Source organism: Sphingopyxis sp. H053 (assembly GCF_001468225.1).
Classification (GTDB): Bacteria; Pseudomonadota; Alphaproteobacteria; order Sphingomonadales; family Sphingomonadaceae; genus Sphingopyxis.
In genome coordinates this window covers 115343-172369 of record NZ_LNRU01000008.1, presented here as the reverse complement: position 1 = coordinate 172369, position 57027 = coordinate 115343, and the positions used below count along the sequence as shown (strand labels likewise).

General features: G+C 64.5%; 54 protein-coding genes and 1 pseudogene (2 of these 55 only partly in view). 29 read left to right on the top strand and 26 right to left on the bottom strand.

Annotated features, from left to right (window positions below; all coding sequences use genetic code 11):
• The 6 genes from ATE70_RS17120 to ATE70_RS17095 all read left to right on the top strand — a co-directional run.
• A protein-coding gene (locus tag ATE70_RS17120) for a glycosyltransferase family 4 protein (protein WP_231732784.1) crosses the window boundary here: on the top strand, positions 1 to 466 show its end. Its footprint begins 1805 nt before the window's first position; the window shows 466 of its 2271 coding nt (coding positions 1806–2271); its start codon lies beyond the left edge, outside the window; it ends in the stop codon at positions 464 to 466.
• A 12-nt stretch (positions 467 to 478) separates the two neighbouring features.
• Entirely contained in the window at positions 479 to 1759 is a 1281-nt protein-coding gene (locus ATE70_RS17115) for a glycoside hydrolase family 130 protein (protein ID WP_058539051.1), read from the top strand.
• A gap of 68 nt (positions 1760 to 1827) precedes the next feature.
• Positions 1828 to 3978, top strand: coding sequence for a catalase (locus tag ATE70_RS17110; RefSeq protein WP_082639953.1), 2151 nt, complete (start codon positions 1828 to 1830; stop codon positions 3976 to 3978).
• Between the two features lie 12 nt (positions 3979 to 3990).
• Complete coding sequence (locus ATE70_RS17105) at positions 3991 to 5223, top strand: NAD(P)/FAD-dependent oxidoreductase (protein WP_058539105.1); 1233 nt, start codon at positions 3991 to 3993, stop codon at positions 5221 to 5223.
• A 366-nt stretch (positions 5224 to 5589) separates the two neighbouring features.
• Positions 5590 to 7068: a flavin-containing monooxygenase gene (locus tag ATE70_RS17100; protein ID WP_156419699.1), complete on the top strand. Its 1479-nt coding sequence runs from the start codon at positions 5590 to 5592 to the stop codon at positions 7066 to 7068.
• Positions 7069 to 7094: 26 nt separating this feature from the next.
• Positions 7095 to 7967, top strand: a complete 873-nt coding sequence (locus ATE70_RS17095; protein ID WP_058539049.1) for an SDR family NAD(P)-dependent oxidoreductase — start codon at positions 7095 to 7097, stop codon at positions 7965 to 7967.
• Here the strand turns inward: ATE70_RS17095 and ATE70_RS17090 are convergent.
• The 6 genes from ATE70_RS17090 to ATE70_RS17065 are packed head-to-tail and all read right to left on the bottom strand — an operon-like array spanning position 7964 to position 14247.
• Positions 7964 to 9436, bottom strand: a complete 1473-nt coding sequence (locus ATE70_RS17090; protein ID WP_058539048.1) for an FAD-dependent oxidoreductase — start codon at positions 9434 to 9436, stop codon at positions 7964 to 7966. The genes ATE70_RS17095 and ATE70_RS17090 overlap by 4 nt on opposite strands.
• Complete coding sequence (dmpG, locus tag ATE70_RS17085) at positions 9433 to 10479, bottom strand: 4-hydroxy-2-oxovalerate aldolase (protein WP_058539047.1); 1047 nt, start codon at positions 10477 to 10479, stop codon at positions 9433 to 9435. Before dmpG ends, ATE70_RS17090 begins: the two co-directional genes overlap by 4 nt.
• A complete protein-coding gene (locus tag ATE70_RS17080) occupies positions 10476 to 11420 on the bottom strand; it encodes an acetaldehyde dehydrogenase (acetylating) (protein ID WP_058539046.1) in 945 nt (314 codons plus the stop codon). The genes dmpG and ATE70_RS17080 overlap by 4 nt, the downstream gene beginning before the upstream one ends.
• Before the next feature lie 9 nt (positions 11421 to 11429).
• Positions 11430 to 12218: a fumarylacetoacetate hydrolase family protein gene (locus tag ATE70_RS17075; protein WP_058539045.1), complete on the bottom strand. Its 789-nt coding sequence runs from the start codon at positions 12216 to 12218 to the stop codon at positions 11430 to 11432.
• Complete coding sequence (locus ATE70_RS17070) at positions 12205 to 13023, bottom strand: alpha/beta fold hydrolase (RefSeq protein WP_058539044.1); 819 nt, start codon at positions 13021 to 13023, stop codon at positions 12205 to 12207. The genes ATE70_RS17075 and ATE70_RS17070 overlap by 14 nt, the downstream gene beginning before the upstream one ends.
• Before the next feature lie 12 nt (positions 13024 to 13035).
• Positions 13036 to 14247 (bottom strand): acyl-CoA dehydrogenase family protein, encoded by a 1212-nt coding sequence (locus tag ATE70_RS17065; protein WP_058539043.1) that lies wholly within the window; start codon positions 14245 to 14247, stop codon positions 13036 to 13038.
• Between the two features lie 377 nt (positions 14248 to 14624).
• Here ATE70_RS17065 and ATE70_RS17060 point away from each other — a divergent pair, with 377 nt between their 5' ends.
• From ATE70_RS17060 to ATE70_RS17045, 4 genes are read left to right on the top strand one after another with little or no spacing between them, the layout of a single operon-like run.
• Complete coding sequence (locus tag ATE70_RS17060; RefSeq protein ID WP_058539042.1) at positions 14625 to 15515, top strand: VOC family protein; 891 nt, start codon at positions 14625 to 14627, stop codon at positions 15513 to 15515.
• Between the two features lie 40 nt (positions 15516 to 15555).
• On the top strand, positions 15556 to 15933 hold the full coding sequence (locus ATE70_RS17055; protein WP_058539041.1) for a nuclear transport factor 2 family protein: 378 nt from the start codon (positions 15556 to 15558) through the stop codon (positions 15931 to 15933).
• Between the two features lies 1 nt (position 15934).
• A complete protein-coding gene (locus tag ATE70_RS17050; protein WP_058539040.1) occupies positions 15935 to 17140 on the top strand; it encodes an acetyl-CoA C-acyltransferase in 1206 nt (401 codons plus the stop codon).
• A gap of 16 nt (positions 17141 to 17156) precedes the next feature.
• Positions 17157 to 17912: a glucose 1-dehydrogenase gene (locus ATE70_RS17045; RefSeq protein ID WP_058539039.1), complete on the top strand. Its 756-nt coding sequence runs from the start codon at positions 17157 to 17159 to the stop codon at positions 17910 to 17912.
• A 4-nt stretch (positions 17913 to 17916) separates the two neighbouring features.
• Here ATE70_RS17045 and ATE70_RS17040 read toward each other — a convergent pair whose 3' ends face one another.
• Together ATE70_RS17040 and ATE70_RS17035 are read right to left on the bottom strand one after the other, a co-directional pair.
• Positions 17917 to 18285, bottom strand: coding sequence for an EthD domain-containing protein (locus ATE70_RS17040; RefSeq protein ID WP_058539038.1), 369 nt, complete (start codon positions 18283 to 18285; stop codon positions 17917 to 17919).
• Positions 18285 to 19970 carry an FAD-dependent oxidoreductase gene (locus ATE70_RS17035; protein ID WP_058539037.1) on the bottom strand — a complete coding sequence of 562 codons (1686 nt, stop codon included), beginning with the start codon at positions 19968 to 19970 and terminating at the stop codon, positions 18285 to 18287. The genes ATE70_RS17040 and ATE70_RS17035 overlap by 1 nt, the downstream gene beginning before the upstream one ends.
• A 230-nt stretch (positions 19971 to 20200) precedes the next feature.
• Between ATE70_RS17035 and ATE70_RS17030 the strand changes: the two genes are divergently transcribed.
• The gene (locus tag ATE70_RS17030) at positions 20201 to 20722 is read left to right on the top strand and encodes an Lrp/AsnC family transcriptional regulator (protein ID WP_058539036.1); all 522 of its coding nucleotides are present in this window, start codon (positions 20201 to 20203) and stop codon (positions 20720 to 20722) included.
• On the top strand, positions 20719 to 21189 hold the full coding sequence (locus ATE70_RS17025; protein WP_058539035.1) for an Lrp/AsnC family transcriptional regulator: 471 nt from the start codon (positions 20719 to 20721) through the stop codon (positions 21187 to 21189). The genes ATE70_RS17030 and ATE70_RS17025 overlap by 4 nt, the downstream gene beginning before the upstream one ends.
• Before the next feature lie 200 nt (positions 21190 to 21389).
• Here the strand turns inward: ATE70_RS17025 and ATE70_RS17020 are convergent, their stop codons facing one another.
• Genes ATE70_RS17020 through ATE70_RS16985 form a run of 8 tightly spaced genes read right to left on the bottom strand, consistent with a single transcriptional unit; the run spans position 21390 to position 28069 of the window.
• Complete coding sequence (locus ATE70_RS17020; RefSeq protein ID WP_058539034.1) at positions 21390 to 21857, bottom strand: nuclear transport factor 2 family protein; 468 nt, start codon at positions 21855 to 21857, stop codon at positions 21390 to 21392.
• A complete protein-coding gene (locus tag ATE70_RS17015; protein ID WP_058539033.1) occupies positions 21844 to 22932 on the bottom strand; it encodes a DUF1214 domain-containing protein in 1089 nt (362 codons plus the stop codon). The genes ATE70_RS17020 and ATE70_RS17015 overlap by 14 nt, the downstream gene beginning before the upstream one ends.
• Positions 22933 to 22934: 2 nt before the next feature.
• On the bottom strand, positions 22935 to 23720 hold the full coding sequence (locus tag ATE70_RS17010; protein ID WP_058539032.1) for an SDR family oxidoreductase: 786 nt from the start codon (positions 23718 to 23720) through the stop codon (positions 22935 to 22937).
• The gene (locus ATE70_RS17005) at positions 23704 to 24960 is read right to left on the bottom strand and encodes an NADH:flavin oxidoreductase (protein WP_058539031.1); all 1257 of its coding nucleotides are present in this window, start codon (positions 24958 to 24960) and stop codon (positions 23704 to 23706) included. The genes ATE70_RS17010 and ATE70_RS17005 overlap by 17 nt, the downstream gene beginning before the upstream one ends.
• Positions 24957 to 25397, bottom strand: coding sequence for a nuclear transport factor 2 family protein (locus tag ATE70_RS17000; RefSeq protein ID WP_058539030.1), 441 nt, complete (start codon positions 25395 to 25397; stop codon positions 24957 to 24959). The genes ATE70_RS17005 and ATE70_RS17000 overlap by 4 nt, the downstream gene beginning before the upstream one ends.
• 13 nt (positions 25398 to 25410) lie before the next feature.
• Positions 25411 to 26157 carry an SDR family NAD(P)-dependent oxidoreductase gene (locus ATE70_RS16995; protein WP_058539029.1) on the bottom strand — a complete coding sequence of 249 codons (747 nt, stop codon included), beginning with the start codon at positions 26155 to 26157 and terminating at the stop codon, positions 25411 to 25413.
• Positions 26158 to 26159: 2 nt separating this feature from the next.
• On the bottom strand, positions 26160 to 26954 hold the full coding sequence (locus ATE70_RS16990) for an SDR family NAD(P)-dependent oxidoreductase (protein ID WP_058539028.1): 795 nt from the start codon (positions 26952 to 26954) through the stop codon (positions 26160 to 26162).
• Between the two features lie 35 nt (positions 26955 to 26989).
• Entirely contained in the window at positions 26990 to 28069 is a 1080-nt protein-coding gene (locus tag ATE70_RS16985) for a Rieske 2Fe-2S domain-containing protein (protein ID WP_058539027.1), read from the bottom strand.
• A gap of 141 nt (positions 28070 to 28210) precedes the next feature.
• Here ATE70_RS16985 and ATE70_RS16980 point away from each other — a divergent pair, with 141 nt between their 5' ends.
• Positions 28211 to 28987 carry an SDR family NAD(P)-dependent oxidoreductase gene (locus ATE70_RS16980; RefSeq protein ID WP_058539026.1) on the top strand — a complete coding sequence of 259 codons (777 nt, stop codon included), beginning with the start codon at positions 28211 to 28213 and terminating at the stop codon, positions 28985 to 28987.
• A gap of 28 nt (positions 28988 to 29015) precedes the next feature.
• Here ATE70_RS16980 and ATE70_RS16975 read toward each other — a convergent pair whose 3' ends face one another.
• On the bottom strand, positions 29016 to 29951 hold the full coding sequence (locus tag ATE70_RS16975) for an alpha/beta hydrolase (protein WP_058539025.1): 936 nt from the start codon (positions 29949 to 29951) through the stop codon (positions 29016 to 29018).
• Here ATE70_RS16975 and ATE70_RS16970 point away from each other — a divergent pair.
• From ATE70_RS16970 to ATE70_RS16960, 3 genes are all read left to right on the top strand, one after another.
• Complete coding sequence (locus ATE70_RS16970; RefSeq protein ID WP_231732781.1) at positions 29950 to 31137, top strand: helix-turn-helix transcriptional regulator; 1188 nt, start codon at positions 29950 to 29952, stop codon at positions 31135 to 31137. The genes ATE70_RS16975 and ATE70_RS16970 overlap by 2 nt on opposite strands.
• Before the next feature lie 96 nt (positions 31138 to 31233).
• The gene (locus tag ATE70_RS16965) at positions 31234 to 32406 is read left to right on the top strand and encodes a sulfotransferase family protein (protein WP_231732911.1); all 1173 of its coding nucleotides are present in this window, start codon (positions 31234 to 31236) and stop codon (positions 32404 to 32406) included.
• Entirely contained in the window at positions 32407 to 32856 is a 450-nt protein-coding gene (locus ATE70_RS16960) for a nuclear transport factor 2 family protein (protein WP_058539024.1), read from the top strand. It abuts the gene before it with no gap.
• Positions 32857 to 32869: 13 nt separating this feature from the next.
• Here ATE70_RS16960 and ATE70_RS16955 read toward each other — a convergent pair whose 3' ends face one another.
• On the bottom strand, positions 32870 to 33631 hold the full coding sequence (locus tag ATE70_RS16955) for an SDR family NAD(P)-dependent oxidoreductase (protein ID WP_058539023.1): 762 nt from the start codon (positions 33629 to 33631) through the stop codon (positions 32870 to 32872).
• A gap of 143 nt (positions 33632 to 33774) precedes the next feature.
• Here ATE70_RS16955 and ATE70_RS16950 point away from each other — a divergent pair.
• From ATE70_RS16950 to ATE70_RS16930, 5 genes and pseudogenes are all read left to right on the top strand, one after another.
• Positions 33775 to 34917 (top strand): annotated as a pseudogene (locus tag ATE70_RS16950) (LLM class flavin-dependent oxidoreductase).
• Between the two features lie 201 nt (positions 34918 to 35118).
• Positions 35119 to 37377, top strand: coding sequence for a TonB-dependent receptor (locus tag ATE70_RS16945; RefSeq protein WP_058539022.1), 2259 nt, complete (start codon positions 35119 to 35121; stop codon positions 37375 to 37377).
• Between the two features lie 64 nt (positions 37378 to 37441).
• Entirely contained in the window at positions 37442 to 38431 is a 990-nt protein-coding gene (locus ATE70_RS16940) for a quinone oxidoreductase family protein (RefSeq protein WP_231732779.1), read from the top strand.
• Positions 38421 to 38786 (top strand): hypothetical protein, encoded by a 366-nt coding sequence (locus tag ATE70_RS16935; RefSeq protein WP_058539021.1) that lies wholly within the window; start codon positions 38421 to 38423, stop codon positions 38784 to 38786. Before ATE70_RS16940 ends, ATE70_RS16935 begins: the two co-directional genes overlap by 11 nt.
• The gene (locus ATE70_RS16930; RefSeq protein WP_058539020.1) at positions 38779 to 39411 is read left to right on the top strand and encodes a Dabb family protein; all 633 of its coding nucleotides are present in this window, start codon (positions 38779 to 38781) and stop codon (positions 39409 to 39411) included. The genes ATE70_RS16935 and ATE70_RS16930 overlap by 8 nt, the downstream gene beginning before the upstream one ends.
• On the opposite strand, the gene ATE70_RS16925 is transcribed toward ATE70_RS16930, so the two are convergent.
• Positions 39408 to 39869, bottom strand: a complete 462-nt coding sequence (locus tag ATE70_RS16925) for a nuclear transport factor 2 family protein (protein ID WP_231732778.1) — start codon at positions 39867 to 39869, stop codon at positions 39408 to 39410. The genes ATE70_RS16930 and ATE70_RS16925 overlap by 4 nt on opposite strands.
• A gap of 137 nt (positions 39870 to 40006) precedes the next feature.
• On the opposite strand from ATE70_RS16925, the gene ATE70_RS16920 reads away from it, so the two are divergent.
• From ATE70_RS16920 to ATE70_RS16905, 4 genes are all read left to right on the top strand, one after another.
• Positions 40007 to 40804: a helix-turn-helix domain-containing protein gene (locus ATE70_RS16920; protein WP_058539019.1), complete on the top strand. Its 798-nt coding sequence runs from the start codon at positions 40007 to 40009 to the stop codon at positions 40802 to 40804.
• 108 nt (positions 40805 to 40912) lie between these two features.
• Positions 40913 to 42331, top strand: a complete 1419-nt coding sequence (locus ATE70_RS16915) for a cytochrome P450 (RefSeq protein ID WP_058539018.1) — start codon at positions 40913 to 40915, stop codon at positions 42329 to 42331.
• On the top strand, positions 42331 to 42666 hold the full coding sequence (locus tag ATE70_RS16910) for a 2Fe-2S iron-sulfur cluster-binding protein (protein ID WP_058539017.1): 336 nt from the start codon (positions 42331 to 42333) through the stop codon (positions 42664 to 42666). The genes ATE70_RS16915 and ATE70_RS16910 overlap by 1 nt, the downstream gene beginning before the upstream one ends.
• Positions 42667 to 42852: 186 nt before the next feature.
• Positions 42853 to 45219 (top strand): TonB-dependent receptor, encoded by a 2367-nt coding sequence (locus ATE70_RS16905; protein WP_058539100.1) that lies wholly within the window; start codon positions 42853 to 42855, stop codon positions 45217 to 45219.
• A gap of 89 nt (positions 45220 to 45308) precedes the next feature.
• Here ATE70_RS16905 and ATE70_RS16900 read toward each other — a convergent pair whose 3' ends face one another.
• From ATE70_RS16900 to ATE70_RS16875, 6 genes are all read right to left on the bottom strand, one after another.
• Entirely contained in the window at positions 45309 to 45815 is a 507-nt protein-coding gene (locus tag ATE70_RS16900) for an SRPBCC domain-containing protein (RefSeq protein ID WP_197411498.1), read from the bottom strand.
• Between the two features lie 26 nt (positions 45816 to 45841).
• Entirely contained in the window at positions 45842 to 46555 is a 714-nt protein-coding gene (locus ATE70_RS16895; protein ID WP_058539016.1) for an EthD domain-containing protein, read from the bottom strand.
• A 9-nt stretch (positions 46556 to 46564) separates the two neighbouring features.
• Positions 46565 to 47113 (bottom strand): VOC family protein, encoded by a 549-nt coding sequence (locus ATE70_RS16890; RefSeq protein ID WP_058539015.1) that lies wholly within the window; start codon positions 47111 to 47113, stop codon positions 46565 to 46567.
• Between the two features lie 32 nt (positions 47114 to 47145).
• Positions 47146 to 48117 (bottom strand): flavin reductase family protein, encoded by a 972-nt coding sequence (locus ATE70_RS16885; RefSeq protein WP_058539014.1) that lies wholly within the window; start codon positions 48115 to 48117, stop codon positions 47146 to 47148.
• Between the two features lie 221 nt (positions 48118 to 48338).
• Complete coding sequence (locus ATE70_RS16880; protein ID WP_058539013.1) at positions 48339 to 49196, bottom strand: tyrosine-protein phosphatase; 858 nt, start codon at positions 49194 to 49196, stop codon at positions 48339 to 48341.
• 56 nt (positions 49197 to 49252) lie between these two features.
• Entirely contained in the window at positions 49253 to 51490 is a 2238-nt protein-coding gene (locus tag ATE70_RS16875; RefSeq protein ID WP_058539012.1) for a TonB-dependent receptor, read from the bottom strand.
• A 107-nt stretch (positions 51491 to 51597) separates the two neighbouring features.
• Between ATE70_RS16875 and ATE70_RS16870 the strand changes: the two genes are divergently transcribed.
• On the top strand, positions 51598 to 52248 hold the full coding sequence (locus ATE70_RS16870) for a TetR/AcrR family transcriptional regulator (RefSeq protein ID WP_331458523.1): 651 nt from the start codon (positions 51598 to 51600) through the stop codon (positions 52246 to 52248).
• 45 nt (positions 52249 to 52293) lie between these two features.
• On the opposite strand, the gene ATE70_RS16865 is transcribed toward ATE70_RS16870, so the two are convergent.
• Positions 52294 to 52920 (bottom strand): TetR/AcrR family transcriptional regulator, encoded by a 627-nt coding sequence (locus tag ATE70_RS16865; protein ID WP_058539011.1) that lies wholly within the window; start codon positions 52918 to 52920, stop codon positions 52294 to 52296.
• A gap of 170 nt (positions 52921 to 53090) precedes the next feature.
• On the opposite strand from ATE70_RS16865, the gene ATE70_RS16860 reads away from it, so the two are divergent.
• The 3 genes in view from ATE70_RS16860 to ATE70_RS16850 are tightly spaced (at most 55 nt apart) and all read left to right on the top strand, a layout consistent with a single transcriptional unit that may run on beyond the window.
• Complete coding sequence (locus ATE70_RS16860; protein WP_058539098.1) at positions 53091 to 55271, top strand: TonB-dependent receptor; 2181 nt, start codon at positions 53091 to 53093, stop codon at positions 55269 to 55271.
• Positions 55272 to 55282: 11 nt separating this feature from the next.
• Positions 55283 to 56320: a metallophosphoesterase family protein gene (locus ATE70_RS24365; RefSeq protein ID WP_082639945.1), complete on the top strand. Its 1038-nt coding sequence runs from the start codon at positions 55283 to 55285 to the stop codon at positions 56318 to 56320.
• Positions 56321 to 56375: 55 nt separating this feature from the next.
• Positions 56376 to 57027, top strand: the 5' portion of a protein-coding gene (locus ATE70_RS16850) for an SDR family NAD(P)-dependent oxidoreductase (protein ID WP_058539010.1). The gene runs 134 nt beyond the window's last position; the window shows 652 of its 786 coding nt (coding positions 1–652); the start codon lies at positions 56376 to 56378; its stop codon lies off the right edge, out of view.

The window sequence follows — 57027 nt, the reverse complement described above, 5'->3', positions numbered from 1 at the left end:
CGCCTACGACAATTGCCGCTTGTCCGAGGCAATGCTGCGCGCAGGCGTGCGGCTGGAGCGTGCGGACGTCACCGCGTGCGGGGTCGAGACGCTGCGGTGGATCAACGATGTCCAGATTTCGCCCTGCGGTCATTATCGCCCCGTCGGTTCCGACAGCTTCGGTCGTGCCTATGAACTGCCCCAGCCCTTCGACCAGCAGCCGCTCGAGATCTGGGCCGCGATCGATGCCGCGTCGGCGGCCTATGACGTCACCGGCGACGACATCTGGCTGGCGCATGCGCGGCGTGCGTATGAATGGTTCGGCGGGTGCAACGATCGCGGCATGATTGTTGGCGATGCGCTCACGGGCACCAGCAAGGACGGGATAAATCCGCGCGGCCTCAATCTGAATGAAGGCGCAGAGTCGGTTCTCGCCTATCAGCATGCGACCTATGCCATTCGGGATTTCGTCCGGCAGGTCGGCTGAAAGGAAGATCATTTGCATTTGATCCAGCATGAACTGCGTCTGCACGCAGACCCGACGCGCGTCGTCGTGCGACCCTTTCATCTGGCCTGGCAGGCGTCGGGCCCCGATCTCGAACGCGTGCAGCGGCTGGCGCGCGAGATCGTTGAATTCGATCCCCGGACGGTGCGCGCCGAACTCGGCGTCGTGCTGCGCGATTTCGCCGACCGGCACTGGCAGATCGAGAAGGTGTTCGAGGATCGCTTTGACGAAATAGAACCCAAGCTCGGCCTCGAAGGTCTCGCCCTCAAACGCGAAATGCGGCTCCTGATCGGCGCCTATTTCTGCCACGAATATAGCTTTGCGGCGGCAGCGCTGATGAACCCCAGTGTCGTGCGCCACCCCGACCAGAGCGGGCTGCAGGAGGGGAGCATCCGCATCCTGCTGTCGCTGCGCGCGGTCGGCGAAGGGCATATTTCGACCATAGCCTTTCGCGAGGGCATCATCACCTGCGATCGCGAGCTGACGCTGTTGCCGCAGCCGGCCTTCGCCACCGCAGCGATGCTTGGCCCGCACCGCGACGACAAACCGGAAGATGTCGTCTCGCTCTACCGGCAGAAGGATAATACTCTGTCGGGAACCGTGATCTTTCCAATTACGGAGGCGCAGCGCAACGGACTCGAGGACCTGCGGCTGGTCGAGTTCGAGCGCGACAGCGGCAACAGCGAGTGGATCGGAACCTACACGGCCTACAGCGGCCGCGACATCCAGTCCGAATTGCTACGCACGCGAGACTTCAAAGATTTCACGCTCACCCCGATCAAGGGCAAGGCTGGGCGCAACAAAGGCATGGCACTCTTTCCGCGCAAGATAGACGGGCAATTCTGCATGATCGGGCGGCAGGACGGCAAGAACCTATATCTGCTGCGATCCGACACGATCGATCGATGGGAGGAGGGCGAGTTGCTGCTCGAACCGCGCTTTCCCTGGGAGCTCGTCCAGATCGGAAATTGCGGGGCGCCCATCGAGCTTGACGAGGGCTGGCTGGTATTGACGCATGGCGTCGGGGCGATGCGCAAATATGCGATCGGGGCGATGTTGCTCGACAAGGAGGATCCGTCGAAGGTGATCGGCCGGACCCCCAATCCGATCCTCTCCGCCGCTGACGAGGACCGTGAGGGCTATGTTCCCAATGTCGTCTATACGTGCGGAGCGATCCGCGTCGGCGACGATATCTTCCTGCCTTATGGCGTGGCCGACAGCTCGGTGTGCTTTGCGTTTGTCGCGATTTCGGAAATTCTGGCGGCAATGGCCTAGGCCCACGCAACATATGGCGATGCGGCGGATTGTAGCAGTGTCGCCTTCCGCGGCTGAAGGAACGATCGATGCCGAAAGCTCCGCCACCGTCCCCCGCGAATGACCATAAGCTTCGCGAGCACCAACCGGGCGCAGGCCAGCCCAAGATCGAGGCGAGCCGCGGGAATGGTGACGAGCTGCACCAGAATGTGGCAGCGGGCGGGAGCCCAACGGATGCGTCTTTTCTGACCGACAATTTCGGTCACCGCATTTCCGACAACCAGAATTCGCTTCGCGCCGGAGAGCGCGGGCCGACGCTGCTCGAGGATTTTGTCCTCCGCGAGAAAATCTTCCATTTCGACCATGAGCGCATCCCCGAGCGGATCGTCCACGCGCGCGGTTCGGGCGCGCACGGCGTATTCGAATGCACCAAGGCAATCCCCGGGCTGACCAAGGCGTCGATCTTGCAGAAGGAGGGCGCGACCTGCCCGGTCTTCGTCCGCTTCTCGACCGTTGCCGGCGGCGCCGGGTCGGTCGACACCCCGCGCGACGTGCGCGGCTTCGCGGTCAAGCTCTACACCGACAGCGGCAATTGGGATCTCGTCGGGAACAATATCCCGGTCTTCTTCATCCAGGACGCGCTGAAATTCCCCGACCTCGTCCATAGCGTGAAGATGGAAGCCGATCGCGGCTATCCGCAGGCGGCGAGCGCGCACGATACCTTCTGGGACTTTATCGGGCTGATGCCCGAGGCGATGCACATGATCATGTGGGCGATGTCCGACCGCGCGATTCCGCGCAGCTTCCGTATGATCGAGGGCTTTGGCGTCCACACCTTCCGCTTCGTCAATGCAAAGGGCGAGGGCAAGTTCGTCAAATTTCACTGGAAGCCGGTGCTCGGACTCCAGTCGACGACATGGGACGAGGCGGTCAAGATTGCGGGTGCCGATCCCGATTTCCATCGCCGCGACCTGTTCGAGGCGATCGATGCGGGCGACTTTCCGGCGTGGGATCTCGGCGTGCAGGTGTTCGACGAGGCGTTCGCGAAAAAGCAGCCCTATGACGTGCTCGACGCGACCAAGCTGATTCCCGAAGAAGATATCCCCGTCGAGATCGTCGGCCGCATGACGCTCAACCGCAATGTCGACAATTTCTTTGCCGAAACCGAACAGGTCGCTTTTCTGCCGTCGAACATCATTCCCGGGATCGATTTCAGCAATGATCCACTGCTGCAGGGCCGGCTATTCTCGTATCTCGACACCCAGAAATCGCGGCTGGGGACGACCAATTTCCACCAGATCCCGATCAATGCGCCGAAATGCCCGTTCCACAATTTCCAGCGCGACGGGATGATGCAAACGCTCGTGCCAACCGGGCGCGCCAATTATGAGCCCAATAGCTTAGCTGAAGCAGGCGAAAATGGCGGCCCGCGAGCGAGCGCCGAAACGGGCTTCACGACCTTCACCGCCAACGACGAGCGGAACGACCCAGCGCAGAAGCTGCGCATCCGCGCCGAACTTTTCGCCGATCATTTTACTCAGGCGCGGCTCTTTTATCTGTCGCAGACCGAGAATGAGCAGGCGCATATCGCCTCGGCGCTGGTGTTCGAGCTGTCGAAGGTCACGCTCGATCATGTTCGTGCGCGCGTCGTCGGCCAACTCCGCAACATCGACGAGGATCTGGCGATGCGCGTCGCCGTCGGCCTCGCGATCGATCTGCCGGCCAAGGAAAAGGCGGCGCGACCGCCAGTCGAGCTCAAACCCTCTGACGCGCTCTCGATCCAGAAGAATGCCGACGACACGATGGAGGGCCGCAAGGTCGCGATCCTGTTCGCCGAAGGGTCGGACAAGGCGGCGATCGACAAGCTGAAAGGCGCGATCGAAAGCGCCGGCGGCACCGCCTTTCTCGTCGCGCCGAAGGTCGGCGGGATCAAGGTCAAGGGCGGCACGCTCAAGGCCGACGGCCAGCTCGCGGGCTCGCCTTCGGTGCTGTTCGACGCCGTCGCCTCGATCCTGACCGACGAACAGGCCAAGGCGCTATCGGCGCAGGGTGCAGCCGTCCAGTGGTTCATGGACGCCTATGGGCATTGCAAGACCATCGCCCATGATGAAGCGACGCAGCTATTGCTCGACAAGGCGGGGGTTGAAAAGGACGGCGGTGTCGTTGCGATCGACAAATTTGAAAGCGTGGGCACACGGCGCCATTGGGCGCGTGAAGCCAAGGTGCGCGATCTTGCCTGATCGCCATTTTTGGTGAGCCGGGCATCGGCTACCCATCATCGCGACCTCCGGACCGGCCAGTCGATCTGGTCGGCGCGGCGCCGTCCCGCTATCGCCGCACAGCCGCTGACACGGGACATCGCGTGCGACGTGGTCGTCGTTGGGGCCGGCGTATCGGGCGCGCTGATCGCGGAAGCGCTGTCGGACGCGGGACTCAACACCGTCATCGTCGATCGCCGGGGCCCGGCCGAAGGATCGACCGCCGCGTCGACCGCGATGCTGCAATATGAGCTCGATACGCCGCTGACCCTGATGGCCGAGCGGATCGGTCGCGAGAAGGCCGAACGCATCTGGCGCCGCTCGCGCCAATCGGTCGATGCACTGCGCGAACGGACCGAACGGCTGGGCCTCGCCGTCGATGGCGCGACGCGCGGCTCGATCTATCTCGATGGCGATGTGCTCGACGCGGGCGGTCTCGCGATCGAGGCCGACGCCCGGCGACGCGCTGGCTTCGAGGTCGAGCTGCTCAAGCCCGCTGCCGTGCAGGAGCGCTACGGGATCAAGGGACGTCACGCGCTGATCGGCTTCGGCAATTACTCCGCCGATCCGCGTCGTCTCACCGCGGGTTATCTGAACGTCGCGCTGGCGCGCGGCGCCCGGCTCTATTCGCCAGTCGATATCTGCGACTTAGTGCCCACGGGCGATGGTGTAACTCTGGTGTCGGCTCGCGGACCAGCTATTCGCGCGCGCCATGCCGTGATGGCGACGGGCTATGAGATGATGAAAGGCATCCCACGCAAGGGAAACAAGATCATCTCGAGCTGGTCGATCGCGACGCGCCCGCAGCCTCGCGCCATCTGGCCGACCGCCGCGATGATCTGGGAAGCCGCCGATCCGTACCTGTACATCCGGACCACCCCACGCGGAGAAATCATTTGCGGCGGCGAGGATGAGGAAATCGGCGATGCGGAGCTCCGCGATGCCAAGCTTCCCGACAAGGCAGCGACGTTGTCCCTAAAGCTTGCGGCTTTGCTGCCGGGCGTCGACGCCACGCCCACTTATAGCTGGGCCGGCAGCTTCGGTGACAGCCCGGTGGGGACACCGACCATCGGCCGCATCCCGGGCATGCCGAACTGCTATGCCGCGATGGGGTATGGCGGGAATGGCATCACCTTCTCGATGATGGCGGCCCAGATTTTGCGCGGCTTGATCTGCGGCTACGGTGACCCGGACGCAGATTTAGTCAGCTTCCATCGGAAGTTCTGACCGCAGAGATATTCGCCCGTCGGGTGATATCCGCTTTCCGCACCTGTCTCCCCTATGCCTATCGTGCGTAGCCGGCCCATAACGGAATTGGCTGCCCATCTTTTCACAGCTTCGCGATATGAGACGATCTCAATGTCTTTGACGCACTCGGCCGCTCCAACAGAGGAGCGTTACCAAGTGCCATTGAGTGAAGCAATTATTCGGCAAGCCGACCCCCGCCTAAAGCCCCACAAGATCTCCGACGGTGGCGGACTCGACACGCGCTTCTGTTCACGCTGCTCCCGATCTCGTCCATTTGAGTGATGTGGGCGCCCGGCAGCGGCCGTAGGGAACGGGGCAAGAGCAATCGGAAAACTGGAGTGGATAGTGGGGCGCAATCTGGACCTGCGATATGTCGTCATCGGCGCGGGCATGTCGGGGATATTGGCGGCGATCCGGCTGCGCGAGGCGGGCTATCGCAACGTCACGCTTCTCGAAAAGGCGCACACGATCGGCGGCACCTGGCGCGAGAACCGCTATCCGGGGCTCAACTGCGACGTTCCCGCGCACGCCTATACCTACAGCTTCGCGCCCAATGCCGAGTGGAGCAGCTATCTGGCGCCGGGTCCCGAGATCCAGGACTATTTCGAAGATGTGACCGATCGTTTCGGCCTGCGCGAGGTCGCGCATTTCGGGCAGGAGGTCGATAGCTGCACCTATGCGGACGGCGTCTGGACCGTCACGACCAAGCCGGGGATGACCGTCGAGGCCGATGTCGTCATCACCGCGACGGGCGTCCTTCATCATCCGCGGATGCCCGAGATCGAGGGGCTGGGCAGCTTCGCCGGCACCGTCGCGCACAGCGCGCGCTGGGACGATGCGATCGCGCTCGACGGCAAGCGCATCGGCGTCGTCGGCAGCGGTTCGACCGGGGTCCAGCTCGTCTCTGCGCTCGCCGCGCGCGCGGGCAAGCTCGGCCATTTCCAGCGCTCGCCGCAATGGATCATGCCGATGCCGAACACGCCTTATTCCGAGGAGCAGCGCGAGGCGTTCCGCCGCGACCCGGCGCTGATCGACGCGGTTCGTTACGATCCCGACTATCAGGCGAATGTGCTGCGTTTCACCGCGGGCATCATCAAGCCCGACAGCGAAGAGATGCACATTATCGAAACGATCGTGCGCGACAATCTGGAACAGGGCGTCGCCGACCCGGTGCTTCGCGAGCGGTTGCGCCCGAATTACCGTGCAGCGTGCAAGCGGCTGATCTTCTCGCCCGATTATTATCAGGTCGTGCAGCAGCATGACGTCGACATCGTGATCGAGGGGATCGAGCGCATCGAGCCGCAGGGTATCCGGACGAGCGACGGCGTGCTCCACGAACTCGACCTCATCATCCTCGCGACGGGTTTTCACGCCGACCGCTTCATTCGCCCCGCGGTCGTGACCGGGCGCGGCGGCGCGTCGCTCGACGACATGTGGGCGAAGCACGCGACCGCGTACAACGCGATCTCGCTCCCCGATTTCCCGAACTTCTTCTTCCTCAACGGGCCGACGGGGCCGGTCGGCAATTTCTCGCTGATCGACGTCGCTGAACGTCAATGGGGCTATATCGAGCAGCTCCTCGACAAGGTGACGAGCGGCGAATGCGACGAAATCTGCGTCACGCCCGACGCCATGGCGCGTTATGACGACGCGCGGACCGAGGCTGCCAAAGGCACGATCTTCGCGTCGGGCTGTTCGAGCTGGTATCTGGGCAAGGATGGCGTGCCGATGACCTGGCCGTGGAGCTACGGCCATTTCGCCGATGTGATGGCGAAGCCCGTTTTCGCCGATTTCGAGATGGTGAAGGCCGAAGTTGCCGCCTGAAGGCGACGCCCAATAGGGAGAGTGACATGGCAAATCCGGCAATCGCCGTCGTGACGGGCGCCAGCCGCGGCGCGGGCAAGGGCATTGCGATCGGTCTCGGCGAAAAGGGGATGACGGTCTATGTCACCGGCCGTAGCAGCGATCGCAGCGATGCGACGGGGTGGGACGGCGCGCCGCTGGCGGGGACCATCCACGAAACCGCCGCGGCGGTGACGGCGGCGGGCGGCAAGGGCGTCGCGGTCGCTTGCGACCACGCCGACGATGCGCAGGTCGCGGCGCTTTTCGAACGGGTACGCAAGGATTCGGGGCGGCTCGACATCCTCGTGAACAACGCGACCTATATCCATCACCAGCTCATCACGCAGGCGCCCTTCTGGGAAAAGGAGCTTGCGGCGGTCGAAATCCTGAACGTCGGGCTGCGTTCGGCCTATGTCGCGAGCTGGCACGCCGCCGCGATGATGGTGGAACAGAAATCAGGGCTGATCGCCTTCACCTCCTCCTTCGGTGCCAGCTGCTACATGCACGGCGCGGCCTATGGCGCGCAGAAAGCGGGCGTCGACAAGTTCGCGCACGACATGGCGGTCGATTTCCGCCCGCATGGCGTTCGCACCGTCTCGATCTGGCTGGGGCCGCAGATCACCGAGCGTGCGCTGGGCGCGGCCGAGGTCCACAAGGAGCAATATGAAGGCTTCATGGCGATGGCCGAGATGCCGCAGTTCACCGGGCACATCATCCACGCGATCGCCAGCGACCCCCAGGGCGACGAGCTGTCGGGGCACACCGTCATCGGCGCAGAGATTGCGGGACGCTATGGCATCACCGACCGCGGCAAGACGCCGCCGTCGCACCGCGAGATGCTGGGCAGCCCGCGCGAGCCGAACCCCGCGATCGTCTATTAGTCGGGCGTGGCGGTTGCCGCCTGCCGCCCCGCCATACGCCCGAAGAAGGTGCAGTCGGCGAGGCTGAGACCCGAGCTATAACCATGCCCCCAGCGCGGCAGGCCCGATGTGGCGCGGCCCGCGGCATAGAGACCGGCAACGATCTCGCCGGCGCGATCGAGCACTTCGCCCGACGCGCGGGTGTTGAGGCCGCCGAGCGTGAAGAAGGAAAAGAAGCTGGTGCGGATGTTGAGCTCCAGCGCCGCGAAAGGGCCTTCGTCGAGCACTTTCAGCCATTCGGGCGCCTTGTTGAAGATCGGATCATGGCCTTCGGCGGCGTAGCGGTTGAAGATGTGGACGGTCGGCGCCAGCGTGTTTTCGGGCAGGCCGAGTTCGCGTTCGACCTCCTCCCAGCTGTCGCCCACCGCGGCGATCTCGATCCGCGCAAGGTCGAGCGGCCGCGCAAAAATCGCGTTGTCGACGAGCAGGAAGACGCGGTCGCCGGGCTGGTCGAGCATCGTCCGGCTGACCCGCCCATGATAACAATCCTCGTTGATGAAGCGCTGCCCGCGTTCGTTGACGAAAATGCCTTTCACGAGGCTTTCGGGCATGATCCACGGGCAGGTGGTGAAAAACTCGTCCATGTGGATCGCATCGCCGCCGGCGCCCATACCCATCAAGATGCCCGAACCATTGTCGTTCTCGCCGATCGGGTTCGCGAGGCGCAGCGTTTGCGGCGCGTGGCGGCGGAGCATGTCGTCGTTCATGCAGAAACCGCCGGTGGCGAGGATCACGCCCTTGCGCGCGCGAATAAATCGCGGCTGGCCGTCGAGGCGGACGACCAGGCCGGTGACGCGGGCGTCGGTGTCGACGACGAGCGACAGCACGCGCGCATCGCATTGAACGTCGACGCCGAGCGCGCGAACCCGCGCTTCGAATATGTCCATCAGCTTGCGCCCGCCGCCCCAGCCCATGAACTGGATCGTGTGCCCGCGCGGCGCCGGGGCGGCCGCCTCGGAAAAGGGCCAAGCGGCCTCGCTGCCCGACCAGATCAGCGTGTCGTCTTCGGCGGGCTCGATGATCTTGCCGGGAAGGAATGTCCCTTTGTGGGGAATCCCCTGATCCTTGAGCCATTGATAATGGCCGAGGCTTTCGCGCGCATAGAGCGCAACCTTGGCGGCATCGGCATCGGGGCCGCCCGCCATCATCAGATAGGCTTCGAGCGCTTCGGTGGTATCGGCAAAGCCCGCGGCGCGCTGCGCGTCGGTGCCGCCGCCGCCGCCGAGGTAGATTTCGCCCCCCGACAATGCCGAGGCGCCGCCGCTGCCCGAGGCCGCCTCGAACAGCACCACCGCGGCGCCGGCTTCGGCCGCCTCGATCGCCGCGCACGCGCCCGCGGCGCCGAAGCCGACGATCGCGACATCGGTCTCGGCGTCCCAGCGCTCGACCTGTTCGTGAGGAAAGGGGCGAGCGGCGGAGAAGCCCGTCATGCGGCGGTCTCGCGCGCCTTCAGCATGTCGAGCGCGACGTCGACGATCATATCCTCCTGCCCGCCGACCATCTTGCGACGGCCGAGTTCGACGAGGATCGTGCGCGTGTCGAGACCATAGGTTTCGGCCGCCTTTTCGGCGTGACGCAGGAAGCTCGAATAGACGCCCGCATAGCCGAGCGCGAGCGTTTCGCGGTCGACGCGGACCGGGCGATCCTGAAGCGGACGCACCAGATCCTCGGCGGCGTCCATCAGCGCATTGACGTCGCAGCCATGGTTCCAGCCCTTGCGGTCGGCGGCGGCGATGAAGACCTCGAGCGGCGCGTTGCCCGCGCCCGCACCCATGCCGGTGAGCGAGGCGTCGATACGCACCGCGCCCACCTGCGCCGCGACGATGCTGTTCGCGACGCCGAGCGATAGATTGTGGTGCGCGTGCATGCCGCGCTGCGTTTCGGGCTTGAGCACGCGGTCATAGGCTTCGAGCCGCGCCTTGACGCCGTCCATGTCGAGCGCGCCGCCGCTGTCGGTGACATAGACGCATTGGGCGCCATAGCTTTCCATCAGCAGGGCCTGGCTCGCGAGCGCTTCGGGCTCGATCATATGGCTCATCATCAGGAAGCCCGCGACGTCCATGCCGAGGTCGCGCGCGATGCCGATATGCTGCTTCGACACATCGGCCTCGGTGCAATGCGTCGCGACGCGCACCGAACGGACGCCGAGGTCATAGGCTCGGCGAAGTTCCTCGACCGTGCCGACGCCCGGCAGGATCAGCGTGGTGAGCACCGATTTGGTGAGCACCGATGCGACCGCTTCCAGCCATTCCCAGTCGGTGTGTGCGCCGAAGCCATAGTTGAAGCTCGCGCCGCTCAGGCCATCGCCATGCGCGACCTCGATCGCGTCAACCCCCGCGTCGTCGAGCGCCTTGGCGATCGCCTTCACCTCGGCGATGCCATACATATGGCGGATCGCGTGCATCCCGTCGCGCAGCGTGACGTCCTGGATATAGAGCTTGTCGCCCGCCTCGACGTTGAATTGCGCGCTCATGCGACCACCTTCTTTCCTTCGCGAATACGCTCCGCGAGCAGTTCGCCGGTCGCCTTGGCGGCGGCGGTCATAATGTCGAGATTGCCCGAATAGGGGGGCAGATAATCGCCCGCGCCCTCGACCTCGAGCAGGATCATCGTCTTGATGCCCGTAAACTCGCCGCGCCCGGGAATCTTGAGCTTGTTGTTGTCGCCGAAGCGCTCGAACTGCACTTCCTGCTTCAGGCGATAGCCGGGCACATAGGCTTGCACCTTTTTCACCATCGCCTCGACGCTGGCACGGATGGTGTCCTCGTCGGCGCCTTCGGACAGGGTGAACACCGTGTCGCGCATGATCATCGGCGGCTCGGCGGGGTTGAGGATGATGATCGCCTTGCCCTGCGCTGCGCCGCCGACCTTTTCGATCGCTCCGGCAGTCGTGCGGGTGAACTCGTCGATGTTGGCGCGGGTGCCGGGGCCCGCCGAGCGCGACGAGACCGACGCGACGATCTCGGCATAATGGACGGTCGCGACCTGGCTGACCGCGGCGACCATCGGGATCGTCGCCTGTCCGCCGCAGGTCACCATATTGACGTTGCCGGCGTCGAGGTTGTCCTCGCCGTTGACGGTCGGGATCGTATAGGGGCCGATCGCGGCGGGGGTCAGGTCGACGACCTGCTTGCCGTCGGCGCGCAGCGCGGCGTCGTGCACCTTGTGCGCATAGGCGCTGGTCGCGTCGAACACGATGCCGATCTCGGGATAGACGTCCATGGCCTTGAGCCCGTCGATGCCTTCATGCGTTGTCGCCACGCCGCGTTCGCGCGCCATCGCGAGTCCTTCGGACTTCTCGTCGATGCCGACGACCGCCACCAGCTCCATATTCTGCGGATATTTGATCATCTTGATCATCAGGTCGGTGCCGATATTGCCCGATCCGATGATCGCCGCCTTCACCCGTGTCATTGCCATTCCTTATACAAAACGCGCGACGCAATGGCCGAGCGTGCGGCGCCCGTCGCCGAGGATCATTTCGAAGATGTCGCCCTTCACCGCGGGCGCGAGCGGCACGAGGCTGCCCGACAGGATGATGTCGCCGGCATCGAGCGTCACGCCGTGCGCGCCGAGCGTATTGGCGAGCCACGCGACCGCCTGCGCGGGGTCGCCCTGAACCGCATGGCCATAGCCTTCGGACAGCGGCGATCCGTTTTTCGCGACCGCGACATGCAGGTTCGGAAGATCGAGCCCGCGCGGATCGATACGTTCCTTGCCGAGCACGAAGACCCCGCACGAGGCGTTGTCGGCAACCGTGTCGACAATGCCGATCTTCCAGTCGGTGATGCGGCTGTCGACGATCTCGAAACAGGGGGCGATGCTCGCGGTTGCCGCAATCACGTCGGCGGCGGTCACGCCCGGGCCGTTCAGGCTGTCCTTCAGGATGAACGCGATCTCTGCCTCGGCGCGCGGCGCGATCAGCGCTTTCGCGTCGATATCGATATCGCCCTCGACATACATCCAGTCGGTGAGGAAGCCGAAATCGGGCTGGTGAACGCCCAGCATGTCCTGCACCGCCTTCGACGTGACGCCGATCTTCTTGCCGACGACGCGCTCGCCGTCCTTCAGCCGCCGCGACAGGAAGTCGAGGCTGATCGCATAGGCGTCGTCGATCGTCAGCGAGGCATCGCGCGCGATCAGCGGTTCAACCGTGCGCCGGTCGCGCAGCGCCGCATAAAGCTCGCGCCCGTAAGTTTCAGCGATGCTCATCGAGGAACTCGATCGCATAGCGGTTGAACTCGCTCGCGCGCTCGACCTGCACCCAGTGGCCGACCTTGTTGAAGGTCACACAGCGCACATCGTCGCACGCTTCGAAGAAATACTGGATGCCCGAGAGCGGCATGAAGCGTTCGTTCTGGCCCCAGAAAAGCAGGATCGGGACCTTGATCTCGCCGAGCCGCGGCCGGACATTATGCGTCCGCATCCGCGTGATCACCTCCTTGGGCTGCCGGCTCGCGACCGCGAAACGTTCCTCGACGAGCGCATCGGTGATGTGCTTCGGGTCATAGACCAGATTTTCGCCGAGGCGCCGCTGGTCGGCGAGGCTGAAGTCGGGGCTGCCGAACGAGGAGCGCATGTCGGCGATGCCGGGCATCGCGAAATAGACGTCGAGCTCCTCGATGCAGCCGGGCGCCATCAGGATCAGGCGCTCGGTGAATTCGGGATGGTCCTGCGTCATCTGGATCGCGACGCCGCCGCCGAGCGAGTTGCCGATCAGCGTCGCCTTGTCGATCCCGTGCGCCTTCAGCGCATCGTACAGCGTGTCGGTGAACAAGGTCAGCGTATAGTCGATGTCTTCGGGCTGCGACGAGGCGCCATAGCCGATCAGGTCGGGCAGGATGACGCGGTAGCCGGCCGCGACGAACGCATCGACATTCTGCCGGAAATTGGACAGTCCCGATGCGCCGGGGCCGCTGCCGTGGACGAACACCAGCGCCGGGCCTTCGCCCGCTTCCTTGATGTGGATGTCATAGCCACCCGCGACGCGGTGCGTCGTTTCCTTCATCTCTCCCATGGCCATTTCCTCTTACATGAATGTGAAGGCGGGCGGTTCGCCGAGCATCGTCATGACGACGTCGGTGGTGCGATTGCCGGGGTCGTTCGCGACGTGCGCGCGCGCCGCGTTGAGGTCGAGCCACGGCTGGATGATCGCGCTCGACATATAGACGGCACGGCCGCCGAGGAGCTGGACCATGCCGTCGACCAGCTCGGCGAGCCGCCGCACGACGGTCGAGCTTTGATAGGCATAGAGCGCGCGTTCCTCGAGCGTGATCGGCTCGCCGCTTTCGGATTTCGCCATCAGCCGGTCGAAGGTCGTCTGGTGCGTCAGCTCCATCTCGAGGATTTGCGCGTGGGCTTTGGCGATCGCGCCGTGCAGCAGCGGGTCGGCCTTCGACGCCTTGCCGGTGTTGGTCGAAATGCGGCCCTGCATGATTTCCATCGCGGCATTCACCGCCGCGCGGGCGCCGCCGAACGCCGCGGTCGACACCGAGCGGACGAAGATCTGCGCCCAGGGCAGGCGATAGAGCGGGCCGTCGTTCTCGGCCTGGCCGGGATTGGTGCAGGCGAAGCCGTCGCTTGCGCGGTGGGTGCGATGTTCGGGGACGAAGACGCGCTCGACGAGGATGTCGAAGCTGCCGGTGCCCTGCAGGCCGAAAACGTCCCATGTCCCCTCGATGACCTGATAATCGCCGCGCGGGAGCAGGAAGGTGCGCATGTCGGGCGGGCCGCCGTCGGTATCGAAGTTGAGCGCGCCGAGCAGCACCCAGCCGCAATGCGTCGAGCCCGAGGAAAAGCCCCAGCGGCCCGAAAGATAGAAGCCGCCCTCGACCTTCTCGACCTTGCCGACGGGCTGATAGGTCGACGAGACGAGCATCGCGCCGCCATTGTCGCCCCACACCTCGCGCTGCGCCTCGTCGTGGAAAAGCGCGAGCTCATAGGGGTGGCAGCCGAGCACGCCGTAAATCCAGCCGGTCGACATGCAGCCCTCGGCGAGCGCCTTTTGCACTTCGAAGAAGACATTGGGGTGCATTTCATAGCCGCCCCAGCGCTTCGGCTGCAGGATGCGGAAGAATCCCGCGTCCTGCATCTCGGCGACGGTTTCCGCGGGGACGTTGCCGTCGAGCGTCGTCTGGCGTGCGCGGGCCTTCAGCGTCGGAATCATTGCGCGGGCGCGCTCGATCAGCGCGGCGGGGGTGGGCAGCGCGGTGTCGGCGGCTTGCTGCGGGGCGGTGGCCATATGCTCTCCTCGGGATATTCATGCGCTTGCGGGAGGCCGCGTCGCGATATCACTCCTGTATTCGTAGTGAATGATGCATTTCTCTACGCAAGCTGTCAATCCGGATTCTATGCAAAATGTCGCTTCGGGCCATTCGAAGGGTCGGGCTGCGTATCGAGGCGCGCAGCGCGATACGCAAAGTGTCGCTTGCCGTAGCGGCGTTCAGGGCTTTGGATTGATCGATCGACAGCGAGAAGTGCGAGATGAGAAGACAAAATATACGGTTTGCGTAAATTATAACGCAAATTTCTACGTATCATACTTGATGTGGCGCGTTCTCGCCTGTAGCTTGCGCTCGATTCAGGGTGCAGGAGCACCCGTCCGTAGGGGATGAGTGAATGGCAATCAGGTCACTGGCCTATGTCGTGGTCGATACGGCCGATGTCGAAGCGTGGCGCGCCTATGCCGAACAGGTGCTGGGCATGCAGGCAATCGACCATGCGGGCGGCCTGCGCCTGCGCATGGACGAGCGTCCGTTTCGCATGCTGATTCGGGCAGGCGACGCCGAGCAGTTTCACGCCGCGGGGCTCGTCTATCCCGACAAGGCCGCCTTCGATCGCGGCATTGCGGGGCTTCGCGAGGCGGGCGTCGCGATCGAATCCGCGACCGCCGACGAAGCCACGGATCGCCATGTCGTCGAATTCGTCCGCTGTACCGATCCCTCGGGCAACCGGCTCGAACTCGGCTGGGGGCGCGTCGTCGACGGCAATCCGTTCGTCTCGCCTGCGGGCGTATCCGAATTCATCACCGGCGAGATGGGGATGGGGCATGTCGTCTTCCCCGCGGCCAAGCTTGCGGAGACGCGCGCTTTCTATATCGACCTGCTCGGTTTCGGCGACACCGATGAAATGCGTGTCTATATGCAGGGCGGCGGGCCCGACGATCCGGGGCTCGGCCTTCATTTCCTCCACTGTGACAATCCGCGTCACCACAGCGTTGCGCTCGCCGAATTTCCCGTGCCGAGCGGGCTTGTCCACATGATGGTCGAGGTGCCGGGCCTCGACGATGTCGGCCGTGCGCTCGACCGCGCGAAGGCGGCGAACGTCCATATCTCGTCGAGCCTCGGCAAGCATATGAACGACAAGATGGTCAGCTTCTACATGCGCAGCCCCGGCGGTTTCGACATTGAATATGGCTTCGGCGGCATCCAGCCCGACTGGGCCAGTTTCACCCCGACGATCAGCCTCAAGGAAGACGAATGGGGTCATCATTGGGATTTCGGCGGCTGACGCTGCGCTGATCTCGCCCCCGATTTTGGAGAAAGACATCATGCCCAGCCACGAGGAAATGGTCCGAGCCGTCGAGCGCTATGTCGAAGCGTTCGACAAAGGTGACGCCGCGATGGCGTCGGGCCTTTATGCCGACGACGCGACGGTCGAGGATCCGATCGGCACCCCGATCCACCAGGGACGCGACGCGATCCACGCCTTTTATACCATGTCGATGCAGGCGGGCGCCAAGCTCCGCCTCGATGGCCCGGTGCGCACCGGCGGCGATTATGCCGCCTTCGCCTTCACCGTGCTGGTCGATTTCGGCGGCCCGAAGGAGATCGAGGTGATCGACACCTTCAAGTTCGACGCCGAGGGCAAGGTGACCGAGATGCGCGCCTATTGGAGCCCCGCCAACATGCGCGCAGTCGAGGCCTGAGATGGCACGTGAAGCCGCCATCGTTTCGACCGCGCGCACCGGCGTCGGCAAAGCCTATCGCGGTGCGTTCAACGACACCGAGGCGCCGGTGCTGGCGGCGCATGTCGTCAACGCCGCGATCTCGCGCGCCGGGATCGATCCCGCGCGCGTCGACGACGTCTATCTGGGCGTCGGCAACCACTGGAACACGCAGAGCTATAATCTCGGCCGGCTGACGGTCCATGGCTCGGTGCTCCCCGATTCGACCGGTGGCTTCACGCTCGACCGCAAATGTTCGTCGGGGCTCAACGCGCTCGCGCTCGCCGCGCGTGGCATCATTGCCGACGAGATCGACGTCGCGGTCGCGGGCGGGATGGAGAGCATCTCGCTGACGCTCAACAAGCACACCCCGGCCTTTCGCAACCGGTCGGAATTCATCAAGGCGGCTGACCCCCACGTCTATATGGCAATGATCGAGACCGCCGAGATCGTCGCCGACCGCTATGGCGTCAGCCGCGAGGCGCAGGACGAATTTTCGGCTGTAAGTCAGCAGCGCGCCGGCGCGGCGCAGGCCGCGGGAAAGTTTGCCGACGAAATCGTGCCGATCACCGTTCAAAAAGCGCTATTCGACAAGGAAGGCCATGAGGTCGGCAAGGAAGAATTGACGCTGGCGCACGACGAGGGCGTGCGCGGCGACACCACCGCCGAAAAGCTCGCGGGGCTGAAACCCGTGTTCAAGGACGGGCTGGTCGTCAGGGAAGGCCGCCACATCACCGCGGGCAACGCCAGCCAGCTGTCCGACGGCGCCTCGGCGCAGGTCGTGATGGACCGCGCGATGGCCGAGAAGGAAGGGCTCCCGATTCTCGGCATCTATCGCGGTTTCCAGGTTGCGGGCTGCAAGGCCGAGGAAATGGGCATCGGCCCGGTCTTCGCGATTCCCAAGCTCCTCGAACGCGCCGGCCTCAAGATCGACGACATCGGCCTCTGGGAAATCAACGAGGCGTTCGCGAGCCAGGCGCTCTATTGCCGCGACAAGCTCGGCATCGATCCGGGCAAGCTCAACGTCAACGGCGGCGGCATCGCGATCGGCCATCCGTTCGGAATGACGGGCTCGCGCCTCGTCGGCCACGCATTGATCGAGGGCAAGCGCCGCGGCGTCCGCTATGCGGTCGTCTCGATGTGCGTCGCGGGCGGCATGGGCGCTGCCGGCCTGTTCGAAATCGTCTGAATCAAAGGAGGCAGCGATGGCGCTGTTGTTCGAAGGAAAAACCGCTTTCGTCACCGGCGGGGGCAGCGGCATCGGCCGCGCCGCCGCGCTGGCCTTTGCCGCCGAGGGCGCGAAGGTCGCGATCGGCGATCTCAATGGCGACAGCGCCGCCGAAACCGCGGCGCTGATCCGCGCGGAGGGCGGCGAGGCGCATCATGGCGCGCTTGACGTCACCGACGGGCGCGCGGTCGACGCCTTTGTCGACGATATTGTCACGCGCTGGGGACGGCTCGATTGCGCCTTCAACAATGCCGGGGTCTCACTCGAGGGAATGGAAACGCCGTGGGGCGACCTTGCCGCCTATGATCGCACCATCGCGGTCAATCAGCGCGGGCTGCTGCTCTGCATGGCCGCGGAACTGCGCCATATGGAAAAGGCGGGGCGCGGCGCGATCGTCAACACCGCGTCGATCGCGGGCATGGCGGGCGCCGGGGGCGCGGGCTATTGCGGGTCGAAGCATGCGGTGGTCGGGCTCACGCGCTCGGCGGCGATGCGCTACGCCGCGCAGGGCATCCGCATCAACGCCGTCTGCCCCGGTGCGATCCGCACCCCGATGGTCGATGCGGTGGTGAAGGAAGAAGCCGCAGCGCGCTTCGTGGCCGAAATGCACCCGATGAACCGCATCGGCGAAGCGCATGAAATCGCCGACGCGGTGATCTTCCTCTGCTCGGACAAGGCAAGCTTCATCACCGGGCATCCGCTCGCGGTCGATGGCGGTTATCTGGCACGCTGAGGGATCAGTCAGCGACGAGCGCGCTTGCGCGCTCGTCGACCACGATAAGCCGGGTTTTTGATCGGTCGAGGAATTGTTCCTCGTCCGCCGCCAGCCGTGCGGCATTGGCGGGGCTCATCAGCACAGCGAGCGCCTCGTCATAGGCCGCACGGTCGTGAAACCAGATCTCGGTCACCGAATCATAGTCGAAAGGCGGGGCCAGATCGAAGGCGATGCTGCCCTCGGCCGCGACATAGTTGCGGCGATAAGCGAGGATATTGGGCATCAATTCAAGCACCAGGGGCGCGTGCCGGGTCTCATAATAGTCGATAAAGGCCGCGCGGCTGATATCCGCGCGCGCCTTCAATAGTGAAATGACCTTGAACATACCCATCAGCTGTTCACCCGCATCGCGTGCCGCGCAGCAAGCCAGCCGAAGGTCATCGCCGGCCCCAGCGTCGCGCCCGCGCCCGGATAGGTCCGCCCCATCGCGGCCGCCGAGGCGTTGCCGATCGCATAGAGCCCGCCCAGCGGCCTGCCGTCCTCGCCCAGCACCCGGCCGTTGTCGTCGGTGAGCAGCCCACCGTTGGTGCCAAGGTCGCACGGATAGATGGGGATGGCGTAGAAGGGCGCCTCGGCGATCGGCGCGAGCGTCGGATTCGGGGTCACCGACGCATCGCCATAATGCCGGTCATAGGCGGAGGCGCCGCGGCCGAAATCGGGATCCTCGCCCTTGAGCGCATTGGCGTTGAAGCGCGCAATTTCCTTGGAAAGTACCGCGGCGTCGACGCCGATCTCCTTCGCGAGCCCGGCAAGGGTTCCGGCCTTCTTCAATATCTTGCGCATCGCCTCGGGGATGCGGCTGTCGGCCGACGGTTTGCCCGCCATCATCGGGCCGAGCATATATTTGCCGCGATAACGCGCGTCGAACACGAACCAGGAGGGGGTGGTGGGCGCCTCGGGGGTGTTGCAGCGGTGCATCTCGCCCCCCGCGACATGATAGGATGCCGCCTCGTTCATGTAGCGCTTGCCCGCCTGGTTGACGATGATCGAGGAGGGGAGCGCGCGTTCGACGAACAGGATCCGCGCGCGGTCCTCGCCTTCGAGCAGGAAGCCGGGACCCCACCAGGCCGAATCCATCAACGCGGTCGCGGCGCCCGCCGCGAGCCCCGCCTTCAGGCCGTCGCCGGTGTTGCTCGGCACCCCCGCGCTCCAGTCGGCCGAGGTCGGCTGCGGCAGATATTTTTCGCGCAGCGCGGCATCATGGTCGAAGCCGCCGCTCGCAATGATCACCCCGCGGCGTGCGCGAACCTCGATCCGCTTGCCGTCGCGTTCGACGATCGCGCCGGTGATCCCGCCCTTGCCCTGGACCAGTTCGACCATCGGCGCATTGAGCCAGAGCGGCACGCCCTTTTCGTCGATCGACAGCTTGAGCCGCCCGATCAGCGCGTTGCCGCCGGTCAGGCGCCGCGAACGCTTGGTTTTGAAGCGCCACGGCAGGTCGAACATATATTTGAGCATCAGCTTGAACAGCAAAGGCTTGGCGCCGGGACTCATGGTCAGGAGCAACTTCGCCTCCTCCATCGTCCAGGTGAAGCGGCCAAAGGTCAGCGTCAGCGTGTGCGGCGGTTCCATCCGCTCGAAATCGGCACCGAGCGTATCGGCCATCAATGGGATCGGGTCGTGCGTCCGCCACCCGTCGCGCGCGCCCGCGACGTCCATATGATAGTCGGAATAGGCATAGGCGGTGTAGCGAACCTCGGACCGTTCCTCGAGATAGCGCAGCATCCGGTGTGCATTGTCGACATAGGTCGCAAGCCTGGTTTCGGGCACGTCGTCGCCGATCAGCGTCTTGATATAGCCCAGCGCTTCCTTCGGATCGTCGGCATGGCCCTTGGCGCGCGCGTCGTCGCTGTTCGGGATCCAGATGCCGCCGCCCGACGTCGCCGACGTCCCGCCATAACGCGCGCTTTTCTCGACAACCAGCACGTCGGCGCCGGCGTCGGCAGCGGTGAAGGCCGCGGTCAGCGCCCCCGCACCCGAGCCGATCACCAATATGTCGACTTCGTGAACCGCCACTCTATTGCTCCTGCGTGCCTGCCCCGGAAAAACTCGCGCTTTCCGGCCTGCATGCGGTTCTACATAATGATTGCGTTTTTGAAAGATAAAATTTTTACGCAAACCGTTATATATTCCGCGCTGCAATCGATGAATGTTGACAGTGGCGCGGCGATACGGTCTGTGGACGCATATCGATGACGTCGAAGCGCCATCGCACAGGATGCTGGTTTAGCTGGGGAGAACAGGCGTTGCGCACCGCAACCAAGGCCGGAAAAAGGACGCGGGGCAAGGCCGCGAACGCGAACCAGGGTGACGGGCTGCCGGCGCTCGACGAGGTCGACGAGCAGATCATCGCCGCGCTTCGCAAGAACGGCCGGATCGCAAACCGCGACATCGCGCGCGAGATGGGGCTGAACGAGGCGACGGTGCGCACGCGGCTGCGCCGGCTCGAGGATGCCAGCATGGTGCGCGTCGTCGCGATGCGCGACCTTTCGGCGATGGGCTTTGGTTATCTGGCACCCGTCGGCGTGCAGGTGAAGGGGCGGCCCGCGGGCGATGTCGGCGCCGAGATCGCCGAGCTGGAACGCGTTATCACCGTCAACGTCGCGATCGGAACGCATGACCTCGAAATCCAAGTGGTGGCCGAAACGCTGGAGGAGATGCAACATCTTCTGACCGGAGTGATCGCCAAGATCGACGGGGTCGAGCGGCTGTTTCCCAGCCTCGCGCTCAAGGTTCTCAAATATAATCCGGAATGGGCACCGCTATGAGCACCAGGATCAGCCTCGACGAGCTCGATCACAAGATCATCGAACGCCTCGGCCACGACGCGCGGGTCTCGAACCGCGAGATCGGCCGCGAATTCGACCTGACCGAAGGCACGATCCGCTCGCGCCTCAAGCGGCTGCTCGACAACAGGGTGATCCGCGTCGCCGCGGTCACCAACGCCAACCGGCTCCGCAACCCGATCCTCGCCTATCTCTGGGTCGAAGCCGACACCGCCGCCGATATCGAGAAGGTCGCGGAGAGTCTGGCGCAACTGCCCGAGATCGGTTTTGTCGCGACGACGCTGGGCCGCGCCGACGTGCTCGCGATGACGCTGGTCGAAAACGGCAATGAGCTGACCGATTTTCTCCACCAGACGATCGACAAGATCCCCGGCGTCCGGCGGGTCCGCTACAGCCTCGGGCAGAATTTCATCAAGCACGACTATCGCTGGTGCGCGTTGGTCGATTGAGCGTGGTCTTTATCGATCGCAGAAAAATGCCCGAAACGACCGTTGAGGGGCGGAAAGCGGCCGTTGCTCCATCTCCCTTCGTCATCCCGGACTTGATCCGGGATTCCGCTTTTCCTGACGCGTCGATCGGCTTCGGCCTCAAGCTGGACCCCGGATCAAGTCCGGGGTGACGATGATGGAGAGCGCGGCAACCGATCGTTTTACGCCGCCACCCAACTCGCCTTGATCCCGTCCTCCGCCAAAGTCCCGTCGACGATCGCGCGCGGTTCCGAGCGCGTGTAGCAGATTCGCCACCCCTCGGGGGTGCGGCGATAGCGGTCGTGATAGAAATTGGCGAGCAGCCGGAAACCCCCGGTGCGCGGGTCATAGGTCGCATAGCCCAGATTCCAGCGCGCGCTCGCCTCATCGCCCTTCACCTCGATCTCGGCGTTATGCCCTTGATGCACGTCGGTGATCGGCGTCGTCGCCGCCATCTGCGTGAACACCCCGATCAGCCCGTCGAGGTCGAATTCGCCCACGGGCGGAAAATCGATCACCGCGTCGTCGGTGAAGCAGGCGCGGATTGCGTCCACATCCTTGGCGTCGCAGGCATTCAGGTAACGCGCCTTCAGGCGGCGGATGTCGCTTTCGGCTTCGAGCCGCGCGATGCGGGATTCAAGGTCGGTCATCGATGGGGATTATCCTCGTTTCGGGGATGGGATGGTCGGAGGCGCCGATCCAGCGCAGCAACATGGTGCCCTGATGGTGCCCCGCGGTATCGATCCAGTTGCCGAAGCCCGGATCGTGCGGCGCGACGATCAGCGTCAGCGTGCCGTCGTCGTTCAGCCGCGCGCTGTGCCCGTTCACATGGATGCGGTGATGGCGATAATCGAGCGATTCCATCCAGTAATTATCGAGCTGGAAATTCCAGAAGCTGCATGCGGGCACGCGCGTATCGATCCGCAGCATCTCGCCGGGTTCCAGCTGCCACCAGCCATGGAGGTAGAAGATCGTCGGATCGCCGCCCGCGCGGAAAAAGGGCGTCTGGTCGGTCGTCGCCAGCCGGTTCATCTGGTTGGCCCGAAAATCCTCGGTCCACTGGACGAAGGTCCGCGCCGTGCCGGTGACAAAGGCGGTGGTGCGCTCCAGCGCCGCCGCGAGCCTGTCGGCGGACAGCGCCGCGGGGTGGGCGGGGCCGTCGATCGCCTCGATCGTCACCGTCGCGGGCACTTCGTTCGCGCGGTCGAGAAAGGTCTGGCGCACGATCACCATCGAACTGTCGTCGGCTAGAGGGAGCCAGTTGCCGTCGGCCTTTTCGCGGCTGACGATGATCTCGAACGATCCGTCGGGGGTGACCGCCATGTCGGCTGAATCGAGCTCGCCGGTCGAGGCCATCGTCCCGTCGACGGCATAACGATTGGCCTTGGTGCCGAAACTCAGGATCGGCACGTTGCCGCGTGTGCCCCGGATGCGGTAACGCCGCGCGCCCGACACGGTCGCGTTCATATAGATATTGTCGGGATTGTCGGCGCCGATCTTCGCCGTCTCGTGCGATGCGGCATAAAAGCTCGGAAAATCGGGGTCGGCATGTTCAAGCTGCATGTCGAGCGCGATGCGCAGCAGCCGGGTCAAGTAGCGATAGCCCTCGGCGCGGTCGAGCGGGTTCGCGGCGGCTTCCGCGCCGGTGACGATCTCGCCCGCAGCCTCGAGCCGCCGGCAGAAGTCGCGCCAGACATCGGGCGACAGGATGCGATCTTCGGTCATCGTCAGGGCGCCATATACTGGCCGCCGTTGACGTCGAGCGTCGCGCCGGTGACCATTTTTGCATAATCGGAGAGGAAGAAGAGCACGCTCTTCGCGCAATCTTCCTCAGGCGGAATGACGCCGAGCGGGATGCGCCCGGTGATTTCGCCGATCACCGCATCGCGGTCCTGTCCGCCCGCGGCGGCGCGGTCGATATAGTCATAGACGGGCTTGCCGCCGATCCAGCCCATCCGCGTCGCGTTGACCCGGATGTTAAAGCGGCCAAGGTCCTTCGCCATATGTTTGGTCATCGTCGTGAGGCCGCCCTTGCCGGTGGCATAGCCGCCCTCGCCGGGAAAGGGATTGACCTGCGACATGGTCGCGACATTGACCACCGCGCCGCCGCCCGCCGCTTTCATCGCGGGCAGCACCGCCTGCGTCATCCTGAGCGCGCCGAGGCAATTGACGTCGAACACCCGCGCCCAATCCTCGGGATCGGCCTCGTCCACGGTCACCCATTCGCCGTGGATATAGGCGGTGTTGACCAGCCCATCGATCCGCCCGAACGCGTCGGCGGTTGCTTTCGCCAGTGCCGCACACTGGCCCGCATCGCCGACGTCGGTCGGCACCGCGACGGCCTCGCCGCCGCTCGCGCGGATTTCGTCCGCGATCGCTTCGATGAAATCCCGGTTGCGCGCGCCGAGCCCGACTTTCGCGCCCTCGGCGGCGGCGATCCGCGCCATCGCCTGCCCCATGCCGGGGCCGACCCCGCTGATGATGACGACCTTGTTCTCAAGCAGGCTCGGCATATTTTTCTCCCGCAAAAATGTCCTTGAGCCCGGGGTCGAGCGCGTTGCCGACCTCCGGGCAATGCGTTCCCGACGGACCGTACATCGCGGCGACGCAGCGGTTGCACGCGGTGCAGCCCGAAGCATCGGTGATCCCGCTTTGCCATTTCGCGATCAGCGCCGGATCGTGGATCAGCGCGCGTGCCAGCGCGATGGCATCGAACCCTTCGGCGGCCGCCTGCCGCGCCCCGGCGAGCGACTGGACGCCGCCCAGATAGGCGAGCTTCATCGGCGTCGGGCCGAGCGCCGCCTTCAGTTTCAGCGCGGGCTCCATCAGGTAATTTTCGCGAAATGGGGGCAGCTTCGGCACGCTGCGCTTCAGGACCGCGAATTGCAGTTTCGCGAGCCACCCGCCCTGCATCGCGGCAAGGTCGTCATAGGGCAGCGCGCTGCCGAACATCGCCCAGGTGCTTTCGATGTTACGCCCCGCCGACAGCACCAGCATGTCGGCGCCCGCCGTTTCGAGCGCGCGCGCGGTTACAATTGCGTCGTCGACCGTCGCGCCCCCCGGCACCGCGTCGGTCAGATTGATCTTGGCAAGGATCGCGAGCCGCCCGCCGGTCGCCCGCTTGACCGCCGCCAGCACCTCGGCTGGAAAGCGCACGCGGTTCGCGGCCGATCCGCCATAGCCATCCTTGCGGAAGTTGGAGAGCGGCGAGATGAACTGGTTGAGCAGATAGCCGTGCCCCATATGGATTTCGAGCGCATCGAAACCCGCTTCTTCGGCGAGCTCGGCGGCGCGTACGAACTCGCCCGTCACCGTCTCCATGTCGGCGCGGGTCATCGTACGTTGGAAAAAACGGCCCTTCAGCACGCCCATCTTGTCGATCCCGGCCGATGCCGACATCGCGCGCGGGGTCGACAGGTCGTCGATCTGGCAGAAGCTGCCGCCATGGGTGATCTGCGCCGACGCTTTCGCGCCCTCGGCATGGATCACATCGGTGACCGCGCGGTAATGCGGTACGCTTTCGCGGCTCAGCATCCCCTGTCCGGGCAGCGTGCGTCCATCGGGCGAGACCGCGAGATAGGCGAGCGTCGTCATCCCCACGCCGCCGCGCGCATAGGCGCGGTGAAAATCCAGGAGCGCACGGGTGGGGAAGGTCGCCTTGCTCATCATCTCGTTCGCGCCCGAACGGATGAAGCGATTGCGCAAGGCGATTGGCCCGATGCGGACCGGGTCGAAGGGATCGGCGGCGCTCATGGCGCGGGCTCGGGGGTGAAATCGGCGGGCGGATCCTTGACCCAGAAATCCGCTTCGGTGCGGCTCGCGATCCGCCAGCCCGCGGGCGTGCGCACCAGATCGTCGATATAGGTGCAGCCGAGCAGGAACAGATGATCGCCCTCCGGCCGCGCCAGCTGCATCGGATTGAACAGCATCGTCTTCGCGGTCGCGCGGTCGCCGTCGAGCCGGATCAGCGGCAGGCCGATCAGATGCTGGGTGACGGGGAAGGGAGCGAGCGCCTTGGCCAGCCACGGCTTGATCTCCGCCCAGTTGCCCTCAGCGCCGCCGGTGACGCGATAGTCGATCGCGGCGTCCGGCGTGAACACCGCGTCGAGCGCGTCATAATCCCTGGCGTCGATCGCAAAGACATAGGCGGCGAGCAATTGCTGGATTTCGATGATGTCGGCGGCGCTCATCTTGCTCGTTCCTTCAGCCGAAATTGGCTTGCCCACCGTCGAGCGGGATCGTCGCCCCGGTCAGGTAGCTGAGGTCGGGGCCGCACAGCGCCGCGACCGCATTGCCAATATCGTCCTCGCAATCGCCGACGCGGCGCAGCGGGATCGTGCGGAAAAATGCCTCGGCCTCGTCCGGGTTATTTTCGATCCAGCCTTGCAGGCCCGGCGAATTGGCGTGCGGCGCGATGGTGAGGACGCGGATGCCGTCGGGCCCCCATTCGGCCGCGGCGGCGCGGGTCAGCGCGCGCGTCGCCTGCTTCACAGCGGCATAGGCGCCGTAATTCGCCATGTCCCAGCGTACGGCAGCCGAACTGGCGAGGTTGATGATCGTGCCGCCACCGCGGCGCAGAAGGTGCGGATGACAGGCTTTCATCAACCGGAACGAGGCCAGCGGTCCAGAGGTGAAACCCGCCTCGAACGCGGCATCCTCGACCGACAGCAGCGGTCCGAGCGGCACCTCCTGCGCATTGTTTACGAGGATGTCGATCGCGCCGAAGTGCTGCGCGACCGCGTCCACCACGGCGCGGATCGATTCCGCGTCCTTGACGTCGGTAGCGAAGGCGGCCGCATCACTGCCGATTTCGGCCGCCACCGCTTCGAGCTTGGCGGGCGTCCGGCCAACCAGTGCGATCCGGGCGCCGCGCCGGGCAAGCGCGCGGGCAATGCCGCGCCCGACACCCTGGCCCGCGCCGGTGACGAGTGCGACCTTGCCCGCCAGCATGTTCAGGGCTGTCCGTTCAGACTGGCGGGTGCGCCGGGCAGGAAGGGCTGATAATAGCCCGCCGACCAGCCGCCATCGACCGCCAGCTCGGCGCCGCTGATATAGCTTGCATCGTCGGAGGCGATGAACAGGCTGGCGCGTGCGATTTCCTCGGGCTCGCCGATCCGCTGGAGCGGCACGCGCTCGTAGCCGACATTGAGCGCGTCGCCGGTCAGCCCGGCCGGATTGCCCATCTGGGTGTTCACGCCGCCGGGATGGACGGTGCAGACGCGAATGCCGCGCGGGCCGAGCTCGTAAGCGAGCGACTTCGACAGCCCGCGCACCGCCCATTTGCTGGCGGTATAGGCGGACAGGCCGTTGCAGCCGCGAAGGCCGTCGACCGAAGAGATGTTGACGATGACACCGCGGCCGGCCTCGGTCATCGCGCGCGCGGCATATTTGGCGCCGAGCATCGTCCCCATCACGTTGATCGCGAGGACGCGTTCGATGTCCTCGGCGGGCATCGCCTCGATCGGGCTGAAATGCACGATCGCGGCGTTGTTGATCAATATGTCGAGCTTGCCGAAGCGCGCGACCGTCGCGGCGACTACGCGTTCCCAGTCGGCTTCGGACCGCACGTCGAGCTTCTCGAACACGGCACTCTCGCCGATTTCGCTCGCAGTTTCCTGCCCCTTGTCCTCGATCACGTCGCAGAGCACCACCCTGGCGCCCTCGGCCGCGAAGAGCCGCGCGGTCGCGGCGCCCATGCCCTGTGCCGCACCCGTTACGATCGCAACTTTACCCGCGAGTCTTGCCACGCATTTTCTCCTGATTTCTGTCTGTTATGCCGCCGTCAGGCGACCTTCTGTTCGAAAGGCGCGGACAAGGTGCCGCGGGTGACGTGCGTGCCGTTGACGCGCTTCTGATATTCCTCGGCGCGCGCGCGGCTGTTGTAGAATTGGCGATACCAGATCCGCAATTTGCCGATCGGGCCGTCGCCCTGCACCGCCATCGGATTGATGCACGGCCTTTTATTGGACCAGATTTCGAAATCCTGCGCAAAGGCGGCGCAGGCCGCGGCTTGGTAGGCGCGCGCCATCGCGACATCGTCCGCGGTCGGCTCGGCATTGGGCACCTTGACCAGCAGCGCGTGCCACACCTTCACCACCCCGTCGTCGACGGGGGTGTGCGCGATCATGATGATCGACGGGAATTGCCCCGACATGCGCGATTGCAGGATGCCGGGCCCGGTATACCAGGTGTCGGTTTCGAGCGGGGCGTCGCCCTGGAGCGTGCGGTGCCCCGCGCGCAGCCGCTGGACGACGCGGTGGCCGTCGAAATCATTTTCGAAGACGTCGACGGCATCATTGCCGTGGACGGGCTCGAAATGCGCGCGGTCGGCCATATTGTCGAGAATCTCGACCGGGTGGCTGGCGAGTTCGCCCAGCCGGTCGAGCTCCCATTTCACCCAATGCGGCTGATAATATTCCTCGAACGACGGCAGCTCATATTCGGGCTCGAGCCCCTCGGGATCGTGCCACATCCAGATGCAGCCCGCGCGCTCGATCACCGGCCAGTTTTCGAGCTTGGCCGCCGCGGGGATCTTCTGCGGCGAATAGGGGATCTGGTTGCACTTGCCGTCGGGGCCAAAGCGCCAGCCATGATAGGGGCAGCGGATCGATTCGCCCTGCACATGCTCATTGTCGCGGATCACGAAGCTCGTTTCGTTCTTCGCCAGATGCGCGCCCATATGCGGGCAATAGGCGTCGACCAGATAAACCTGCCCCGACTCGCCGCGATAGAGCACCCGGTCGCGGCCGAAAAAGCGGACGGCCAGTGGGGTCGTCCCCTCCAGTTCGGCGGCGGCGGCGATCATGAACCAGCCGCGCGGAAACGCCTGGTCGCCCAGTCCATAGTCTGCGGTTGTCGCCATTGGAAATCTCCCATCCATGCCCGGTTTTGCATCAGGCATTGTCACTATGCGTTTTGAAAACTTGCGATGTCATCGCATTTCGATAATATATCTCACTATTGTCGACGTTATGCAATATTTTGTGGTTCAAGGAGGGTGAAGATGGGTGAAGGTTCGCAGTTTCCCGAGGGCGCGACGCTGATTTTCGGTGCGACCGGTGGCATCGGCGCGGCGGTTGCCGGTGAATTCGCGGCGGCGGGGAGCGACGTCGCGATCGCATGGCGCTCGAAACAGGCGGAGGCCGAGGCGCTGGCCGAGCGTATCGAGGCGTCGGGGCGCAAGGCGAGCCTGCATCAGTGCGACGTCACCGACGAGGCGGCGCTGGCCGCGACCATCGCGGGCGCCGTCGCCGCGCACGGGCGCATCCACACCATGCTGTGGGGCGCCGGCCCGCTGGTCGCGCAGGTCCATCTCGCCGATACAACCCCCGAACAATGGCGCCGTGCGATCGACGTCGAGGTCCACGGCTTTTTCGGCGCGGTGCATCGCATCCTTCCGCATATGCGCGAGCAGGGTGGCGGCTCGTTCGTTCATCTGGGTTCGGCGGGCGACCTGCGCTGGCCTGACAAGGACGGCCTGTCGGTCGCGCCCAAGGCCGCGAACGAAGCGCTGGTCCGGGGCATCGCGCGCGAGGAGGGAAAGCATGGCATCCGCGCCAACTCCATCCTCGTCGGCGTGATCGAGGCCGGCATGTTTCTCGAGCTGTCGAAACAGGGCGTGTTCGACGACGCATGGACAGCCGAGGTTCACAAGAACCTCGCGATCAAGCGCTGGGGTCGTCCCGAGGAAATCGGTCATGCCGCTGTCTTCCTTGCCTCGTCCAAAGCTGCCTACATCACAGGCCAGCAGATTGCGGTCGCGGGCGGTTACGGGGTCTGACGCGACGGCGCCGACCCCGCCGCCGCCGTTACGCCGCGGCTTCCATCGCGAAGGCGGCCCGCAATCCCCGGGCCGCCGTTCCCACCGCGACGTCGGCCTGCGGCAGCATGCCCAGCATGCTGGCAAAGCCGTGGATCACGCCGGGGAAATGATCGTGCGTCACCGCCACGCCCGCCGCCTTCAGTCGCTCGGCATAGGCGGTGCCTTCGTCGCGCAGCGGATCGAACTCGGCGGTGACGATCGTCGCCGACGGCAGGCCGGCGAGGCTGTCGGCGCGGATCGGGGTCGCAAGCGCGCCGGCGTCGCGGCTGGCGTCGCCCAGATATTGGGCCCAGAACCACTGCATCATTTCGCTGCTCAGCATATAGCCGGTGGCGTTCTCGACATAGGAGGCGCGGGTGAAGTCATTGTCGATGACGGGATAGAGAAGCAGCTGGTGCGCGATAGCCGGGCCGCCCTCGTCGCGGGTGGCGAGGCACAATGCGGCGGACAAATTGCCGCCGGCGCTGTCACCGCCGACCGCGATCCGGCCGGCGTCGATGCCGAGGGTGTCGGCCTGTTCGACCGCGGTCACGACGGCGGCGCGAACGGTGTCGAGCGCGGCCGGATAGCGATGCTCTGGCGCGCGCGGATATTCGAGCGAGAGCACCGCGATCTCGGCGGCCGCGGCGAGCGCGCGGCACAGCGGATCATGGGTGTCGAGCGTTCCGAACACCCAGCCGCCGCCGTGGATGAAGACGAGCAGCGGCAGCGTCGTTCCGGGCATGGGATGATAAAGGCGCGCGTTCACGGCTCCCGCGCTGGTATCGAGCGTGACGTCGCGGACCTCGGCGACGCCGGCCTTGGGAACGGGCATCGGCTGTTCGTCGGCCAGCCGCAGCGCGGCGGGATCGAAGGGCGCGTTCAAATGCGGCAGCGCGTTCATCATATCGAGCAACGGCGCGAGGGCGGGATCAATGGGCATGGCAAAACTCTCCGGCTTGTGGGATGGAATGGATGGAAATGAAGGTGCGATGGTGAAGGCAGGCGGACCGACCGCGGAATTTTCGAAGCTGCTCGCCGACCTGTTCGGCGGCTTGCTGACGGACACGCCGTGGGAGGATTTCCTGCGCGGTCTCGCGCTCCATCTCGACGGCACCTACGCGACGTTGATCCTGACGATGCCGGGCACGCGCAAGCCCGGGACGATCGTCACCCCCGACGCCGATCCGCAAACCAGCGAAGACTATGCCGAAAGCTTCTTTGCCAGCGACCCGTTCAAGGGGCTGCCCGAAGGCAAGGTCCTGTCGTTCAGCGACTTTGTGCAGGGCGCGGCGCGCACGAGCGATTTCTGGCGCGACTTCCTCGAAGCCGCGGGGGGCGACCAGATTCTGGGCGTCGACCTGCGTTTCGACAGCGGGTTCGAGGCGCGGCTTCGCGTGACACGCGACCGCAGCCGTCACGATTTCGGCGCCGCCGAGCGCGATGCGTTGCAGGCGCTCGTTCCGCATCTGCGCCATGCCATCCAGCTGTTCGAACGGTTGCAGGCGTCGGGCGCCGAGCATGGCGTCTATCGCGGCGTTGTCGAACAGATGGGCGTCGCGGCGATCACCCTCGACCACGACGGAAAGGTGATCCGCACCAACGCGGTCGCCGAGCGGCTGCTGGCCGAGGAAGACGGGCTGACGCTGGCGGGCGGGCGGCTCCGGCTGGCGGCGGGCAGCGCGCACCGCACGCTCGAAAAACTGCTCAAATTGCTCAGCGCGGAGGCCGACCCCGCCGCCGCGCCGCCGCAGCGCTTCCGAATTGAGCGGCCCTCGGGGCGGCGCGACCTGGGCGTCGTCGCCAAGGCGGTGACGACGCCGGCCTTCATGCGCGGCGGCAAGGGTGCCGCGCTCGCCTTGTTCATCAGCGATCCGGGGCAGGATGCGGCGCCCGATCCCGAAGCGATCCGCGACCTGTTCCAGCTGACGCGGATGGAGGCGATGCTGGCCGCGGCGCTTGCCGGTGGCGGTTCGCTCGTCGAAGCCGCCGACCGGCTGGGCATCGCGCACAACACCGCGCGCTCGCACCTGCGCTCGATCTTCGCCAAGACCGGCGCCCGGCGCCAGTCGCAGCTCGTCCACCTGCTCCACGCCGGAATGACCGAATTGGGTGGCTCCAGCACCTAAGGGTGTTGCTTCTTTCTGCGTAGATGATAGCATGTGTGAATACGAATATCGTATGTCATACATAAAATTGCTATCATAATGCAGAGAGGATGTGCCGTGAAAGAGGCAATTGGCCAAGTGCCGAATCGCGACGTGCTGGTGGCGCGAGCGTGCGAGCAGGCGGGGCTTTCGGATTTCGGCGATACCTGGTTCTTCGCCAATATCGACGCGCTGATCCCCGCGCTCAATGCCGAAGCCCGGCTCAGCGAAGCGGGCGTTGCGAGCGCCTCGGCGATGATCGTGAACGGCCTCGTCAACCGCCTGCGCCATATCGACCTCATCAAGCGCCACCCCGAGATTCTCGGCGAGGAGGTCGAGGTCGCGGCCGTGGTCGTCGGGCTGCCACGCACCGGCAGCACGATGCTGCACCGGATGCTCGCGTCGGCCCCGGGAATGACCGGCACGCGCTGGTTCGAGACGCAGAATTACGCGCCCTTTCCAGGCGAAGTGCGCGGCGATCCCGAACCGCGCCGCGAAGCCGCCCGCGGCTTCCTCGACTATATGCTCGCCACCATCCCCGACCTCATGTCGATCCATCCGATGAGCATCGACCAGCCCGACGAGGAACTCATCATCCTCGGCCAGCTCTATTCGAGCACAATGATCGAGGGGACCTATCATGTCCCCGGCTATGCGCGCTGGCTGACCGAAAACGACCGCGTCCAATGCTACCGCGACCTCAAGCAGATCCTCCAGTCGCTGCAATGGCAGGACCAGAGCCGCGCGGGGGCGAAATGGGTGCTCAAGACCCCGGGTCATCTGCTTGCGCTCGATGCGGTGATCGAAGTCTTCCCGGAGGCGAAGATCGTGATGACCCACCGCGATCCGGTCGCGACGGTGCCGAGCTATTGCAGCATGGAGCACAGTCTTTACCAGATGGTGTCCGACCGCGTCGATCCGGCGAGCGTCGCCGCCTTCTGGGTACCGCGGCTCGCCGAGCTGCTCGACCGTTTCATGGCGGTCCGCGGCGAGGTCGCGGGACAGAATTTCATCGATGTCCGCTACGCCGATCTGCTGGGCGATCCGATCGGTGAGGGCGTGCGCGTGCTCGAGGCTGCGGGGATCGACGTCACCGACGCGGTGCGCGCGGGCATGGCCGAATGGACCGAAGCGAACAAGCGCGAGGATCGCGCGCCGCATAAATATGCGCTTGAGGATTTCGGCTTGGTCCGCTCCGATGTAGAACAGCGTTTCGCGGCCTATCGAGCCGCCTTCCTGGGAGGGGAATAGATGATGACCGAAGCCGTCAACCTCGCTGCGATCGAGGAGATAAGGTTGCTCAAGGCGCGTTATGTGCGCGCGCTCGACACCAAGGACTGGACGCTGCTGCGCAGCTTGCTGACCGAGGACATGATCGGCGACTTTCGCGAAATGCCGGGTGAAACCGACGAAGGATTGCTGACCAACGGCGCCGACGCCTTTGTCGCAGGGGTCGCCGCGACGCTCGAACATGCCACGACGGTCCATCATGTCCACAGCTTCGAAATCCGCTTCACCGGCGCGCGCGACGCCGAGGGCATATGGGCGATGGACGACCATTTCTGGGCGGGCGAGGGGAGCGACCTTGCCGGTCGCTCGCGCCACGGTTTCGGACATTATCACGACTGTTATCGCAAGGCGCGCGGGCGCTGGCTGATCGCCAGGACCCGGCTCAGCCGCATCCGCGTCGAGCGCGACTGACGCGCCCTCCGGCTCATTCGGGCATCGGCGGGTAGCTGGCGAGGAAGCCCGCATCGGCGATAATTTCCTGGCCGTTGATCCCGCCCGAGCGCGGGCTGGCCAGGAACAGGGCGAGTTCGGCGATATGCTGCGGCAGGAGCAGGCCATCCGCCGGGAGCGCGAGCGCGTCGGCGGGCTGGATCGGTGCCTGTTCGGTCACGCCGAGGATCGCGGTCGCGACGGGACCGGGGCAGATCGCGTTGACCCGAAGTCCGCGCCGCGCGAAGCTTTGCGAGGCTGAACGCACCGCGCCGATCACGCCATGCTTCGCGGCGCTGTAGGCCGCGGCGACGTTGAGGCCGATCATGCCCGAGGTCGAGGCGGTCACCACCGCGGCGCCGCCCGGTTCGAGCGCGGGCAGCACCGCCTGCAGGCCGAGAAATGCACCCTTCAGGTTGATCGCGATCATGCTGTCGAGCGTCGCCGCGTCGGTGTCCTCGAAGACAATCTGTGCATAGGCGCCGGCGTTCAGGAAGGCGGCGTCGAGCCGGCCGAACTCCTGCTTTGCCGCGGCGACCATCGCCGCATTGTCCGCCTCACTGCTGACGTCGCAGCGGATGGCGCGCGCGCGGCCGCCGGCGGCGCGTATCTTTTCGGCGATCGCTTCGGCGCCGGCTTCGTTGATGTCGGCCACGATCACCGCGGCGCCCTCTTCGGCGAAGCGCAGCGATGCCGCCACGCCGATTCCCGAAGCGCCGCCGGTCACCAGCGCGACCTTGCCCTCGAACATGCCCATCTCGATCCTCTCTCCATCCGTCGTTGCCCGATTTCGTAGCACCGGCGGGGGCAGGCGAATTGATCCAATTGGACGAGGAGCGGGTGCGAACGGGCGCCTTATGCTCGCAAAAAACGCGGCATGACGGAGAGGATCGGACAGCCATGAAATTCTCGATCATTTACGAAGCGCAGATGGTGGACACTTCGCGCGCGAACGAAGCGCGCTGTTTCCACGAGATCGTCGAGCAATCGCTGCTCGCCGAGGCGATGGGCTTCGACACCGTCTGGGCGGTCGAGCACACCGCGCTCACCCAATATGCGCATATGTCGGCGCCCGAGACCTTCCTCGCCTTTCTTGCCGGCAAGACGACGCGGCTTGGCATCGGGCACGGCGTCGTCTGTCTGCCGCCGGCGATGAACCATCCGGTCAAGGTCGCCGAACGCATCGCGACGCTCGATATTCTATCGAAAGGCCGCGTCCATTTCGGCATGGGCAAGGGCGGCACGCAGCAGGAGGCGGGAACCTTCGGCTATGACCTTGGCGCTCTTCAGCCGATGATCGATGAATCGATGTAGCTGATCCCGAAAATCATGGTGCAGGACGAGATCGAACATGATGGCGAGTATATTCAGATCCCGCGCCGCCCAATCCATCCCAAACCGTATCAGGACCCGCACCCGCCGCTCTATATGGCGTGCACGCGCGCCGACGCGCTGACCACCGCGGGCGCGCGCGGCATCGGCGCGCTGGTGCTCGGCTTTGCGGGGCCCGACGACATCGCGAGCAAGAATGCGATTTATCGCGCCGCCTGGGCGAGCCGCAAGGCCAAGGATCAGGTCGGCTTTCGCCCGACCGAGCATCTTGCGGCGCTCTGTCCTGCGCTGGTGCTCGACGACCGCGAAAAGGCGCGAAAAATCGGTCTGCGCGGGCAGCGCTTCTTCGTCGAATCGCTGGGATACTGGTATCAGGGCGGCCCCAAGCCGACGGTCGAAGATTTGTCGGGCGATGAACAGGCGGCGATCCTCCAGCAGGAAAAGGCGGCGGTCGTCGCCTATTTGTCCGAGGAAAAGATCACCATCGGCTCCGAACATACCGGGGCTTATGAAGAAGTGCAGGACGCCTATGGCACCCCCGACGACTGCATCCGCTACGTCCAGCGGCTGTTCGACGCGGGGGCCGACGAAATCCTCTTCCTCTTCCAGATGGGCGCGGTGCCGCACGACGTGATCCTGGAAACGATCCGCAACATCGGAACCCATGTGATCCCGCATTTCAGGGCGCAGGCCGCGGTCGCTGCACAATAGCGGTTTGCGTACCGCCCGGTGAGTAGCGTCGCGGGGCGGCCTTGGCGTAAGGCCATGAAATGCGACAAAAAGCCCTGACAGATAAACGCATAATATATATAAGAATGTCATTTGATGTTGAAATGCGTTCTATGGAATGTCATTTGCGATGCATAAGAGAAGCATCATCCCGGAGATGATCCGGGTCGCAGAGGGGCAATTATGAAATATTACAGGCATTTCGCGCGCACTTCGGTTGCGCTGGCGGCGCTCGTCGCGGCGCATCCGCTTCTTGCGCAGGAGCAGGCGCCCGCCGCCGAGGACACGGCGAGCGAAGCCGAATCCACCGAAATCGTCGTCACCGCGCGCCGGCGCGAGGAAAAGCTGCAGGACGTGCCGATTGCGATCACCGCGATCGGCGGCGCGCAGCTCGACTCGCGCGGCTTCGACGGCGTCACCGACGTCGGCCAGGTCGCGCCAAACCTCCAGTTCACGCCGGGGCAGGGCGGCAACAGCGGCGGCGTCTCGGCGTTCATCCGCGGCGTCGGCGAGAATGACTTCATCATCACCTCCGATCCCGCGGTCGCGCTCTATATCGACGGCGTCTATGTCGCGCGAAGCTTTGGCGCGACCACCGAGCTTCTGGGCATCGACCGGATCGAAGTGCTGCGCGGGCCGCAAGGGTCGCTGTTTGGAAAAAATACGATCGGCGGCGCGATCAGTGTCGTCTCGCGCGTGCCGACGGGTGACCGGCTCGAAGGCGACGTCCGCTACGGCTCTTTCAACGATCTCCGGCTGCGCGCCAATGTCGAGGCGGGGCTGACGGACAATCTCGCGATCGGCGTCGCCGCGCTCGGCGAATGGGGCGAGGGTTGGCAGAAAGTCCCCTCAGGCAAGAATCTCGGCAATCGCAATGTCCAGGCGGGTCGGCTGACGCTGCATTATGACGCGTCGCCGATCGATGCGGTGCTGACCGTCGACGGGCTGCGCCGCCGTCAGAACAGCACGCCGCACAGCATGCTGTCCTTCACCCCGACCTTCTTCTCGGGGCTGCAATCGGGCTTCATCGCGCCGTGCTGCACTGCGCCCGGCAGCATCAACCGCACCGACACCACCGACTTCCTCAACCGCGACGATACCGATGCCGCTAACGCGACGCTGACGCTCTCGGCCGATCTCGGCGCTGGCACTTTGAAGTCGATCAGTGCCTATCGCTGGGTCCATGCGATCTTTGGGCGCGACGGCGATGCGTCGGCGGCGGTCAATTATGCGGGCGACATTCATGACGAGAGCGCGCGCCAGATCTCGCAGGAACTGCAATATGCGACCAGCCTGTTCGATCGCGGCACGCTGCTCCTCGGTGCCTATTATTTCCGCGAAAAATCGCGCGACGATACCCTGCTCTACGTCGCCGACGGGCTTTATCCGCGCCTGATCGCGGCGGGTTTCGATCCCGCGCTGGCGACCGCGCTCGATTTCAACATCGACTTCGCCAACCGCCAGAAGACGACCAATTTTGCGCTGTTCGGCAACGCCACTTTCGATGTCACCGATGCGCTGACGCTCGAAGTCGGGGCGCGCTACACGTGGGAAAAGAAGGTCTGGGATCAGGCCGCGATGCGGATCTACAGCCAGCAGCCGCTGCTCGCGGGCATGCCTTCGTACAGGCTGAGCGAGGACTGGAAGGCATTCACGCCGCGCGCGTCGCTCTCGTATAAATTCACCCCCGACATCCTCGGCTATGTCTCGTGGTCGCGGGGGTTCCGCAGCGGCGGCTTCAACGGGCGGCCGACGTCGGTCGAGGAAATCGGCTCCTACGATCCCGAATATCTGACGGCATATGAGGCCGGGCTCAAGACCACGCTCGGCGGGCTCGTCACGCTGAATCTCTCGGCCTTCCGCAACGATTACAAGGATCAGCAACTGCTGATCTCGACGGTCAGCCCGAACACCGGGCTGATCGTGGTGCGCACCGACAATGCCGGCAAGTCGCGGATCCAGGGGATCGAACTCGAAGCCGACGTCCGCGTCTCGCGCGAACTGCGGCTCAGCGGCGCCTTCGGCTATCTCGATGCGAAATATCTGCGCTACACCTCGGTGATCGGCGGCGTTCCGACCGACGTCAGCTTCCGCAATCCCAAGCAGGCGCCCGATCTCACCGCGAGCGGCAGCATCGTCTATTCGACCGCGCTGTCGGACCGCGTCGATGCGAGCTTCCGCCTCGACGCCGCCTACCGCAGCCTCACCTGGATCGATGTCGAGAATTCGCCGCTGATGCGCGCACCCGATCATGCGATCCTGAACGCCAGCGCCGAATTCACGCTGCCCGCCAAGGGGCTGTCGCTTCGCCTCGCGGTCGACAATATCACCGACAAGCGCGTGCTGACGGCGGGCTATGACGCCTCGACCAGCTTCGGCTTTGTCGAGGGCTATTATAATGAACCGCGCCGTTACTGGGCCACGCTCAGCTTCCGGCGCTGACGGGGCAGGGTTCGGCCGCATGGCGCGGCCGGACCCTTTGCCATCGGTCGATAAGGAGAACGGCATGCGCGCGATGGTGATCAACGGGTTCGGCGGTCCCGAACAGCTTGTCTGGGGCGAGTTGCCCACGCCCGAAGCCGGCGCGGGCGAGGTGCTGGTCCGGGTGATCTGCGCCGGGGTCAATCCCGCCGACTGGAAAACGCGGGTCGGCAAGCTGTCGGCCTATATCGACTATCATTTTCCGTTCGTGCTCGGTTTCGACTTCGCCGGCATTGTCGAGGCGGTGGGCGAGGGTGTCGATGCCTTCGGTCCCGGCGACCGCGTCTTCGGCATGTCGAAACAGGGGCAGGGGCGCGATGGCTCCTATGCCGAATATTGCATCGCCGACGCGGCCTTTGTTGCGCCTTTGCCGCGCGGGTGGAGCTTCGCGCAGGCGGCCGGGCTTCCGGTCGCGGGGACGACGGCGTATGGCGGGCTTGCCGATGTCGGCGGATTGTCGGCGGGGCAGACCGTGCTTATCAACGGTGGTGCGGGCGGCGTCGGCAGCCTCGGCATCCAGATCGCGCACGCGCTTGGTGCGCGCGTCGCGACCACCTGCGGCCCCGACAATATCGCCTATGTCACGGGTTTCGGAGCCGGCCATGCGATCGACTATCGCGCTGGCGATGTCGCGCAGGCGGTACGCCAATGGGCGCCGGGCGGCGTTGATCTCGTTCTCGATGCGGTCGGGCTCGACAGCCTGCTTCCGTCCGCCGCCGATATTGTCGCGCCGGGCGGCCGCTATGTCGAAATCGCGACTTTGGTGTCGCAGGCGAGCGCCGATGAGGTTGCGCATGCCGCGGCGAACGGGGTGAGCATCCTGTCGAACATGAACGCCGTCATCCGCCTGCCGCAGCATCTGAAGGAACTGGCCGCACTATGCGCCGCGGGCGGGGTGAAGCCGCCCGCAATCGAGATCCTGCCGCTCGGCGAAGCCGCCGAGGCGCATCGCCGCATCGAAGGACAGCATGTCCGCGGCAAGATCATCCTGGAGGTGGCATCCCATGGCGACTGATGGCACCGCGGCAGCGCCGATGGTCCATGCGATCGACGAGATCGTCGCGAAGCCCGGCGAGGGCAAGGCGCTGCTTGGCGACTATCTGGCGCGCTATGCACCCGGCGCTCGGGCGCGCGGGATGACTTTGGAACAGATCCTTGTCAGCCCGCCGATGTGGCTCGACGATCAGTCGAACACACTCGTCTTTCGCTGGTCGCTCGCCGGCGCGGAGGCGTGGTGGCAAATGCGCTTTGTCGGCGGCAACGACCCCGACGTCGCCGCCTGGTGGGCCGATGCCGACGCGCGCGCGGTCAGTCGCCGGCGTTTCTTCGCCTCGGACCCTGCCGATATCGAAAGGCTCTGCGATGTATAAGCTGACCCGGCTCGTCACCCTGTCCGATCCCGCGAGTGTGTCGGCGTTGGCCGATGAGATACACGCGCTGGCTACGGCGCACTCCGCCTATCGCCAGCTGGTCGCACCCACCTTGGCCGGCAGCCATTTCGGCGGCGACCTCCTCGCGCATTTCGCGTTCGACGATGCCGCGAAGCGCGCCGATTTTGACGCCGCGCTCGCGCCGCTGCTCGCCGCGCCCGCGGTCGCCTCGGTCGACGGCGTCGCCTATCGGAGCGAGGAATGTGGGAAGTCCGGTCCCGAGCTTGCGAACGGCATCTATCGCGTGCTGCTGCTCAGCGTCGATGAAGGCACCGACCCCGCCCTTGTCGAGCGCTTCGAGGCGGAAACGCGGATGATGCCATATTATATCGCCGCGATCCGGGGCTGGCAGTTGAGCCGCGCCGACGAGGCGATCGGCGCGCGCCGCTGGACGCACGTCTGGGAACAGGAATATGCCGACGCCGGCGGGCTGATGGGCCCCTATATGATGCACCCCTATCACTGGGCGCGGATCGATCGCTGGTTCGACCCCGAATGTCCCGACCGCATCGTCGATGCGCGGCTCTGTCACAGTTTCTGCGGATTCGAGGGCAGGGTGATCTAGCAAAGCGAACTTGGGACTCGCGCGCTTGTCACCGCCGTTCCGCGCTTGATCGCGCAGGTGTAGATGCGCTTGCTGACCCGCCAGCCTTTGTCTGTGCGGACCAGTTCGTCGTCATATTGGCCCCACATCGAATATTGCTCGCCGGGATAGTCGCCTTGGCCGAGATGTTCGGCATAATAATGGACCTTGGCCGCCGCGGTGTCGCCGTCGATGGTGATGCGGAAATTGCCGACATTGTGATGCGTCGGCCCGCAATTCGAATCGGTGCCAAGGTTCGCGTGCATCGAGGCGATCAGGCTGGCGCGGTCAGGGCTGATGACGCCCGGACCCAGCGCTTGCGTATAGTCGCCTGTCGCATCTTCCGTGAACACCTCGTGCAGATCGTCGAAGTGTTTGGTGTCGACGATTTCGCAATAACGAATGTAGACTTGCTCGATCGTCCGTTGGTCCAGCAACATTTGCAGCGATCCCATCTTCCCTCCACTGGACATCATCATTTCTCCCATGCGTATCGCCATCATGTTTGTGCATGGAAAAACGCATAGGCAAGTCGTATTGTAAAAATTATGCTGATTTGCGTAGAATTTGGAGGGTCATGATGACGACGAAAGCGGGGCTGGGCAGCCAGTCCAACTATCTGGTCGAGGCGCTGAAGCGCGTGCTGAAAGAGCGCGGGCTGACCTATGCCGATGTTGCGGCGGCGCTCGGCATCAGCCACGCCAGCGTTCGTCGGACCTTCGCGCAGCGCAGCTTCACGCTCGCGCGGATCGACGAAATCTGCGAACTCGCCGGGATCAATTTTCTCGAACTCGCGCGGCTTGCCGACGCGTCGCAGCCCGCGATGCCCGATATGCTCAGCGACGCGCAGGAGCAGGCGCTGGTCGACGATCCGCTCGCGCTCTTCTGCTTTCACCTCGCGACCGGCGGCTGGACTGTCGAACGGATCGAGAGGGATTATGGTATCGACCAGACCTTGCTGATCCCGGCGCTGATGAAGCTCGAACGCATCGGGTTGATCCAGTTGCTCCCCGGCAACATCATCCGCCTGATGACCGCGCGCAGCATCAGCTGGCGCCGCGGCGGGCCGATGCGGCGTTTCTTCGACCGGCGGGTCAAGGAGGAGTTTCTCCAATATGACTTCTCGGCAAAGGGCTCGATCTGGGAATTCGAGATCGGCGAGCTGTCCGATGCCTCGCGCATCTTGCTCGAACGCCGGCTCGTCAGCCTGTTTCGCGAAGTCCGCGACCTGATCGCGCGCGATGCCTTGCTGCCGCCTGCGGTGAAGACCAATGTCGGCTTGCTGATCGCATCGACCCCGATCCCGTTGCCGATGGTCGCCCGCGACGTCACCGCAGGCGCGTTTGGCGCCAAAAGTCGCGAAAGACGATCCTGAAAGGATTAAAATTCGCTACAATCATGCGACCCTCTCGGCGGTGCGGGGCACCGGCGCGATACCCGATTGCAAGCCGGCCTCGACGCCGGCGCGAGAGGGAGAAATTCGATGTCGGCAATCGCCATGCAGCCACCCGCGATGCGCGGCGGCGTTCCGCTCCTCGGTCACCTGACAGACTTCTTCAAGGATCCGGTCGGATTGCTGCGCCGGGGCTATCAGGAACATGGTCCGATCTATTCGTTCCGCATGGGCGGGCGGAACATGGTCGTGATGCTCGGACCCGACAATAATCGCTTTGTCTTTCAGGAAACCGACAAGCTGCTGTCGATCCGTGAATCGATGCCCTTCTTCCACAAGATGTTCTCGCCCAATTTCTACTCCTTTGCCGAGATGGAGGAGTATCTGAACCAGCGCGCGGTCATCATGCCGCGCTTCAAGGCTTCGGCGATGAAGCAATATGTGCCGGTGATGGCGGAGGAGACGATGGCGCTCTGTCACCGCCTCGGCGACAGCGGGGAGTTCGATCTTATCTCGACCTTGGGGCCGGTCGTCATGGACATCGCGGCGCACAGCTTCATGGGGCGCGATTTCAAGCAGAAGCTGGGTCATGAATTTTTCGAGCTGTTTCGCGACTTCTCGGGCGGGATGGAATTTGTCCTGCCGCTCTGGCTCCCGACGAAGAAGATGCGTCGCAGCCAGGCCGCCAAGAAAAAGCTTCACCGAATCCTTGGCGACTGGATCAGGCGGCGGCGCGCCAACCCGGTCGAGCCTGCTGATTTTTTCCAGGACATGGTGGCATCGACCTATCCCGACGGCCGCCCGATCCCCGACGAGCTGATCATCCACATGATCCTGCTCCTCGTCTGGGCGGGGCATGAAACGACCGCGGGACAGGTCAGCTGGGCGATGATCGATATCCTCCAGAACCGCGAATATCAGGATGTGCTGCGGGGTGAGATTGGGGCCATATTGGGTTCGGCCTCGGGCGCCGATCTCAGCTGGGAACAGGCGATCGCGATGCAGAAAATGGATCTGGCGCTGCGCGAGACCGAGCGGCTGCATCCCGTCGCCTTCACGATGATCCGCAAGGCGGCGGCCGATTTCGAGCGCGACGGTTATCAGGTTCGCGAAGGCGACTGGATCCTGCTCGCGCCCTCGGTCAGCCACCGGATGAGCGAAATCTTCGACCGCCCCGACGACTATGATCCCGAGCGCTTCAACACCGAACGCGCGGACAGCAAAGTCGAATCGAACAGCCTGATCGGCTTTGGCGGCGGCATGCACCGCTGCGCCGGGGTCAATTTCGCGCGGATGGAGATGAAGGCGCTGATCGCCATCCTGCTCCAGCGATACGACATGGAATTGATCGACACGCCGCGCCCGATCGCCGGTGCCGGCACCTATTGGCCCGAACAACCGTGCCGGGTGCGCTACAAGCGCCGGACCATAGCAGCGGGCGCGCCGGCCGACCTTGATGCGGTTGCGGCGGCGGCAGGATGTCCCGCGCACGCGAAGGGTGCGAACTGATGGCCCGCGTCACCTATGTCCAGCCCGACGGGAGCGAAAAGACCTGCACCAACTTCGAGGGCATGGCGGTCATGCATCTTGCCATCGGCAACCTCGTCGACGGGATCGATGCGCTGTGCGGCGGCGTCCGCCAGTGTGGCACCTGCCACGTCTATGTTGACGATGCCTGGATCGACCGAGTCGGGCCGCCGGGCGAGGACGAGGCCATCATGCTCGATGCGCTGTCCGACGCGATCGCGGTAACAGCGGGCAGCCGGCTGAGTTGCCAGATTCATATCACCGAGGAACTGGACGGGCTGAGGGTGCATATCCCCAAAGAACAGCCCGGGGTTTGAATGAGTTAGGGGCGGTAACTGGGGCGGCTTTGCCGCCCCTTTTTTTGTCCGCGCCCCCACCCCCAAAAGGGGGTGTTGAATTACCTGCTTGCGTAGGTATGTATTGCATATATTACGCATCATGTGAAAATTGACAAAAAGTGGCGCATAATACGCCATAATTGACAAGCAGGAGGGATGGGACTGATGAAGGCACGCACACATCGCCGCACGCAGATGGCCGCCATCGCGCTGATCGCGCCCTGGATGGCCAGCGCCGCGCAAGCGCAGCAGGCCGAACAGGCGCCGCAGGCCGAGGGTGCCGCGTCCGAGGGGCTGACCGAAATCATCGTTACGGCGCAGAAGCGCGCGGAGAGCCTGCAGGACACGCCGCTCGCGATCAGTGCGATCAATGCCGAAGCGATCGAGCAGCGCGGCATCACCAGCGTCGCCGCGCTTGGCAGCGCAGCGCCCAACCTCATCATCACCGAAACGCCGTCGGCGACGGCCAACCCGTCGATTTCGATCCGCGGCATCGTCGACAACGACCCGATCCTGACCGCCGATCCCGCGGTGGGGCTTTATGTCGACGGCGTCATCGTCGGCCGTTCGGCGGGCGCGCTGTTCGACATGATGGACCTCGAACGCGTCGAAATCCTCCGCGGGCCGCAGGGCACGCTCTATGGCCGCAACACGACGGGCGGCGCGGTCAACCTGATCTCGGCCAAGCCGTCGAAGGATTTCGGCGGCCGTCTGCAGGTCGGCTACGGCAGCTTCGACGAATATATGGTGAAGGCGCTGATCGACACCGGCGAACTGGGCGACACCGGTCTGGCGCTGAAGCTCGGCTATTACCACAGTCAGCGCAACGGAACCGTCGACAATCTGCTCGAACCGTCCGACAAGCGCGATCCGGGCGCGCGCAACACCGACGCCGTCCGCGCCGCGGTGCGCTTTGACAAGGGCACCGGTTTTACCGCCGACTATGTCTTTGATTCAAGCGACCGCAACGGCCGCGCCAATGCGTTCCAGCTGCGCGCGATCCGCCCCGACATCCTCCAGTATCTGAGCTTCTCGCCCGCGTTCGGCGGCACCGCGCCGCAGGTTTCGCAGGACCGGCTGTCGCAGATCCGGCTCGATCGCGACGGCAATGCGCATGACAAGGTGCAAGGTCATTCGCTGACGCTCAACCTCGAGATCGGCGATGCGACGCTGCGCTCGATCACCGGCTATCGCAAGTGGGACAATGTGAGCGACAGCTCCGATCTCGACGGCAATGGGGGGCTCGTCGGCTTCCTCGTCAGCCCGGCGATTCTGGTGCCGCCCAATGCCTTCATTCCGCAGGGCATCGGCCCGATCGACCTGTTCCACACCAGTAATGAGCGGCATCAAAAGCAGTTCAGCCAAGAATTCAACCTGATCGGCTCGATCGGCGACGAGTTTGATTATGTCCTCGGCGGCTATTATTTCCGCGAGCGCGCGACCGAGGTGAATCCGCAGGGCTTCACATTGGTCCTCCCGTCGCCGGTGCCGATCCCGATCGCGCCGGGGGTCAACCTCAATAGCTTTGGCGTCAACCTCGACACATTGTTGTCCTATCGCCACATCTCGCGGTCGGTGGCTGCGTTCAGCCAGCTCACCTGGAAACCGGCGGCGCTCGACAGCCGGCTGAGCATCACCGGCGGCATTCGCTATACCGAGGACAAGAAGCATCTGATCCAGTCGGCGCCGGCACCGACCGCGCCGCGCGACCTGACGCGCAAGTTCAATCGCCTGAACTGGCTTGCCAATATCTCCTATGACTGGAGCGACGACATCATGACTTATGCCCGTGTGAGCACGGGGTATAAGGCGGGCGGTTTCAACGCCCGTGCGGCGGACAATAATGGCTTCAATCCCGAGGACCTCGTGTCCTATGAAATCGGGTTCAAGAGCGAGTTGTTCGATCGCCGCGTCCGCTTCAACGTCGCCGCTTTCCACGCGATCTATGACGACCTTCAGGTGCAGCAATTCCTCGCCGGCACTGGCGGCGCGGCCAGCACGACGGTGAATGCCGCGAAGGCCACCTACACCGGTATCGAGGCCGAGCTGCAGGCGCAGATCACCGATGGGCTCACCGTCGACGCGTCGTTCGGTTACACCGACCGCAAATATAAAAGATTCACCTTCGTCGATCCGATGACCGGTGTCGCCACCGACATTTCGGATGTCGCCAAGTTCCAATATTCGGCCGCGACGACCGCCAATATCGGCGCACAATATGAAACCGAACTCGGCAATTTCGGGAAATTCATCGCGCGCACCGACTGGAGCTATCGCAGCAAGGTCTATTGGCACCCGGTCAATCCGTTCAACGAGGAAATCTCCGATGGCGGGGTCGGCCTGCTGAGCGCGCGGCTATCGATCTCCGACATCGCGGTCGGCGGCGCCAAAGCTTCGATCTCGGTCTGGGGCAAGAATCTGACCAAGGAAGATTATGCGCTCTCGGGGATCGACTTCGGTTCGCTCGGCTTCGCCGGCGTCATGTACGGCGATCCGCGCAGCTTTGGCGTCGAGCTGGGCTTCAAATTCTAGAGAGCCGCATGCCATGATCTCGTGAAGCCGGGGGTCGCAAATGAGCGACCCCCGGCTTCACTGTTTTCAGTCCGGGTTGAGGCCGGAGATCACCCCGCGGTTTTGCGGTCCCGATACATCGCTTCGGCGCGGGCCTTGAGCGCATAAGCGGTGTCGTCGAAAGCGCGTTTCACCCAAGGGCCGGCAAAGCGCATCACATGAATGCCGTTGGGTCCCAGAAAGGCATCGGTCGAATGATAGGCGCAGGCATTCTCGCCCAGCGCCTCGATGACCTGATCGCGCCGCGCCGGATAGGGCCAGGCTTCGGCATGGGGAAGTTCCCATGACAGCAGCTTTCCGGGCTCGAACGCGCAGACATATTCGCAATTGGGAAAGACCGTATCGGGTTCGGTATAGCTTTTGAGCGTCATGTTGACCGGCGCGCCCATGGCGAGCGTGGATTCCGCCGCGATGCAAAAGGGGTTCCATTCGCCGTAGCGGGGCAGATCGACCAATATCTCCCAGACCACCGCGGCGGGGGCGTCGATTTCGACGCGCTCCGAGCGGACGATGGCGTCGGGATCGACATAGGTCAGCGATTCATCCTTATCACGCACGACATATCCTTTCGATTTGTGGGGCTTTAGCGGGCGAACGGCCGAACATCGAACTGGCTGGTCGGGATGCAGTCGATCCGGTCGAAATCGATGAAGCGCGCGCAGCTTTCCATCATCAGCCGCTGGTTCTCCGCCAGCCGCGCGGCGTCGCCCGCCGCGTCGAAATAGACCGCCTCGTCGGTCAGCGCGGCGGCGGGGAAGCATTCCTCGACCATCGCGACATAGGCGGGTGCGCCATAGCTCAGCGGCCGCACGATCAGATTCTGGACATATTCGAAGTTGCTTTGCGTATCGACCGCGACCGCCGAATGCTGGCGCTGCCACGCATCACGCCACGCGTCCCAGCTCAGCCGCGGCGGCAGACCGAGAAAGACGATCTGCGAAAAGCCTTCGGTGCGCACACCGGGCGTCGGCGGATGCTGAGTGTTGGCGATAATGGTGGATTCGCTCGCCAGCCACGCGGCATGGCGCGGCGCGGCGTCCGCGATGACCGCATCGACGGCGGCGCGTTCGGGGTCGTTCGCGCTCGGCAGCCAGAGCTGAACCACGGCATCCATCTGCGGGCGGGTCGAGGTCATGCGCGGCGAGGTGCCGTTCGCGACGCTGTCGTCCTGGACATTGACGCGCACCGCGTGCGCCAGTCCTCCAAGCCGCGGCGCAATGTCGCCCAGCAGCCGCGCGGTGAAGCGTGCGTCTTCCTCCGCGCTGTCTTTCCACAGAGCGTAAATGATCTTTTCCATGATGCTCCCTCAGGCTGCGAAGTCGAAAATGGTAACGGGGTTGCTGCCGTCCCAATCGCGGGCGGCGGCGGTCCCTGCCGTGAAGCCGTCGCGGATCATCGGCGTCGCCTCGATCAGTTCGAGCAGGATCGCGGGTTCGTCGGGGGCCTCGAGATAGGCGACGCGCGTTGCACCGCCCCCGCTCTCGGCGCTGAAGACGGGAACGAGACCCGCGGCGGCGGCATTCTTCGCGGCCGCCGCGACATCGTCGACCAGCCAGGCGACATGGTGCATGCCCACGCGTACGCGGCCATTTTCGTCATGATAGGGCGAGGGGCCGGTGCCGTGCGGCGCGATCAGTTCGATCTGGGTCTCGCCTTGATACGCGAGTCCGACATCGATCCCGATCGTCGCGGGCGCGCCGCGATAGTGGCCGTCGAGTGTGACGTTGCGATAGACGGTCCAGGGCCCCACGCCCGCGAGGAGGCGCCATTGGTCGATCGCGCGATCCAGATTCTCGGTCAGCCAGGCGATCTGGGAGATCGGGCCATGCCCCGCGATTGTCCGTATCTTCTCCATCCTCGGGCATTCCTTCATTATGGGCGTCGCGTTTACGGTGTCTCCTGCGCCGCCCACGGATCAGGAAGTCCGGGATCGGTGCTGCGGATGACATGTTTGAGCAGATGCTTGAGCAGCGCGGTTTCATTCTCGTCGAAAGCGCCCAGCGCGTCCTCCTCGGCGGCCTTGGCGGCGGCGGCGAGTTCGACGAGGACACGCCGGCCGGTGTCGGTCAGCCATATCCGGTCGGGCGTATCGGTCCGGACGATGTCGCGCGCCGCGAGCGATGCGATACGATCGGGGGTGATGTGCGCGCCGGTATAGCCGATCAGACCGTCGATCTCGGTTATGGTGCGTCCGTCGTTTATTCCCAGCACGCTCAGGATGAAGTGATCGGTGGCGTCGAGATGATGATCGCGCAAGCTTTCCTGCATCCGCCCATAGAGTTGGAAATGCGCGCGGCCGAGCAGATAGCCGAGAAAATCCTCGCCAAAACTGCCCGCGGGCTGCGCGCCGGCGTCGCAGGCGGTGAGCATCGCGGCCTTGCGCGCGGCAAGCGCGTAGCGGCCGCCATGGAAGAGCAGGGGTGCGCGGTCCTCATGGTCGAAAGCAATGACCTCGCCCACGAAGATGATGTGGTCGCCGCCCTCATATTGATAGGCGGTGCGGCACTGGAAACGCGCGGTACAGCCGGTGAGCAGCGGCACGTCGCCTTCGCCGCGCTCGATTTTGGCACCGGCGAACTTGTCCGCGCCGCGTTTGGCGAAACCGTTTGAGAGCGCCTCCTGATCGGCGGCGAGGATATGCACCGCGAAATGCGCGGCGCCCTGAAACGCCTCCATGCTCTTCGACGTGCGCGCGAGGCTCCACAGCACCATCGGCGGATCGAGCGAGACCGAGTTGAAGCTGTTGGCGGTCAGTCCGCAATCTTCGCCCGCCGCATTCCGCGTCGTGACGATCGTGACCCCGGTTGCAAACGCGCCGAGCGCGCTCCGGAATGCGATGGCATCGGGATTGGCGGCCATGACCTTTTGCTCCTCATCCGGCCGCGATCGATGGGCGGGCAGGTGTCGACCCTATCGCCCGGCCGCGGCCGCGCATCGCTCAATTGGACTAGATAGGACGCCCGGATTGCGGCGTTGGCGGGCGCGCCGCCACCCCCTTTTGGGGGCGGGTCAGCCGAGGACGGCGCCGCTGCAGGGTGAAGCGGACGAGATCGGCCTGCCGGCTGACCCCGCGCCTCATTCTAGCGCAGCATCTGCTTGCGCAGCCGCTGCAAAGCCTTTGAATCCACACCGAGTTCGCGCGCCAGATAGGTGTCGACGTCGCCATAGTCCTTGCGGATCTGGTCGAAGGCGGCGTCGAGATAGGCGCGTTCGACTCCAAGCAGGGGTTTCGCAACATCGGCCGGCAACGCCGACATCGCGGCGTTCATCCCGGCATCGGCGCGCAAAGCCTCCATATCGAGCGCGCTGTTGCTCAGCAGATAATCCTCCATGATCGTGTCATAGGGAACGCCAAGCGCGCTCAGAACGAGCGCCACGCCGACGCCGGTGCGATCCTTGCCCGCGGTGCAGTTGACGATGACCGCCTTGTCGGAGGTCAAAAGCCTGTCGAACAGCATGCGATAGGACGCCGCCTGTTCCTTGGGAAAGCCTCGATAGCCCTGAATCATCACGCCGCGCATCGTTCCGGCGTCGAGCGTCGTACCTTTCGCGAACAGTGCGCCCAGATTGCCGCCCGACAGGTCATAGTTACGCGCCCAGTAGCCGAGGCCAGAGTCCTGCATCCACGGGGTCTTGTCGGTCTGACGCTCGCGCGTCGAGCGCAAGTCAATGATCGACCCGACGCCCAGTTTGCGGACCAATGCCTGATCGTCCGCGGTGTAGCGGCCGACCGACGCCGAGCGATACAGCTTGCCCCAGGCTATCGAATGACCGTCCTTCGTCCGGTAGCCGCCGATGTCACGGAAATTGTCGCCGCCGGCGAGCGCGATCTCGCGCGTCCTGGTCGTTGTGGGATCGGTGTGCGCCGCCGTGGGCGCATGCTGAGCGATCGCCATCGTCGGCGTGAGCAACAGCAGCCCGAATAATGCCTTTTTCATGTCCTTTTCTCCCGCAATTGCCCGGCGACGGAAAAGCCGCCGCCGGGCTGGGTTCTTCAGAATTTTACCCGGGCTTCGAGACCATAGGTTCGCGGCTCGTTATAGAGCGTTGCGGTGGTCCTGCCGGGGATGCGGAAATCGAAGAGATTGTAGGTCGCGTTGGTCAGATTCTTGCCCCACAACGCGACTTCCAGCTCGCCGACGCCGCCCAGATCGATGTCGCCCAGCGTCAGCCTGCCATTGAGCAGCAACGCCTTGTCCGCCTTGACCGTCACCGTGCCGTTGGGGATGTAATTCCCGGCGGTATCGAGGCCGACATAGGCACGCAGCTCGCCAAAGGAAAAAGCGGGAAAGACATAGTCGGCCGAAAAGGACGCCGCATGTTTCGGAGTGAAGGCGGACGATGCCTGTTCGATCACTCCGGTGAATATATTCTGCACGGGTGTGGGCGGGGCGTCGGTGTAGACATAGTTCGCCGACAGCGACAGGCCGCGCACCGGAACGAGCGTGATATCGGCCTCGATCCCCTTGATCTTGCGCTTTTCGGGCGCGTTGACCGTTTCGGTATTCGATATGAAAACGGGATTCAGGAAATCCACCTGCTGGTTCGAGAGGCGGCTCATATAGGCGGCGATGTTGACGCGCAGCCGACGGTCGAACAGGTCGGCCTTGACCCCCGCTTCCCACGCCGTCAGTTCCTCCTCGCCAAAGGTGCGCAATATCACCGAGCGCGTGTTGGCGCCGCCCGCGCGATAGGCCCGGCTCCACTTCACATAGGCGTTGATGTCCTCGCTGAAGTCATAGGCGATCGTCGCCATCGGATCGATGCGGCTCGAATCGAAGACGAAATCCAGGTTCGGGTTCACCCCCGCGATGAACAGAAGGCGGCCGTCCTTATGATCGTCGGTGTAGCGCGCGCCGGCGGTAATATGCAGCCCGCGCAGCGCTTCGGGCGACCATGTCGCCTGCCCGAACAGCGCCTTGGATTTGACATCGACCTGCGCCGCGCGATCGGGAAGCCGGGTCGCGCCGCCATCAGGCGACGGCGCGGGGAAGAAATTGACCCCGGTCAGCGTCGAATTGAGCGTTCCCAGCGAATAGACGATCGCCTCGTCCTGGCCCTCTTCCTCGAAATAATAGGCGCCGACGACGAATTTCAGTTCGCCGACATCGCCGACGAGCTGGACCTCCTGGCTGAACTGGTTCTGCTTCACATTGGCATAGCTCAGGCGGGCGAAGCGGCGGTTCGGGCCCCAGGTCGTGTTCGATCCCTCGTCGGTGTCGAGCTGGGTCGAATCGAGATTGCGCCAGGCCGAGATCGAGCGGATCGTCAGCGCGTCGCTGACATCCCATTCGGCGGTGAGGCTGTGCCCCTTGGCCTCCTGCGGATTGCGGAAGACGGGGAAGCCGAAGCGCCCGGTTCGCACGCGGCCGGTATCGAGCTTGATGAAGGATGGCGTGACCGCGGGCGACTGCGTCGAAGCCGTGATGTAATGATAATAGCCCGTCGATTTGTCGCGTGAGAGATCATAGGCATAGAGCAGCGACAGATTGTCGGCCAGGCGCCAGAGCGCCGAGATTTTGAAGCCGTATCGCTTGACCTCGCCATAGTCGAGCGCGCTGCCCAGCGGATTTTCCACCAGTCCGCCGCGCCCCTCGAACACCCCGTCGACCTTGACGCTGAGGCCCGCCGCTTCGGGCAGGTTGACGTGCGCGGCGAACGAGCGGCCGCGGTAGTTGCCGATGCCCGCCTTGAGGTCGACGCTCGCTTCGCCTGTCGGTTTTTTGGACACCACGCTGATCGCGCCGCCGATCGTGTTGCGGCCGAAGAGCGTGCCCTGCGGCCCGCGCAGCACCTCGATGCGTTCGATGTCGGCAAGCTCCATGCCGAGCCCCGACACGCGGCCCAGATAGACGCTGTCGATATAGATGCCGACCGTGGGATCACGGCTGACCTGTGTGGCATCGACCGGGACGAGGCCGCGCATGCCGATGCTGACGGCGGAGACGCGGCCGACGAAGGGCGCGATGCGGATCGACGGGATCGCGCCGGTGAAGAGGTCGGACAGCGAGCCGATGCCCTTTTCTTCGAGCGTCTCTGCGCTCAGCGCCACCATCGAGATCGGCGTGTCCTGAAGATTTTCTTCACGCTTCTGGGCGGTCACCACGATGTCGGCGACACCGATATTCTCGCTCTCCGTGCTTTCCTGCGCGGTCGCGGGCGTTGCCGCGAGCCAGGTCGCGGCCGAGGCCGCGAGTGCGATACGTGACAGGCGCAATCCTTCTATCGACATATGCTCTCCCTCCCGTTTTGCGCGGATATTTGTTCCCGCGTCGACTCACCTACTAATGAGTAGGTGAATTTGTAATCGGGGAAGGGAGATTTGCAAGCGGCATTCGGATGCGCCAAATAGCGGCGATGCATATGACGATTCCGATCCCGTCGACGCGCAAGGAGCGCGCGGATGCGACCCGCGAGGCCATCCTGCACGAAGCCGAACGGGTGTTTGCCGCGACAGGCTTCAGGGCCGCGCGCCTCGAGGATATGGCCGATGCGGTCGGCATTCGCCGGCCGTCGCTGCTTCATCATTTCTCGACGAAAAAGATGCTGTACGATGCCGTCGAGCAGCGCATTTTCGAGGCTATGCATATGGCTTGCGAGGCGCGAACCGCGGATGTCGAGGATCCGACCGCCAAGTTGCTCGCCCATCTGGACGCTTGGCTCGACTTCTTCGTCGGTCGCCCGACGGCCGCCCGAATTCTTCAGCGTCTCGTCGCCGATACCGCCGTTCAGCAGGGCAACCCGATGGAGTTCTCTTCTGTCGCGCTAGAAGACATGGACCGGACGCTGGCCTATGGCATCGCACAGGGTGTGTTTGTTCCGCTTTCGACGATGACCTTTATCAACGGCGTGGCTGGCGGCATTCTCTTCTTCGTCTGCAACAGCCGTCAGGTCGGCGAACAGCGGCGTTATGAACCGTCCGATCCGGCGGATCAGGCGGTCTTCAGGACTTTGCTGCACAAGCTCGCACGCGCCGCCGTGCTGCCCTGACACCGGTGTTGCCGGGGAACGGCAAACGCCGCCTTGCCATGGCGTTTAGCCGGGCGTGGCCGGGGCGACGGCTGCGCGGGTCAGCAAGTGAAGCAGCTCGCGGAAACTTTCGAGTTCCGCGGGGTCGGCGGCGTCATAGCTGCGATTGGAGCCAAGTTGCTTGCTGTTGCACACGTAGAAGAGCGAGCTCGATCCCACCGCGTTGACGACATGCATCGGCGGCAGCGGACGAAAGTCCCCGACGGCCACGCCTTCGTTCACCACGATCTCGACATCGCGCAGCAATATGTTCGAGAATTGCGTGGGGTCGCCGCGGCGTGGTGAGACGTCGGCGACGAGGCGTTGGATGATCCGCGCCGCGGTCGGCCGCGCGACGAGGAAGTCGAGCCACCCGTCGAGCAGCGCGAGCAGCTTGTCGATCGGCTTGTCGTGCAGTGCGATGTGGCCGAGTGCTTCGCGGTGCATGGAGGCGAAGATGTCCTCCTCGACCGCGTCATAAAGCTCCTGCTTGTTCGAGAAATAATAGACGATCGACGGGCGGCGGATGCCAACGGCGGCGGCGACGTCCTCCAGCCGTGCCGTGGTGAAGCCGACCTCGGCGAAAACCGTCTCGGCCGCCTCGAGGATTGCCTGACGCGTCGCTTCGCCGCGCGCGTGCCTGATGGGCTTCATGCTCAATGCTCAAAAACCTTTCGTGTCAGCGCCTGTGAAGCGCGCTCCCTTTTGGCGCAATCAAATCCTGCTTGCAATCTACCTGCATGAAGGTAGAAATCTACCTACACGAAGGTAGAATCGTGAAACGAGGCGATCGCTCGCCCGAATGTTCGATGGAGGGGATTACGATGAATAAGGTTTCCGGGCCGCGGGTCCGTCTGCTGCTTTGCACGCTCGCGATGACCGCGGCGCATCCCGCTTTGGCGCAGACCGCCGATGCCGCACCCGACGAGGCGTCGGGCCTTGGCGAAATCGTCGTCACCGCACAGAAGCGCGAGGAATCGCTTCAGGACACCCCGATCTCGATCGCCGCCTTCACCGCCGGCGATCTGGAGACCCGGGGGATCAGCGGGCTCACCGACCTACGCGCCAACGTGCCCAATCTTCAGCTTACCCCGCACCCCAACAGCGCCGCGACGACGCAGATCTTCATGCGCGGCGTCGGCCTGAGCGACGACCAGATCACGCAGGATGCCGGCGTCGCGGTCTATATGGACGGCGTCTATGTCGCGCGCAGCCAGGGGCAGGCGCTCGAAGTCGCCGAGCTTGAGCGCGTCGAGGTGCTGCGCGGGCCGCAGGGCACGCTCTATGGTCGCAACGCAACGGGCGGCGCGATCAACTTCATCACCAAAAAGCCCGAACTCGGCGATTTCGGCTTCAAGGGGCAGGTGACGATCGGCAACTACGACAATCGCCGCTTCAAGGCCGCGGTCAATGTGCCGATCGGCAGCACGCTGGCGGCGCGCTTTTCCTACGCGAACATCCAGCAGGACGGCTTCGTCAAGAACCCCGGCACCGGGGTGAAGCGCTGGGGCGACAAGGGTCGCCAGGCGATGCGCGCCGATGTGTTGTGGCAACCCGCCGACGCGATCAGCCTGCGCTACAGCTATGATCGTTCGGAGATTCAGGACACGCCGATCTTCGTCGCTTTCTCGCCGCTGCATCCGCTGAAGGCGCCGCGCCCCAAGGCCGGCAGCCCGCTGGTCGGCGACCTGCTCGCCAATGACGTGACGTCGGAGGGGCACAGCCTGATCGGCGAGTGGAGCGCCGCCGACTCGCTCACGATCCGCTCGATCACGGGGTATCGCAAGCTCGATAACTTCCAGAATCAGGATTATCTGACGGGCGTGCTCGGCCCGACGCCGCTTCAGAAGAACAGCAGCCGCGCCACGCAGGATCAGTGGAGCCAGGAGCTTCAGTTTGTCGGCGACGCGCTCGATCGCCAGCTCGAATATGTCGTCGGCGGCTATTGGTTCTCCGAAGAGGGCGACAATTTCAGCAACAGCTTCAGCCCGCCGACACGGACGCGCAGCTTCACGACCACCACGATCGCGAACGAGTCCTGGGCGCTATTCGGGCAGGTGACCTATTCCCCCGAATGGCTCGACCGGCGTCTTCACCTGACGGTCGGTGCGCGCCAGAGCTGGGACAAGCGCGAAGCGACGCTCGCACGCCAGACGCAGGTCAATAATGGCCCGATCGTGCCGGTGCCCGGCGTTGGCGACGGCAGCCGAAAGTTCAAGGATTTCAGCCCCAGCGTCATTCTCGCCTACGACCTCGCCGAAAATGTGAATGTCTATGGCAAGGTGGTGAAGGGCTATAAGTCCGGCGGGTATAATACCCGCGCCAGCTCGATCCCGCGCTTCAATCAGGGGTTCGATTCGGAAACGCTCTGGTCCTACGAACTCGGCATGAAGAGCCAGTTCCTCGACAACAAGCTGCGCTTCAACGTCGCGGCGTTCCAGTCGAAGTACAAGGACATCCAGATCAACGTGCAGTCCGATCCGACCAATGTGCGGATCACCGACGTGCTCAACGCGGGCAAGGCGACGGTGAAGGGCATCGAGGCCGATCTGACGCTCGCACCCGTTCGCGAGCTGCGTTTCACGATCAACTACGGCTATCTCGATGCGCAATATGACGAGATTGTCGACGCCACGGGCGCCGACATTTCGGCCAATTTCCGCTTCTCCAACGCGCCGAAACACTCGCTGGGGCTGGACCTCAACTATGACCTGCCGACAACGCCGGTCGGCACATTTTCGACCAACGTGAACTACACGATGCAGAGCGACAAATTCGTCAGTTCGAGCATCTCGGGCGGCAAATTTATCGTTGGCGACTATGGCCTGCTCAACGCGCGGCTGACGTTGGCCGATATTCCGGGCGTTGACGGCCTTCGTGTCGCTCTGTGGGGCCGCAACCTCACCGACAAGGAATATTATGTCACGCAGTTCAACATCGGCCGCCCCGGCGCGCTGTTTGGCGAACCGCGCACCTATGGCGTCGATCTGAGCATCGAATTCTAAGGGGATTCGCGATGCGATATGCGGCCTTGCTGCTCGGCGGCGTGCTCGCCCTCTCCCTGTCCGGGGTCGCCATCGGCGCCGGGCAAGGGGCGAAAGACTTTCGCGCGGGCACGCCCGGCGTCGCCCGCACGCAAAAGGATTTCGCGGGCGGCGCCGACGAGTTCCGCTTCGTCGTCATCGGCGACCGCACCGGCAAGCATCGCCCCGGGGTGTTTGAGGATGCGATGGACAAGGTCGAGGCACTGCGCCCCGATTTCGTCATCAACATCGGCGACCTCATCGAGGGCAATAGCGAGGATCGGGCGCAGCTCGGCAAGGAATGGGACGAGGTCAATGCCGCGATCGACCGGCTGAGCGTCCCTTTCTTCTACGTGCCGGGCAATCACGACCTGACCAACGAGGTGCAGCGCACTGAATGGCGCAAGCGTCTGGGCGCCGACTATTACAGCTTCACCTACAAGGGCGCGCTGTTCCTCGTCCTCAATACCGAGGATCCGCCCCAGCCCAAGATCGCGCGGGCGAAACTGGTCGAGCAATATGGCGCCGACGCGATGATGTCGGTGTTCAAGGCGATTAACGGCGATCCCGCAAAGGCCGAGGCGCTGTTCGCGAGCGACCCGAAGCTGGCCGAGCTGGCGGGCAAGTTCCGCGCTTCGGAGAATGTCGCGTTCAGCGCCGATCAGGTGAAGATGGTCCGCGAGGCGCTGGCGAAAAGCCCCAAGGCGCGCTGGACCTTCGTGCTCATGCATCGGCCGGCGTGGAAGGTGGATTCGCCGGCATTCCGCGAGATCGAGGGGCTGCTCAAGGGCCGTCCCCACACCATGCTCGCGGGGCATTACCACAAATATGCCTATGAAGCGCGCGGCGGCCACGATTATATCCAGCTCGGTACGACGGGCGGCATACCGGGGGGCGCGCCAGACGATCCAGCGGTCGTCGATCATGTGATGTGGGTTTCGGTCGCCGGTGGCGCACCGCGCGTCAGCAATTTGAAGCTCGACGGTTTTTTCGGAAAGCAGGGGCCGTCACCGGTCGCGCCGGCCCGATGACACGGATAATCGGCGCAGAAATTAGAATGGCCCGCATCATGGAGATTGTTCCACAATGACGTTTACTGATCTTTCGCCCGCGCTCGGCGCGCCCGGGACCGCCGTCATCGTCACCGGGGGGGCGTCCGGGATCGGGCTCGCCTCGGCGCGCGCGCTGGCGGCGGTTGGCCGGGCGGTTGCGCTCTGGGATATCAATGCCGGCAAGGCCGAGGCCGAGGCCGCGGCGATCACGCAGGAATTCGGCGCAAAGGCCATCGGCCTAGGCGTCGATCTCACCGATCTGGACGCCTATCCGGCCGCGATCGCCGCCAGCCGCGATGCGCTCGGTGCGCTGGGCGGGCTCGTCCACGCCGCGGGCATCGTCGACACCGCCTCGCTGGAAGGCATCACGCCCGAAAGCTGGGCGGCGGGCATCAACACGCACCTGCGTCCGCTCGCGCTGCTGACGCAGCAGCTCCACGGCGACTTTGCCGCCAATCCGGGGTCGGCGGTGGTCGCGATCACCTCGATCAACGCGACGCTCGGTAACGCGATGAACCCGATCTACAGCGCGGCCAAGGGCGGGATGCTCTCGCTCGTCCGCTCGCTCGCCGACCGGCTGGCGCGCGACAAGATCCGGATCAATTCGGTATCGCCCGGCCAGATCATGACGCCGATGATGAAGCCGGCGGTCGACAATTTGCCCGAGGGCTTTTTCGAAAAACGCA

Coding starts and splice junctions, on each gene's coding strand:
- ATE70_RS17110 (WP_082639953.1), top strand. CDS start 1,828: ATGCCGAAAGCTCCGCCACCGTCCCCCGCGAATGACCATAAGCTTCGC.
- ATE70_RS17095 (WP_058539049.1), top strand. CDS start 7,095: ATGGCAAATCCGGCAATCGCCGTCGTGACGGGCGCCAGCCGCGGCGCG.
- ATE70_RS17090 (WP_058539048.1), bottom strand. CDS start 9,436: ATGACGGGCTTCTCCGCCGCTCGCCCCTTTCCTCACGAACAGGTCGAG.
- dmpG (WP_058539047.1), bottom strand. CDS start 10,479: ATGAGCGCGCAATTCAACGTCGAGGCGGGCGACAAGCTCTATATCCAG.
- ATE70_RS17080 (WP_058539046.1), bottom strand. CDS start 11,420: ATGACACGGGTGAAGGCGGCGATCATCGGATCGGGCAATATCGGCACC.
- ATE70_RS17075 (WP_058539045.1), bottom strand. CDS start 12,218: ATGAGCATCGCTGAAACTTACGGGCGCGAGCTTTATGCGGCGCTGCGC.
- ATE70_RS17070 (WP_058539044.1), bottom strand. CDS start 13,023: ATGGGAGAGATGAAGGAAACGACGCACCGCGTCGCGGGTGGCTATGAC.
- ATE70_RS17065 (WP_058539043.1), bottom strand. CDS start 14,247: ATGGCCACCGCCCCGCAGCAAGCCGCCGACACCGCGCTGCCCACCCCC.
- ATE70_RS17060 (WP_058539042.1), top strand. CDS start 14,625: ATGGCAATCAGGTCACTGGCCTATGTCGTGGTCGATACGGCCGATGTC.
- ATE70_RS17055 (WP_058539041.1), top strand. CDS start 15,556: ATGCCCAGCCACGAGGAAATGGTCCGAGCCGTCGAGCGCTATGTCGAA.
- ATE70_RS17050 (WP_058539040.1), top strand. CDS start 15,935: ATGGCACGTGAAGCCGCCATCGTTTCGACCGCGCGCACCGGCGTCGGC.
- ATE70_RS17045 (WP_058539039.1), top strand. CDS start 17,157: ATGGCGCTGTTGTTCGAAGGAAAAACCGCTTTCGTCACCGGCGGGGGC.
- ATE70_RS17040 (WP_058539038.1), bottom strand. CDS start 18,285: ATGGGTATGTTCAAGGTCATTTCACTATTGAAGGCGCGCGCGGATATC.
- ATE70_RS17025 (WP_058539035.1), top strand. CDS start 20,719: ATGAGCACCAGGATCAGCCTCGACGAGCTCGATCACAAGATCATCGAA.
- ATE70_RS17020 (WP_058539034.1), bottom strand. CDS start 21,857: ATGACCGACCTTGAATCCCGCATCGCGCGGCTCGAAGCCGAAAGCGAC.
- ATE70_RS17015 (WP_058539033.1), bottom strand. CDS start 22,932: ATGACCGAAGATCGCATCCTGTCGCCCGATGTCTGGCGCGACTTCTGC.
- ATE70_RS17010 (WP_058539032.1), bottom strand. CDS start 23,720: ATGCCGAGCCTGCTTGAGAACAAGGTCGTCATCATCAGCGGGGTCGGC.
- ATE70_RS17005 (WP_058539031.1), bottom strand. CDS start 24,960: ATGAGCGCCGCCGATCCCTTCGACCCGGTCCGCATCGGGCCAATCGCC.
- ATE70_RS17000 (WP_058539030.1), bottom strand. CDS start 25,397: ATGAGCGCCGCCGACATCATCGAAATCCAGCAATTGCTCGCCGCCTAT.
- ATE70_RS16995 (WP_058539029.1), bottom strand. CDS start 26,157: ATGCTGGCGGGCAAGGTCGCACTCGTCACCGGCGCGGGCCAGGGTGTC.
- ATE70_RS16985 (WP_058539027.1), bottom strand. CDS start 28,069: ATGGCGACAACCGCAGACTATGGACTGGGCGACCAGGCGTTTCCGCGC.
- ATE70_RS16980 (WP_058539026.1), top strand. CDS start 28,211: ATGGGTGAAGGTTCGCAGTTTCCCGAGGGCGCGACGCTGATTTTCGGT.
- ATE70_RS16970 (WP_231732781.1), top strand. CDS start 29,950: ATGGCAAAACTCTCCGGCTTGTGGGATGGAATGGATGGAAATGAAGGT.
- ATE70_RS16975 (WP_058539025.1), bottom strand. CDS start 29,951: ATGCCCATTGATCCCGCCCTCGCGCCGTTGCTCGATATGATGAACGCG.
- ATE70_RS16960 (WP_058539024.1), top strand. CDS start 32,407: ATGATGACCGAAGCCGTCAACCTCGCTGCGATCGAGGAGATAAGGTTG.
- ATE70_RS16955 (WP_058539023.1), bottom strand. CDS start 33,631: ATGGGCATGTTCGAGGGCAAGGTCGCGCTGGTGACCGGCGGCGCTTCG.
- ATE70_RS16945 (WP_058539022.1), top strand. CDS start 35,119: ATGAAATATTACAGGCATTTCGCGCGCACTTCGGTTGCGCTGGCGGCG.
- ATE70_RS16940 (WP_231732779.1), top strand. CDS start 37,442: ATGCGCGCGATGGTGATCAACGGGTTCGGCGGTCCCGAACAGCTTGTC.
- ATE70_RS16935 (WP_058539021.1), top strand. CDS start 38,421: ATGGCGACTGATGGCACCGCGGCAGCGCCGATGGTCCATGCGATCGAC.
- ATE70_RS16930 (WP_058539020.1), top strand. CDS start 38,779: ATGTATAAGCTGACCCGGCTCGTCACCCTGTCCGATCCCGCGAGTGTG.
- ATE70_RS16925 (WP_231732778.1), bottom strand. CDS start 39,869: ATGTTGCTGGACCAACGGACGATCGAGCAAGTCTACATTCGTTATTGC.
- ATE70_RS16920 (WP_058539019.1), top strand. CDS start 40,007: ATGATGACGACGAAAGCGGGGCTGGGCAGCCAGTCCAACTATCTGGTC.
- ATE70_RS16915 (WP_058539018.1), top strand. CDS start 40,913: ATGTCGGCAATCGCCATGCAGCCACCCGCGATGCGCGGCGGCGTTCCG.
- ATE70_RS16910 (WP_058539017.1), top strand. CDS start 42,331: ATGGCCCGCGTCACCTATGTCCAGCCCGACGGGAGCGAAAAGACCTGC.
- ATE70_RS16905 (WP_058539100.1), top strand. CDS start 42,853: ATGAAGGCACGCACACATCGCCGCACGCAGATGGCCGCCATCGCGCTG.
- ATE70_RS16895 (WP_058539016.1), bottom strand. CDS start 46,555: ATGGAAAAGATCATTTACGCTCTGTGGAAAGACAGCGCGGAGGAAGAC.
- ATE70_RS16890 (WP_058539015.1), bottom strand. CDS start 47,113: ATGGAGAAGATACGGACAATCGCGGGGCATGGCCCGATCTCCCAGATC.
- ATE70_RS16885 (WP_058539014.1), bottom strand. CDS start 48,117: ATGGCCGCCAATCCCGATGCCATCGCATTCCGGAGCGCGCTCGGCGCG.
- ATE70_RS16880 (WP_058539013.1), bottom strand. CDS start 49,196: ATGAAAAAGGCATTATTCGGGCTGCTGTTGCTCACGCCGACGATGGCG.
- ATE70_RS16875 (WP_058539012.1), bottom strand. CDS start 51,490: ATGTCGATAGAAGGATTGCGCCTGTCACGTATCGCACTCGCGGCCTCG.
- ATE70_RS16870 (WP_331458523.1), top strand. CDS start 51,598: ATGCGCCAAATAGCGGCGATGCATATGACGATTCCGATCCCGTCGACG.
- ATE70_RS16865 (WP_058539011.1), bottom strand. CDS start 52,920: ATGAAGCCCATCAGGCACGCGCGCGGCGAAGCGACGCGTCAGGCAATC.
- ATE70_RS16860 (WP_058539098.1), top strand. CDS start 53,091: ATGAATAAGGTTTCCGGGCCGCGGGTCCGTCTGCTGCTTTGCACGCTC.
- ATE70_RS24365 (WP_082639945.1), top strand. CDS start 55,283: ATGCGATATGCGGCCTTGCTGCTCGGCGGCGTGCTCGCCCTCTCCCTG.